The organism is Nocardiopsis sp. NPDC007018 (genome assembly GCF_040635075.1).
Lineage (GTDB): Bacteria > Actinomycetota > Actinomycetes > Streptosporangiales > Streptosporangiaceae > Nocardiopsis.
The window spans coordinates 57672-115342 of the sequence record NZ_JBEYHA010000005.1 but is presented as its reverse complement, the minus strand read 5'-3'; the positions used below and the strand labels follow the sequence as shown (position 1 = coordinate 115342).

Annotated in this window: 45 protein-coding genes (2 of these 45 cut by a window edge); 17 read left to right on the top strand and 28 right to left on the bottom strand. The window is 70.3% G+C overall.

Annotated features, from left to right (window positions below):
- The 3 genes from ABZ635_RS04220 to ABZ635_RS04210 all read right to left on the bottom strand — a co-directional run.
- Positions 1–366 carry the 5' portion of a hypothetical protein gene (locus ABZ635_RS04220; RefSeq protein WP_357758636.1) on the bottom strand. The gene continues 2730 nt to the left of window position 1, outside the view, so the window shows 366 of its 3096 coding nt (coding positions 1–366); it begins with the start codon at positions 364–366; the stop codon falls past the left edge of the window.
- Positions 367–2760, bottom strand: coding sequence for a hypothetical protein (locus tag ABZ635_RS04215; protein ID WP_357758633.1), 2394 nt, complete (start codon positions 2758–2760; stop codon positions 367–369).
- Positions 2761–2882: 122 nt separating this feature from the next.
- The gene (locus ABZ635_RS04210) at positions 2883–3749 is read right to left on the bottom strand and encodes a hypothetical protein (protein WP_357758631.1); all 867 of its coding nucleotides are present in this window, start codon (positions 3747–3749) and stop codon (positions 2883–2885) included.
- A 1390-nt stretch (positions 3750–5139) separates the two neighbouring features.
- Between ABZ635_RS04210 and ABZ635_RS04205 the strand changes: the two genes are divergently transcribed.
- Entirely contained in the window at positions 5140–5421 is a 282-nt protein-coding gene (locus ABZ635_RS04205; protein ID WP_357758628.1) for a hypothetical protein, read from the top strand.
- 110 nt (positions 5422–5531) lie between these two features.
- On the opposite strand, the gene ABZ635_RS04200 is transcribed toward ABZ635_RS04205, so the two are convergent.
- From ABZ635_RS04200 to ABZ635_RS04190, 3 genes are all read right to left on the bottom strand, one after another.
- Positions 5532–5726 carry a hypothetical protein gene (locus ABZ635_RS04200; protein WP_357758625.1) on the bottom strand — a complete coding sequence of 65 codons (195 nt, stop codon included), beginning with the start codon at positions 5724–5726 and terminating at the stop codon, positions 5532–5534.
- A 55-nt stretch (positions 5727–5781) separates the two neighbouring features.
- Complete coding sequence (locus ABZ635_RS04195) at positions 5782–7227, bottom strand: hypothetical protein (RefSeq protein ID WP_357758622.1); 1446 nt, start codon at positions 7225–7227, stop codon at positions 5782–5784.
- 752 nt (positions 7228–7979) lie between these two features.
- Positions 7980–8900: a hypothetical protein gene (locus ABZ635_RS04190; RefSeq protein WP_357758619.1), complete on the bottom strand. Its 921-nt coding sequence runs from the start codon at positions 8898–8900 to the stop codon at positions 7980–7982.
- Between the two features lie 478 nt (positions 8901–9378).
- On the opposite strand from ABZ635_RS04190, the gene ABZ635_RS04185 reads away from it, so the two are divergent.
- Positions 9379–10497, top strand: a complete 1119-nt coding sequence (locus ABZ635_RS04185; protein ID WP_357758616.1) for a DUF418 domain-containing protein — start codon at positions 9379–9381, stop codon at positions 10495–10497.
- Here the strand turns inward: ABZ635_RS04185 and ABZ635_RS04180 are convergent.
- Complete coding sequence (locus tag ABZ635_RS04180; protein WP_357758614.1) at positions 10473–11246, bottom strand: type II CAAX endopeptidase family protein; 774 nt, start codon at positions 11244–11246, stop codon at positions 10473–10475. The two genes, ABZ635_RS04185 and ABZ635_RS04180, sit on opposite strands and share 25 nt — an antisense overlap.
- Positions 11247–11876, bottom strand: coding sequence for a hypothetical protein (locus ABZ635_RS04175; protein WP_357758612.1), 630 nt, complete (start codon positions 11874–11876; stop codon positions 11247–11249). It abuts the gene before it with no gap.
- Between the two features lie 523 nt (positions 11877–12399).
- On the opposite strand from ABZ635_RS04175, the gene ABZ635_RS04170 reads away from it, so the two are divergent.
- Positions 12400–14172 (top strand): protein kinase, encoded by a 1773-nt coding sequence (locus tag ABZ635_RS04170; protein WP_357758609.1) that lies wholly within the window; start codon positions 12400–12402, stop codon positions 14170–14172.
- Between the two features lie 41 nt (positions 14173–14213).
- Here ABZ635_RS04170 and ABZ635_RS04165 read toward each other — a convergent pair whose 3' ends face one another.
- The 3 genes from ABZ635_RS04165 to ABZ635_RS04155 all read right to left on the bottom strand — a co-directional run bounded on the left by ABZ635_RS04165 (position 14214) and on the right by ABZ635_RS04155 (position 18825).
- Positions 14214–15284 carry a hypothetical protein gene (locus ABZ635_RS04165; RefSeq protein ID WP_357758607.1) on the bottom strand — a complete coding sequence of 357 codons (1071 nt, stop codon included), beginning with the start codon at positions 15282–15284 and terminating at the stop codon, positions 14214–14216.
- 205 nt (positions 15285–15489) lie between these two features.
- Positions 15490–17952, bottom strand: a complete 2463-nt coding sequence (locus tag ABZ635_RS04160) for an ATP-binding protein (RefSeq protein ID WP_357758604.1) — start codon at positions 17950–17952, stop codon at positions 15490–15492.
- A gap of 213 nt (positions 17953–18165) precedes the next feature.
- A complete protein-coding gene (locus ABZ635_RS04155; protein ID WP_357758601.1) occupies positions 18166–18825 on the bottom strand; it encodes a DUF1524 domain-containing protein in 660 nt (219 codons plus the stop codon).
- 526 nt (positions 18826–19351) lie between these two features.
- Here ABZ635_RS04155 and thpD point away from each other — a divergent pair.
- On the top strand, positions 19352–20257 hold the full coding sequence (gene thpD, locus ABZ635_RS04150; RefSeq protein WP_357758598.1) for an ectoine hydroxylase: 906 nt from the start codon (positions 19352–19354) through the stop codon (positions 20255–20257).
- 86 nt (positions 20258–20343) lie between these two features.
- On the opposite strand, the gene ABZ635_RS04145 is transcribed toward thpD, so the two are convergent.
- The 3 genes from ABZ635_RS04145 to ABZ635_RS04135 all read right to left on the bottom strand — a co-directional run bounded on the left by ABZ635_RS04145 (position 20344) and on the right by ABZ635_RS04135 (position 25573).
- Complete coding sequence (locus tag ABZ635_RS04145; protein WP_357758595.1) at positions 20344–24186, bottom strand: TcpE family conjugal transfer membrane protein; 3843 nt, start codon at positions 24184–24186, stop codon at positions 20344–20346.
- 19 nt (positions 24187–24205) lie between these two features.
- Positions 24206–24529, bottom strand: a complete 324-nt coding sequence (locus tag ABZ635_RS04140) for a hypothetical protein (protein ID WP_357758593.1) — start codon at positions 24527–24529, stop codon at positions 24206–24208.
- Positions 24530–24607: 78 nt separating this feature from the next.
- Positions 24608–25573, bottom strand: coding sequence for a conjugal transfer protein (locus tag ABZ635_RS04135; RefSeq protein WP_357758590.1), 966 nt, complete (start codon positions 25571–25573; stop codon positions 24608–24610).
- 432 nt (positions 25574–26005) lie between these two features.
- On the opposite strand from ABZ635_RS04135, the gene ABZ635_RS04130 reads away from it, so the two are divergent.
- Complete coding sequence (locus ABZ635_RS04130; protein WP_357758587.1) at positions 26006–26698, top strand: lysoplasmalogenase family protein; 693 nt, start codon at positions 26006–26008, stop codon at positions 26696–26698.
- A gap of 150 nt (positions 26699–26848) precedes the next feature.
- Here ABZ635_RS04130 and ABZ635_RS04125 read toward each other — a convergent pair whose 3' ends face one another.
- Both ABZ635_RS04125 and ychF read right to left on the bottom strand, forming a co-directional pair.
- A complete protein-coding gene (locus ABZ635_RS04125) occupies positions 26849–27697 on the bottom strand; it encodes a serine hydrolase domain-containing protein (protein WP_357758585.1) in 849 nt (282 codons plus the stop codon).
- Positions 27694–28797, bottom strand: a complete 1104-nt coding sequence (gene ychF, locus ABZ635_RS04120) for a redox-regulated ATPase YchF (protein ID WP_357758582.1) — start codon at positions 28795–28797, stop codon at positions 27694–27696. The genes ABZ635_RS04125 and ychF overlap by 4 nt, the downstream gene beginning before the upstream one ends.
- 202 nt (positions 28798–28999) lie before the next feature.
- Between ychF and ABZ635_RS04115 the strand changes: the two genes are divergently transcribed.
- On the top strand, positions 29000–29971 hold the full coding sequence (locus ABZ635_RS04115) for an FkbM family methyltransferase (protein ID WP_357758580.1): 972 nt from the start codon (positions 29000–29002) through the stop codon (positions 29969–29971).
- Between the two features lie 11 nt (positions 29972–29982).
- On the opposite strand, the gene ABZ635_RS04110 is transcribed toward ABZ635_RS04115, so the two are convergent.
- The gene (locus ABZ635_RS04110; protein ID WP_357758577.1) at positions 29983–30681 is read right to left on the bottom strand and encodes an alpha/beta fold hydrolase; all 699 of its coding nucleotides are present in this window, start codon (positions 30679–30681) and stop codon (positions 29983–29985) included.
- A 238-nt stretch (positions 30682–30919) separates the two neighbouring features.
- Between ABZ635_RS04110 and ABZ635_RS04105 the strand changes: the two genes are divergently transcribed.
- Positions 30920–32224: a DNA recombination protein RmuC gene (locus ABZ635_RS04105; RefSeq protein WP_357758574.1), complete on the top strand. Its 1305-nt coding sequence runs from the start codon at positions 30920–30922 to the stop codon at positions 32222–32224.
- Positions 32225–32416: 192 nt separating this feature from the next.
- Complete coding sequence (locus ABZ635_RS04100; protein WP_357758769.1) at positions 32417–32980, top strand: DUF6542 domain-containing protein; 564 nt, start codon at positions 32417–32419, stop codon at positions 32978–32980.
- A 42-nt stretch (positions 32981–33022) separates the two neighbouring features.
- On the opposite strand, the gene ABZ635_RS04095 is transcribed toward ABZ635_RS04100, so the two are convergent.
- From ABZ635_RS04095 to ABZ635_RS04085, 3 genes are all read right to left on the bottom strand, one after another.
- Positions 33023–33265: an exodeoxyribonuclease VII small subunit gene (locus tag ABZ635_RS04095; RefSeq protein WP_357758572.1), complete on the bottom strand. Its 243-nt coding sequence runs from the start codon at positions 33263–33265 to the stop codon at positions 33023–33025.
- On the bottom strand, positions 33262–34605 hold the full coding sequence (xseA, locus tag ABZ635_RS04090; RefSeq protein ID WP_357758569.1) for an exodeoxyribonuclease VII large subunit: 1344 nt from the start codon (positions 34603–34605) through the stop codon (positions 33262–33264). Before xseA ends, ABZ635_RS04095 begins: the two co-directional genes overlap by 4 nt.
- A gap of 157 nt (positions 34606–34762) precedes the next feature.
- Positions 34763–35422, bottom strand: coding sequence for a hypothetical protein (locus ABZ635_RS04085; RefSeq protein ID WP_357758566.1), 660 nt, complete (start codon positions 35420–35422; stop codon positions 34763–34765).
- A gap of 294 nt (positions 35423–35716) precedes the next feature.
- On the opposite strand from ABZ635_RS04085, the gene ABZ635_RS04080 reads away from it, so the two are divergent.
- A complete protein-coding gene (locus tag ABZ635_RS04080) occupies positions 35717–36688 on the top strand; it encodes a 4-hydroxy-3-methylbut-2-enyl diphosphate reductase (protein WP_357758563.1) in 972 nt (323 codons plus the stop codon).
- Positions 36689–36790: 102 nt separating this feature from the next.
- Here the strand turns inward: ABZ635_RS04080 and ABZ635_RS04075 are convergent, their stop codons facing one another.
- Positions 36791–37381 carry a DUF4245 domain-containing protein gene (locus tag ABZ635_RS04075; RefSeq protein ID WP_357758560.1) on the bottom strand — a complete coding sequence of 197 codons (591 nt, stop codon included), beginning with the start codon at positions 37379–37381 and terminating at the stop codon, positions 36791–36793.
- Positions 37382–37504: 123 nt separating this feature from the next.
- The gene (locus ABZ635_RS04070; protein WP_357758766.1) at positions 37505–38116 is read right to left on the bottom strand and encodes a TetR/AcrR family transcriptional regulator; all 612 of its coding nucleotides are present in this window, start codon (positions 38114–38116) and stop codon (positions 37505–37507) included.
- Between the two features lie 296 nt (positions 38117–38412).
- Between ABZ635_RS04070 and glpX the strand changes: the two genes are divergently transcribed.
- Both glpX and ABZ635_RS04060 read left to right on the top strand, forming a co-directional pair.
- Complete coding sequence (glpX, locus tag ABZ635_RS04065; RefSeq protein ID WP_357758557.1) at positions 38413–39438, top strand: class II fructose-bisphosphatase; 1026 nt, start codon at positions 38413–38415, stop codon at positions 39436–39438.
- Between the two features lie 154 nt (positions 39439–39592).
- The gene (locus tag ABZ635_RS04060; RefSeq protein WP_357758555.1) at positions 39593–41371 is read left to right on the top strand and encodes a hypothetical protein; all 1779 of its coding nucleotides are present in this window, start codon (positions 39593–39595) and stop codon (positions 41369–41371) included.
- Between the two features lie 83 nt (positions 41372–41454).
- On the opposite strand, the gene ABZ635_RS04055 is transcribed toward ABZ635_RS04060, so the two are convergent.
- Both ABZ635_RS04055 and ABZ635_RS04050 read right to left on the bottom strand, forming a co-directional pair.
- Entirely contained in the window at positions 41455–42276 is an 822-nt protein-coding gene (locus tag ABZ635_RS04055; protein WP_357758552.1) for an ABC transporter permease, read from the bottom strand.
- Entirely contained in the window at positions 42273–43199 is a 927-nt protein-coding gene (locus tag ABZ635_RS04050) for an ABC transporter ATP-binding protein (protein WP_357758763.1), read from the bottom strand. The genes ABZ635_RS04055 and ABZ635_RS04050 overlap by 4 nt, the downstream gene beginning before the upstream one ends.
- A gap of 386 nt (positions 43200–43585) precedes the next feature.
- Here ABZ635_RS04050 and ABZ635_RS04045 point away from each other — a divergent pair, with 386 nt between their 5' ends.
- The 5 genes from ABZ635_RS04045 (at position 43586) to ABZ635_RS04025 (ending at position 48707) form a co-directional block, all read left to right on the top strand.
- Positions 43586–43969 (top strand): RNHCP domain-containing protein, encoded by a 384-nt coding sequence (locus ABZ635_RS04045; protein ID WP_357758549.1) that lies wholly within the window; start codon positions 43586–43588, stop codon positions 43967–43969.
- A 3-nt stretch (positions 43970–43972) separates the two neighbouring features.
- The gene (locus tag ABZ635_RS04040; protein WP_357758547.1) at positions 43973–44407 is read left to right on the top strand and encodes an RNHCP domain-containing protein; all 435 of its coding nucleotides are present in this window, start codon (positions 43973–43975) and stop codon (positions 44405–44407) included.
- A gap of 130 nt (positions 44408–44537) precedes the next feature.
- Positions 44538–45107, top strand: a complete 570-nt coding sequence (locus ABZ635_RS04035) for a DUF1707 domain-containing protein (RefSeq protein WP_357758761.1) — start codon at positions 44538–44540, stop codon at positions 45105–45107.
- Between the two features lie 147 nt (positions 45108–45254).
- On the top strand, positions 45255–46646 hold the full coding sequence (locus ABZ635_RS04030; protein ID WP_357758544.1) for a class II fumarate hydratase: 1392 nt from the start codon (positions 45255–45257) through the stop codon (positions 46644–46646).
- Between the two features lie 201 nt (positions 46647–46847).
- Complete coding sequence (locus ABZ635_RS04025) at positions 46848–48707, top strand: serine/threonine-protein kinase (protein ID WP_357758541.1); 1860 nt, start codon at positions 46848–46850, stop codon at positions 48705–48707.
- A gap of 126 nt (positions 48708–48833) precedes the next feature.
- Here ABZ635_RS04025 and ABZ635_RS04020 read toward each other — a convergent pair whose 3' ends face one another.
- The gene (locus ABZ635_RS04020; protein WP_357758759.1) at positions 48834–49487 is read right to left on the bottom strand and encodes a lytic transglycosylase domain-containing protein; all 654 of its coding nucleotides are present in this window, start codon (positions 49485–49487) and stop codon (positions 48834–48836) included.
- A gap of 57 nt (positions 49488–49544) precedes the next feature.
- On the bottom strand, positions 49545–50216 hold the full coding sequence (locus ABZ635_RS04015) for a transglycosylase SLT domain-containing protein (protein WP_357758538.1): 672 nt from the start codon (positions 50214–50216) through the stop codon (positions 49545–49547).
- A gap of 460 nt (positions 50217–50676) precedes the next feature.
- Between ABZ635_RS04015 and ABZ635_RS04010 the strand changes: the two genes are divergently transcribed.
- Entirely contained in the window at positions 50677–55599 is a 4923-nt protein-coding gene (locus ABZ635_RS04010; protein ID WP_357758536.1) for a hypothetical protein, read from the top strand.
- Between the two features lie 115 nt (positions 55600–55714).
- Here the strand turns inward: ABZ635_RS04010 and ABZ635_RS04005 are convergent, their stop codons facing one another.
- A complete protein-coding gene (locus tag ABZ635_RS04005) occupies positions 55715–57073 on the bottom strand; it encodes a PhoH family protein (protein WP_357758534.1) in 1359 nt (452 codons plus the stop codon).
- A 306-nt stretch (positions 57074–57379) separates the two neighbouring features.
- Positions 57380–57671: the 3' end of an isoprenyl transferase gene (locus tag ABZ635_RS04000; protein ID WP_357758531.1), read on the bottom strand. It continues 470 nt past the right edge of the window; the window shows 292 of its 762 coding nt (coding positions 471–762); the start codon falls outside the window, past its right edge; its stop codon occupies positions 57380–57382.

Below are 57671 nucleotides of genomic sequence, written 5' to 3'. Positions count from 1 at the left end.
CATCGATCCTGCGCTCGCAGGATTGCTCAGGATCTCACTCCAACCCTCCGCGTTGCCCGCGTCAAAGTTGACGGCGCTGTCGGGTTCCTGCGCAGTGGAGAAGAGTGCCGTCAGTGAAGACGAGAGTCGGTAGAACGAAAGCCCGTCGATATCGTCTTCGTTAGCGTGCGCGGTGCCTGTCGATCCCGTCAATAGGATCAGTGGGAGGAGCAACAGCAGTGCCCAGGAGATCAGCCTCCGAGGAAAACTGCTCGGTTCCTTGACCGTACCGGAAGGCTGAGCACAAGCCTCGGCTGAGTCCGGCGTCTGGCGCACACGGGAGAGCCCGATCAACTCCATCGGCGCGTCCTTCTCTCTCACCAGCATCTACCGGCCTCGATTCATTCGACCGGGATTACTTGAAGACAGAAACGCTTGATCCTGATTCTCGGGAGTGGAGTGACGAGTCCGCTTCCTAGACGGTTTGAGACGTTCCCTCTGCTCCGCTAGTTCCGCGTCCAATCGTGCTTCGGCCCCCTGGTCGGCTACGCGTTGTGACCTCTCCTCGGCTCGCTCTCCTTGGGCTGCCACGATCGCCGAGGACTGTTCAGGCTTCACACCATCCTCATGACCAGGCCGAGTCGCCCCCAGGATCTGTGCGCGCCGTTCGGCACGGGCTGGATTGATCCCCAGCGGCAGGTCGAGGTGGAAGACGACGTTGGTGTGCCCACGGCGCAGGTAGGCGAGGTTCTCCCCTCGGGTGGTCACCAGTCGTTCGAGGTCGGGTGGGATGTCCTGGTGCAGTTGACGCTGGTACTCCGTGACTGTCGCGTCGCGCATCTGTCCCAGAATCGTCCAGTCAGCCGCGTCGAAGCGGTTGAACTTCGAGTCGGCGAGCATCCTGTCGACGTCGTTGTACAGATAGGCCACCCGACCGCCGCGCAGGAACAGGTGGGAAAACTGTTCGGTGAGATACTCCTTGATACGGTCATCGATATTCTCGGCGCCGTGGATGATCACCGTGTCGCCCAGACTCAGGTTGTCCACGGCGAACCCGATCACGTTCACCAACTGCGCCATGGCCACACCCTTGCCGCGCTTGAGCAGCCGGGAGAAGTCGTACAGGACACGTCGGGCTTCGGAGACCCCATCGATCTCGTCATTGGTGTGGGTGTTGAAGAGATCGCCGTTGTTGTCCAGCAGATCCTTGAAGACCAGACGCAGGATGTTGTAGGCGTGCAGCATCTCGTCATCCCGGGCCGTCGAATTGGCCAGTGCTCGATACTTGGTGTCGAAGTACGAGACGATGTCCTGCAAACGCGGCACCTGTGTGTGCGGAATGCCCACCACACGCAATCGGTCACGGTTGTGCTTCGCGTTTCGGGCCCACATGCCCTTGTCGATGTAGAACTGGGTGAGGGTCTCCTTGAGCGACCCGCGGATGATAGAGCGATCAGAGTCGGTAGTTTCGTAGGCCTGTTCGGCCATCAGAACAACCTTCTCCAAGTGCGCCGGAAAGATCCCGAGTTCGTCTTCGGTCTTGCCGAACATCTCGAACATGTTGATGTCGCCGGAATTCATGTCCAGCCGTGCGGTAAGCCGGTCCAGCCGCGGGCCCAGCTCGTCCATACGCGCGCCGTTGAGAATGATGTGGACGGTTCGAGCGTTGGCCAGCAGGGCCGACTGTGAAATCTTCGACCCCCACATGTCCGGGATGTGTGCCCGATTCAGTACGGGATTGACCCCGCCATCCGCCACGACCACGTGGTGCTCGTAGTCATTGACGTTGAAGAGCACTGCTGAGTTGTTCACGTCTCCGACCATGGAACCGACGTATTCACCGGCCGGATCGTTCAGTCCGTTGGTGACCAGGGAGTGGGACCCGGCAAACTCAACACTGGTGAAGTGAAATCCCTTACCGCGCTTGCGCTCGTTCTTACCGAAGAGGTTGGTCAGCTCCTGGCGCTGCTCTCCGGGATAAGCTGCGACCTTGAGCGTGCCAAATCGATCGATGTAGAGCCGACCGATACGTTCGACGGCGTCATCGAGGACCTCCAGGCTCGGTCCCCGTACCAACAACCGGTTGTGTACGTGCAGATAGCTGGCACCGTCCTGGATCTCACCGGCGACGATCTCCATATCATCGCTGACCTTCGCGGATTTGCGCCGTGAGGTCATGGTTCCGGACTGAGCCTGCTCACCCTCCTCCATCCGATCGAGTTTCTCGACCGTCCGGACCTTTTCCTCGATCCACTTCTCACCCATACGGCGGACCTGTTCGAGTACCACCACCGTGACGCCGTCAGGCAGGCCGACGGGGATACGGTTGATACCCCAGAAGGCGCCGAAATCGTCCCTGGCTCCGTCATCGTGGAAGAAGCCGAGGATACACGCGAAACGGTCGTCAAGTTGGAAGTAGTCACTCCGGAAGACGTAACGTTCTTTGGGCTTGAGGGCGAGCAGAAACGGGTAGTCCGCAAAATTACCGCTCAACTGGCGGGCCTTTTTCTCGGCGGCCTTCCGTTCTTTGGCGCTCATCCCCTCATACGGGTCCTTGTCACCGTCCGGGCTCCGCTCCTCGGACTTCTGCTCTTGCTGAGCCAGATCGGGGAAAAGGGTGCTGAAGCTCGGGGGAGGAGCCACATGTGACGGCTCCTCCTGATGATCGGGAGTGCTCGGGTCGGCCTGCGACGACGCACGGTTGCCTTCGGAGAGCGCTCCGGGCAGATGCCCGTGCGAGGTCCCGGCAGCACTACCTGGAAACCCTGCTCCGGTACTCATGAACGCCCTTCATTCTCTCAGAAATCACTTGGTCCGGCGGGACATCCTGGCCAGGCTCACGGGAACTGCGGCATTGGGTCTCGGGAACGGGATGCGCGATATCATCAGCCCCCATGGATCGATCACCGGGACACGGTATAGATGGTTCTCAACATCTCGTAGAGGTCGTTCGACCCCAGCATCGAAGCCTGTTTGATCATCAGGCTGGAGCCCTCAACCTCGGCCCTCACCAACGCGTGCGCCCGCCTGAGCGCTTCGAGGTTGTCAGCCTTGAGGACGAGATACTGGTGGATGGAGTTGAACTGTCCGCCCACGTACTCCTTGAGGATCGAATAGCGCTCATCCAACAGCTCGAACAGCTCAGGATCGCGGACCTCAAGATTACGGTTGAGTAGCTCCAGGTTCCCGAGCTGCCGGTAGACCCGTTGCGGCTCCTTGGTGGTGACCCAGATGTACTCCACGTCGGTGTCCACCTTGCGCCAGAACGCGTCAACCCTGTTGAGAATGGCCTTCTTGTCTTCGTCGAAAACTAGTACCGAAGCGGAACCCACCACCAGGTAGGCCTGACCGACCGTGCCGTCAAACCATTCGATGTAGCCACTCTCATCGACGTTTTTGACACCCACCACAGAAGAGAAGGCGCTGGGGTCGGAAGTACGCCTGGTAATGACACGGCGAGCGGACCGTGGCACGTACTCCATGAGCGCGGGCAGAGAGCTGAACCGCATCTCCTTGGTCTTCGAGTACTGACCGAAGAACGCGGTGGCTGTCAACCACCAGATGACGACCAGGAGGATGAGCCACCAGTCAGCGTCAGATACGAAGGACGACGTGCAGACCCAGAACAGGACCAACAGGGAAACGGCCCAGAACAGGATCACCTTGGTCGGCTTGGGGCGCATCTGCCATCCGCCGCCGACCAGCGCGATCTCGTGGTCCAGGAAGGACCGGTCCAGACTCGTGGGGATCTTGAAGACGCTCTTGGCCACGCCACACTCCTCTTCCACTCGTAGCCGGGATCACCTTGGTTACTACGAGGGGTCTGCGCTCACGGTCGCCCGCCAGTTTCGCTAGTACTCGGCCACTCCCGCGCGGGTCGTCGACTGACCCGGATGAGATCGGCGAACTGGGGGCCGTTCTCCATGGTCACTACGGACGATCGATGCGGCGGTGCCGCGCCTCATCGTCGGTGTTCGACGTTCCTACCGCCCGCTTCCGCGGGCTTCGGGACAGTGGACCTTGACACCCTACTCAGGAGCGTAAGCAGGAAAGAAGGAGGGGGTTGGGGGAAGAACGGGAGCTCCTGCGGCGAGGGGAGCGAAGTTCGGCGGGCTCAGTCGATGGGAGTCCACGCGCACCCACACCTCGGGTCATACACGAGCTCAAGCGGTCTGCTCTGGCAGCGGGAGTACCGCTCCCGCTGCACACTCTCAGGGGGAACATCGTAATCGGGGGTGAGTCCCACTCCGTTTGTGGGGCGAACTCGAACTTCACGGGTCTGCTTCTCCGCTCTCGTACCCACACGGCTAGGTCGCCTTGCGTGGTGTGAGTTGCGCTTCGCGTATCCGCGGTTCTCATTTTGACAGGATCTATCTCCCCTTGCGGATGTCTCTTCCGCTCTCAGCCACGGCCACAGTCGACACTTCTCGGCATTACCCGAGGTCACCGGTAGGGCAGGGACCATCGACCACGTCGGATCGCCAATTGGCCGGAAGCGGCCACGTGTCACCCTTCACTCATGACACACTGACCTGCTAAGAGCGGTCCTGGCTCAGGTGTGTGCGCCAACGAAGGAGCCCGACCAGCCTTACTGCCGCTCGGCTGCCGTCGGATCGACTCCCCACAGTGCGCATGGGCATTGAGACTTCGCGCAACCGTGCCGCCGGGAGAGACGCCGTCTTAGTGATCGCGGAGACCCGAATCGCCCACGTTCGCCGATGATCACCAGCGTGGAGTGCGCACAGGTGAAGGAGGTGTTCGTGGACGCCTCTTACCTTCCCGCCAGCAGGCTTCGCTTCCGTACCCCCGGCCCGGCTCCGGTCTACTCAGCTCCTGCGAGGTCACCCTTGATAGCCCTGATCTTCGTGTAGATCGACCGCCAGGCCGGAGCGAACTCGGCGAACCGCGCCGACTGGTGGGTGGCACCCCATCGGTCCAATGCACACGATCGCCGTTTGCTGTCACCTCCGCTCATGGGCGCACGCTGTCCCCGTCAGCCTGCGTCTGCTCAGGTCGTCGGGGGGAGGTCATTTCGCAGCACAGGAAATGTGAGGTGTTCGTTCCCCATCTCACAGAGTGCCGAAATACGGAGCGACATCCATGGTGACACGGGGCATAGGGTGGCGTGCAACACAGAAGAACACAGGGGAGGTAGAACCGATGTCCCTGAACGGAACCAGGAGGCGAGGCCAGCGCTCCCTCAGCCTGCGCCGTCTCATAGCCGTGGGTATCGCTGTGGCGATGCTATGGGGACTCTTCTGGCTCATCTTCCAGTCAGGATTAACAGATCCAGTAGTGGAATTGGCCGACCCCGTCATCGATCATCTGATCGCGATGATCAACGAGCCCCTAGGGATTGATTGGGGAGGACGGCTTCTCGCGATCGCGGCCATCATCATCCCTCATTTGCTGGTGCTGCTCTTCATCTTCGATGAGAGGTAGGCCCCAGTGTGAAAGGTGTGTGGAAGTGATCGGCCCCCTTCCACACACCTTCATTTCCTCACCTGAGTGACCGGATCATCTCCCGCCACTACCAGAAACAGGGCACTATCTCATTCATCCGGGAACCCTTCCATATCGATGGGCTGATTCGGGTCCGCGATACCTCCCTCGCGGGAGATGCGCTCCTGGACCTGCTTTTGCAGATCAGCCCAGCGCTCATCGTCCTCACCTGGCACGAAGCCGAGCAGTTCCTTGAGATTCAGGGCATCCACAAGGGATTCTTTCTGCTCTTTCGGCTCTTCCATTTTGGCGCCTCTCTGCGTTAGTCTTCTCTATACTACGTACCGACCGGGCGTCCACTCAGGCTCCAGGAGTCAGATCCGCATCCTCCTTCTGGCCCCGCTTCTGTGCCTGAGGAGCCACCCCCTCTGATTTGCCCGCCAATTCCTGCATGTGTCGAATGAGATCCTGTGGTTTGTTGGAATTTCCATCGGACGATCCTCCGCTCTCCTGCGGAAGGGGCTCCTGCGCCTCACCCTGAGGTTCTTTCTGGTTAACGGCCTCGTCCGGCGAGATCGGACCCGGAGGCTCTTCGAGAGCGGGTTCGGGTGCTGTGGCGGAATCCTGGGGCTCCACTGTGGACACGACCTCCGCATCCTGCTCAGAGCGGCCTTCCCTGATGAGCCAAAGGACGTCCTTCATGGCGCCCGTCGCTCTCGCGGTGAAGCCTTCAGGTAGGACCTCGTGAAGCCTTTCCGCCTTGACCGGATGCCGGTTTGTATAGGCCTCCATCGCCGCGATCACCGCTTGAGGATAGGCGTCATTCGGATTTACTCCATCGGCCTTCATCGCAGCAGTGGCTTCACGGCTGCGCCCTGCCCGAGCTCGCGCGTCGGGGTCCTTGATCAATTCAACGAAGCCAGGATAGTCCGCTGTCCCGGCACCATAGATGTGCTGGGTGAGGCGCTTCTCGAAATCGGCCGCGTTGCGAGAGTCAGCGAGGTCTCGGTAGATGCTCTCGCTCAGTTCCGCGCTGTGCTCAGCGGCGCTCTTCGGCCAACGCGCGCGGAGCGGATCTCCAGGAGGGAGCCCCACCTTCTTGCGGTTGTAGATGGCATCCAACTCGGGGTACTTCTTGGCCTCGGTCGCGATAATGCCGTGCATACGGCGGTCAACCTTGGAAGGGTCCAGACCGGAGTCCTGGATACGCTCATCGAGTACGCGTAGTGCGCTGTCGTAGCGCTCCTTGATCCTGTCCTGGTCCGCTCCGGGTTGACTCGCTTGACGATATGCCTTCAGGCCGATGGCCACCTTGAGCAATGCGGCGCTCTTCACGGTCAGCGGCTCGTCGACATGCGGTTCTCGCCGCTGCGTCTCCTCGAGGTTTCTGCGCCGCTCGTCGATCTCATCCTGGCTCAGCTGCGGGGTCTGCTGGTCAGGAGATCCCGCACCTCCCTCGTAGCGCTGGGCCAAGAGCTGCTCCTGGCTGTCGAGATTACCCCTGACGGCTTCCGCCACATCTCGATGTTCGGCTCCCGCATAGGGTCGGTTTCTCAGCGAGGAAAACCACGTCGAGAACGTCGTCCCGACAACCGCAACCATGTCTTTCGCCTTGATTAGGTTCTTGTAGAGAACCATCGTCCAGCTCATTTCCGTCACAAATCGACGGTGGACATCGGAGATGATGTCGTTCTGCTGACCAGGCGTCACTCCATCTGAGAGAATGTCTGAATTCGCGACCCTGTCGAAGACATCCTCATACCTTTTGTCGATTCTCTTCTTGAATTCATCCCTCGTTCCGCGCACGGGATTATTCGCAGCCGAGAACTCTCTGAACCTACGCATCCCGCGGCCGAGAGCTCCTCCCCTCGAAGGAGGACTTTCCGAGGAGACCTCACCCCTCTTTTCCTCCTCCGCCGCCGGATTGGGGTGCGTCTCCGCACCCAAAACTCTACTTTTCCTTCTTGCCACAGACCCATCCTTTCGCTTTCACTTCGATCACAAGTGATCTCGCCTAGATTCCCGGCCGATCGATCCCGACCCGGATGATCCTCTACTCAAAATCCTAGATGGGAATCGAAAATCCGGTCATCTTCCAACCCTCAGGCAAAGTTGCTCATCACCGCACCACGTTGCGAGGGCAGGGGGCAGTGGTCAGGATCAGGGCCCGCAGGCGCACAGGACTGTTAATGCCGGTCACGGGGTTCGAACTCCTCGGGCTTGACTGGAATCGGGAACCAGAACGTTCCCGGCTAACTGCACCACAACCAATCCTGACACCACGGGCGCGGTACATCAACGCTTCCGCACCACCCCTGGGAGCCCGCTGGTAACTCCATCGCCGGCAACAACGGCTCCGACCTCGAATTTCGTCTGCCTGGCCGCCGACCTCCGGAGTAGTACACCGCCCAGCTTCCCGGTATGTGAGCAGAGGGATGGGGGCGAAGACCGGCACCGACCACGAACTTGCCGCCGCTCGCCGGTATCGTCCCGGCGCACCGCTGGCATCTGACTGGTATCGGTCTGAACGGATCGCGGCCGAGCACCCCCCAGACTCTTCAGAAACCGAACCCCCTCTCTTCCGAATCTCGGCCCTCATGTCTCACATCTTCATTTTTCGCCAAATCGGCCAAATATGCTCTCAGATTATCTACCTCACGCCTGTTGAAGATGGGTTCCACCCGTCGGACAGCTTTCGGCGCGACTTCCATAACCGAGTTCGCCCCGTAGTGAGACTTCGGTTCTTGCACCCCCGGAAGGCCCTCCCCCTCCACGAATGCCATGATGCGAACCCGCGCGAGCGCGGCAAACTCAGGAGACATGTCCAACTTCGGAGGCGATTCCGTGATAGCTCTCTTAAAGGATCTCCTAAATATCTCTCCCTGGACTTCATCGCCGATCCAGTCCTGCCTGAGCCCCATCCGGAGAGGGGAGTTGGGGGCTCGAGTCGCATTGCCGAAATCCCGAAAGACTTTACGGAGATCCTCCTCGTTATTCACGTCCGAGAATCTTTGGCTGAGAGTTTTGAAAATATCACGATAGTGTGCCTCGGGGGTCATTGTGGGGCGCAACGTGAGCTCTTGCATAGGCACGATGCGTTCACCCGTCTCCGATGCTGACCCAGCCAGCTCACCATGCGCGGTTTCTTTGAAGATGGGTGAGAGCTTCGGGTCCCTCTTCACAATGTCACGCGTTTCGGCGTTCACCTGCGCCTGCAGGCCTGCTGACTCCGTGCACCTATTGAGAAGTCTCAGGCCCTCTCCATATTTTTCTCGAATCTTCTCATTTCCAGAACCAACTCTGCGCGAAGCGTCATAAGCGGCCCGGGCGAGACCCACCGAGATCTCTGCGATTCTTTTCGCGGAGCGGACAGGAGTTCCGTTATCGAGCAGCAGCAGCTTCCTCACTTTTCTGGGCCAGGTCGATGAAATCGAACTACTGAAATCGGGGATACCGCGATGGGGGTTCTTGTCAACCAAAGCCGATTTCCTTCACGTATGCTCGTATGGCGCTTGAGTGAGGTCTGAACAGCGAGTGCTGCGGGGGCGACGTCGAGGAGTCATCCCGCGCCGAGCACCCTGGCGAGAATCGAAGTACCTGGCGATTTGTTTCACGTTCACATTTGCCCGAACGCTGGTCCCGGCATAGAACTCCCTAGACGAACTCGGGATTCATTTCGCCCAATCCCATGCTATCCCGGACATGACTCTCGTCTACAACTCCTTCGAGAGGGAATCTTCCTCCCGGCTTTCCCTAGTTACCTCTGGCCCACCGTTGACGAGGTCGAATCGCATCAGCCGAGTAGCGCCGAGGCCATCGACCGACCGAGAGAAGCGACAAATCGGGCGCCGACCTCGGCTCCCTGGAGCCTGCCGGCTCTAGTAGCTTCCCCACATGCGAACAGAGGGATCGGCGCGAAGACCGGAACCGGCCGCCTCGGCCCCACCCGCTACCCGCGTGCTGGTACCTGACCTGGCGCGCGGGGTGATGCTCCTCCTCATTGCGATGGCCAACACCCGCTACTGGTTCTCGCCGGACCCCACGGCTTCGGCGGCGGTCGACGGGATCGTCTCCGGGCTGCTGTTCCTGGCGGTGGACTCCCGCGTGTATCCGCTGTTCTCGCTGTTGCTCGGGTTCGGGTTGGCCGTGCTCGCACGCCGGTTCGTCCAGGAGGGGGTGGACGCGGGGCTCGACCGGGTGGCCGCGCGGAGGCGGGCCGTCGCGCGGTTGCGCGGGCGGGGCCTGTGGCTGGTGGCGTTCGGCGGGGTGCACGCCCTGGTGTTCGCGCAGGACATCCTGGGGGTCTACGGGATCGTCACGGTGCTGGTCGCGGGGGTCGTCACCACTCGCCGGTGGCGGGTCGCGCTGGTGGCGGGTGGTGGGGTCTGTGCCCTTTCCACGCTCTTCCTGCTGGCGGTGGGCCCGGAGTCGGCCCTGGAGCGGGGGTACGGCGCGGCCGCCGGTCTGTTGTTCGAGGAGGGGGTGCTCGGGTTCGCCACCAGCCTGGCGCTGTGGGTCGTCGTGGCGCCGGCGACGGTGCTGACCTCGATGGTGCTGCCCGGTGTGCTGGTGGGCGCGTGGCTTGCCGGGAGGGGGCCGGTGGAGCGACCGCACGAGTGCCGGGGACCGCTCGCGGTGCTGGTGCTGGTGGGGCTTGTGGTGCCTGTTGTGGTCACTCCGCTGGTCTGGGCCGGTATGGACGGCACCGGAGCCGGGGCCCGGGTTCTGGTCGCCTGGCACCAGGGGCTGGCCGGGCTGGTGGCGGGGGCCGCGTGTCTGGCACTGGTGGCTCTGGTCGGCTCGGTCCGCGGCGTCGGAACGGGTGTGGTGGGCCGGGCGCTGACGGCGACCGGGAGGCGGTCTCTGTCCGCCTACCTGGCGCAGACCGTGCTGTTGGCGTGCGCGGCCGGGGTGTCGCGTCTGGGGGGTGTCGACTCCTTGGCACTGGTCGGGCAGTTGGTGGTCGCGCTGGTCGTCTGGTCGGTCACCGTACTGCTGTGTCGGTTGGCGGAGCGGTACGGGGTGCGCGGGCCCGCGGAGCGGCTGCTCCGTCAGCTGGCGGCCGCGCGCGGTTGACGGCCCGGGTGGACGGCAGCGATCGCGGCGGCCGCGCCCGCCAGGACGACGCAGAACACGGCCGGGGTCGCCAGCGCCGTGACCAGGGATACCGGCACCAGGGCCGACGCCAGGTTGAACAGCGCGTGCAGGAGTATGACCGGCCAGATCCGGTGCACGTGCTCGTAGACGAACGCCAGCAGTACCCCCAGGGGGAGGGCGACGGCGATCTGCACCGGGTTGCCGTGCAGGACGGCGAAGATCGCCGAGCTGGCCAGGGCCGAGGCGAGCACCGTCCAGCGGCGGCGTAGCAGCGGGTAGACCAGGCCGCGCATGAGCGCCTCCTCGCCCGCGGGAGCCGCCACGACCAGCGCGAACAGTAGGAGCAGCACCGGGACGGCGTTCTGGGCTCCCTGGACGGAGTCGAAGGCCGAGGAGCCGTAGCGGGCGTGAATCCAGACGGCCAGCGTCTGGCCGCCGACGAAGCACAGCACCAGGCCGAACAGGACGAGCCCCCAGAACCCGGGGTCGTGCGCCCGGACGGAGGGTGGAGGGGGTGTCCGGGTGCCGCGCTGCCATCGGCGCCAGAGCGCGACAACGGCGAGGGTCACCAGTCCGGAGACGACCGCGCCGAGCACCGCCGAGCCCGACAGCAGGGCCGCCGAGAGCGAGACGGCGGCGTACAGGGCGAGTCCGCCCGCGCACTGGGCGGTGATCGCCCACCAGGAGGACGACCGTTCGGCAGGGGTGGCCGTACCGGGCGCGGCCACCTAGGCGTTCTCCGCTTCGTCCGGGGCCGGGCGGTTGGCCGCGGCGGCCTCCCGCTCGGTGGTCACGTGCACGATCTGCCGTACCCAGGAGCCGTCCTGGTAGCGCCGCACGCCCTGTTCGGGCGGGCACATGACGAGGATGCGCAGACCCAGCTGTTCGGCCTGGTCGAGGACGAGTCCGGGCAGGGTTCCGATACCGAACTCGGCCTGGGGTGCGCCGTCCTCGCGCACGGTCGGGATGAGCATCAGGTTGGCGTCGAGCGCGGCGATGCGGTCGGGGTCGACCATGACCGTCCCGTCCGCCGCGTCGCGCAGGCGGGGGGCGTCGGCCATGGTGACGTCCTCTCCTGGGACCCGGGCGGGCTCGGTGGCCGGGTCCTCGCCCGGGGTCAGCTGGCCGAAGTCGAGCAGGTCGTAGGGGACGCCCGCTCCTTCCAGGGCCAGGGCGACGGCGACTCCGGGCAGCGTGGTCAGGTCCACGACGCCGCGTTGGAGGTCCAGGCTTCCCACCAGGCGCGTCACGGTCTCACGCAGGAGGAAGGTCGTCGCTCCGGGGTCGGCGACGAAGGCCACCGTCCTTTCCACGCGCGGTTCTTCGGTTGCGGCGGTCTCGCTGATGGTGTCGCTCATGAGTGGTGTCCGTACGGTCCGGGGATGGTGTCGCGCCCGCTGGGGCGTGGGGGCGTCGCCGCCGTTCCGGTCGACTCCCGCGCAGGGGAGCGGCCGCGGCGCGGTCGTCGGTGCGGGGGTGGACCACGGCGGGCGGCGGGCGGCAACCGGGACCAGCCTAGCTTCCGGTGCCCGGCTGGTGTCCGGTCCCCTGCGGCACCTCGGGCCGACGCGGCCGGGCCGCCGGCAGGCGCCCTCCGGGATTGGGCGCGGACTTCTCCCGACGGGTTCTTGGGTGTTCGGGAATGGCGGAGGTTCCTTTTGTGACCCTGTCCTCTAAAGGTTTCCCGTCCGTTCCCGCCGGAGCGCACGGAAGGGTTTTCCCGATGGGTCCGACCGATGGTGACCGCAACCGGTCAACGTCGGTCGGGGCGGGGAGCCGTGTGCCGGGCAGGCTTACAGTGGGAGTTCCGCCGGCGCCGGTCCCGTCGGCTCCCCGCGTCTTCGGACCGCTCCCCCACCCCCTCAGAAGGGAAGCACCCCCATGCCGACCCCCGGGCGTACCTCCGTCGGCCGTTATGAGCTGCGCGGGAGGCTGGGGCGCGGCGGCATGGGAACGGTCTGGCACGCCTGGGACCCGGCCCTCCAGCGGGACGTCGCTGTGAAGGAGGTGCTGCTTCCCCAGGGGATGTCCGCGGACGAGCGGGCCGAGGCGCACGCCCGCACGCTGCGGGAGGCCCAGGCGACCGCGCGGATCAGCCACACCTCGGTGGTGACCATCCATGACGTGCTCGACCACGGCGACAGCCCGTGGATCGTGATGGAGCTGCTCAGCGGGGCCTCGCTCCAGAGCCGGATCGACACCGGCGGCCCGATGCCGGTCGAGCGGGTCGAGGAGGCGGCGCGCGCCCTCCTCGGGGGCCTGCGGGCCGCGCACGCGGCGGGGGTCACACACCGGGACGTCAAGCCCGCCAACATCATGTGCACCGAGGACGACCGGACCGTCCTGACGGACTTCGGGATCGCGAACGTCGACGGCGGCACGGCCCTGACCCAGACCGGTGTCTACATCGGTTCGCCCGAGTACATGGCGCCGGAGCGCTTCGAGGGTGAGCGCGCCCTGCCCGCCTCGGACCTGTGGAGCCTCGGGGTGACGCTGTACTGCCTCTTGGAAGGGCGTTCTCCCTTCAGGCGCGACAGCATCACCGGGATGATCAGCGCGGTGATGACCGCTCCGGTTCCGAGCCCGTCGAGGAACGGCGCGGCGGACTCGCCCCGGAGCCGGGCCCTGTGCGCCCTCATCTCCGCGCTGTTGACGAGGGAGGTGGCGGCGCGGCCCGGTCCCGCCGAGGCCCTGGACCTCCTGGCGCGAGAGGGGTCGGCGGCCCGGGCGCTCGTGGACACGGGGCGCGCCGTGCCCTCGGAGGCGGGTGGACCGGACTCTTCGGGGGCGCCGCCGGTGTCGGGGCCCGACGCCGGGACCCCGGTCCCGCACACCGGTGGAGACGCCGCCCCGGACCGGGTGACTCCGAACCCCGACCGCCAGGTCCCGGTCGCGCCGCCCCGGCCCCCGGACGCTGTCCACCAGACCCCGAGCCCCCTCCACCACACCCCGAACCCCCTCCACCACACCCCGGACCCGACGCACCAGACCCCAAATCCGCACCGGCCCGCGCCGACCCACCCGACCCATGACACGGTCGCACCGGTGCGCCACGCACCGCCACCGACCCACCGGACACCCAACCCCCTCCTCGGCGCACCGGGCGGGTCGGGAACGCCGAGCGGCGCGCACCCTTCCCAGCGGTGGAGCGCGCCACCACCAGCGGGGTATCCGCACGCCGTGGCCGCCCATCGTCCCGCCCCGGACGCGGGCTCCCGATTCCTCGATGGCGTGGGGCACACCGGGAGCGGCTCCGCGACGGACGACGCGGAGAAGCCCGCCGCGGTCCTCACCGCCATGGTGATGCTGGGGATCAACGCGCTGGTGCTGTTCGTACTCACCGCGGTGGGGTTGGGAAGGGTCGGAGACGACGGTGCGGACACGTCGTGGGGCGGCGTGGTGTTCCTGGGGGTGTGGGGTGTGCTCTCCGCCTTCGGCGTCTTCGGTGTGCTGACCCGGTCGCGCCTGGTGTTCGCCCTGGTGGTGATCGGGCAGGGGGTCGGGGCGGTGTTCCTGGCGATGAGCATGTTCACGGTGTTCATCTACACGCCGGAGCTGATGGTCGTGTACACGCTGATGCTGCTGTACACGCTGGGGATCGGCGGACTGTTGCTGCTGCCTGGCCGATCACGCGCCTACTTCGGACTCGGGTAGCCGCGGTCACCGGAGGACGGCCGGGCCGGGTGTCCCGGTCCTCAACGCCCGGCCCGGCCGTCCTCCGCGGGTTCGGGGAGCTCGGCGAGGTCGCTGACCGCGGCCAGCACCCGGGTGACGCTGTCGTCGCGCACCCGGCGGGCGGCCTCGGCCGTGCCGGACAGGTCCCGGACCTCGGATGAGGGCACGGACATCAGTGAGGCCTCGGCCCGCAGCGCCGCGTAGGCGTCCATGGCGTCGAGTGCCTCCTGGCACTGTTCCCACTCGCGGTGGGCCAGGACCGACTCCTCCACCAGGCGCCCGTACTCGACGATCTGGTCGACCCGGTCCCGTACGTGCTCCCGCGCGGCGACGAGGTGGGCGCGCTGGTGGCGCAGGACGTCGAGCACCCGGGGGGAGGAAGCCTGTTGCCAGCGCCGGAGGAACCCCCGCCGCAGTTCGCGCTGGCGGGTCAGCAGGGACGCGATCCGCCACTCCTCTTCCCTCAGGACCGCGAGCCCGCGGGCGGTGTCCAGGGTGTCGGAGGAGCCCAATTCGACCCGGGCGTCGGTCACCTGGTCGATGGTCCGTTGCACCGCCACGAGCAGTTCGTGGTCGGCGGCGCTGACGTCCTCCGGCGTCACCAGGCGGTCACGGTGGTCCTCGTCGTCCGGGTCGTCGCGGGAGGTGAGCGTGTCGGCGGTGACCATGCCGACCAGGAGGGCGAACAGCAGCCAGGGGACGCCGCCGGGCGGGTCCTGCGGGAGCAGGTCGAACAGCCACAGCGGTGCGGTCGCGAAGGTGCCCGCGCCGACGACGCCTCCGGCGGCGCGCACCACGGGGTCGGTGTTCCTGCGTACGAGGAGTGCGCCGACGTAGGCGACCAGCCCGATGCTGGCGATCACCATACCCAGGTACCACCCGGCGGTGAGCAGGGCCAGGACGAGGGTGAAGGCGACCCCGAACAGCTGGACGCCGCCCTCGCGCAGGCGCAGGGCCCGGCTGGTGGGGGCTCCGTTGTCGCGTGTGCGCCGGGGCTCCTGGCCGGCGGCCTGGCGGTACAGCTCCTCGCGTACGTCGTCGGGGAGGGCGGTGTCGATGACGGGGCGCGGCCGGATGACGTCCTCACTCATGGGCGGTCCCTCGTGAGTGTCGGTCGGGGTGCGGGGAGGGCGGGGTGCGGGGAGGGCGGGGTCGGGCGGGGCGGGTCCGAAGGTCCGGGGTACTCTCCTAGATCCCCATCCTCGTCGCGCCCGAACCCGACTTCCCCGTACCCTTCGTCCCCCGTTGTCCGTCCCTGCCCCGGCCGGGCGCCGCTGAGCTGCTCCGGTTCCCCAGCTACCGCTCGCGGCCGCTTGCGGACACCAGGGGGTCGCCAGCGGGTTTCTCACGGGTGGGGTTGGTGTCGAGCCAGCGCAGGAGCCCCTCGGAGACCAGGTCCACGCTGATCCGGCCGGACCTGCCGTCGAGGTCGCGGAAGAGGCACTCGCCGTTGCGGAGGTTGCGCAGCACCGCCATGTGGTCCTCGTTGACGTCCACGCCGAGCAGCGCCATCACGTCGGACACCTCGTGGGCCTCGCTGGACCGGAAGGCGAACACCGACGACAGGCAGTTGGTGACCTGTTCGTTGAGCATGTCGCCCGCGTTCTGGGACACCAGGATGAGCGCGGTGTTGCGGGACCGCCCCATGCGGGACACCTCGGGGACGAGCTTGGCGCCTTCGGGGGTGGAGGTGACCGCCCACGCCTCGTCGAGGAAGATCGCCTTGGGCAGACGCCGGTCCAGGCCGTTCATCAGGCGGCGGGCGAACTGGGAGACGAGGTAGAGCAGGGCGACCGACAGGCGCTGCTCGTAGGAGTAGTCGTCCCGGTTGACACCGGAGTCGGGCAGGGTGAGCCCGCCCAAGGTGAAGACGGTGGTCCACCCCTCCGTGTCGATGCGCGCCTCGCCCTGGGGGTCGAAGCACAGCGACGCCAGCCGCATCTCGGCCATCGAGCCGAGCACCGCGCCCAGGTTGCGGGAGGCGGCGTCCTCGGCGGAGACGAGGTGGTCGACCACCTTGGCCAGGGACGGCTGGGGCTGGTTGGCGACGGTGGCGACCGCCTGGATCATCGCGGACTCGCGCTCCTCGCTCATGCGCGGCAGCAGCAGGCGCAGGGTCTCGGTGGCCATGGTCTTCTTGGCGGCGAGGTCGTCCCCGAAGGCGAAGGGGTCGAGCAGGCCGGGCTGGGCCGATCCGAGCGACATGACGCGGGCCTTGCGGCCGCGGTGCTTGAGCAGTTCCACGAGGGATTCCGCGTCGCCCTTGGGGTCGATGGCGGCGACGGTGACCCCGCGCAGGGCCAGCTGGTAGATCATCAGCAGGGCCAGGGTGGTCTTGCCTCCGCCGGGCTCACCGGTGATGGCGATGGCGGTGGGGCGGTTGCGGGCCGCGGCGACCATGGGGTCGAAGTGCACGATGGAGCGGGCCCGCCCGGTGGTCTCCCCGACGTAGGGCCCGACCCAGCCGCCGCCCTGGTGGTCGGCGCGGTCGCCGACCTCCACGGTCGCGGTGGGCATGCCGCCCGCGATGGTGCGCAGGGGCTGGCGCTGGGCGTAGGCGTTCAGGCGGATGCGGTCGCCGGGCAGCGATTCGTTGAAGAGGGAGAACTGGTCACCGGTGGAGTTGATGACGTCGATGCCGATGTCGCGGTAGTGCTCCACGACCGCCTCGACGTGCTGGCCGAGGAGGCGCTCGGTGGGCGCCGAGACCATGAGCCGGTGCCATCCGTAGACGAACGGCAGGCGTTCCTTGGTGATGCCGTGTTCCAGCATGCGGGCCGCGTCGATCTGTTCGGCGAGCGCGATGGGCGCCTCCACTCCCGCCTCGCGGATGTGGGCGTCCATATCGCGGGCGTGCGCGAGCTTGCGGCCGACGTCCTTGGAGGCCTTCGCGGGCGGGATGAGCTTCATCCGCAGGGAGATCTCGACGGGGAAGGGGAGCGCGTCGGCGTGGTGCAGCCACGGTTCGCCGTCGGGGAAGGGCATGAGGTCGGGGAAGCGGGCGAACGACAGGAACGCCACATGGGTGGAGCCGGCGGGTTGTTCGAGGCGCAGCGTGGAGCGGCCGTTGTGAACGACCCCGTCCACGAGCTGTTCGATCTCGCCCCGGCCCCAGGTGCGGCGGCCGGTGGCGGAGGGGCGGATCTCCTCGGCGGTGCCGCTGACCGCGTGCCGGATGAGCCAGGCGATCTCGTCGGAGGTCGCGTGCCGGGCGTGCAAGGAGCTGGCGGCCAGGGCGCGGCCGAGGCGCTCGGACTGGTCGGTCCAGCGCGCGAGCTCGCGGTCGTCGATGGCGTCGTCGTTGATCCCCAGTGCCTGTTCGGTGCGCTGGTAGGCCCCGATGAACTGGGAGAACAGGCCCAGGCCCGCTCCGGCGTTGCGCAGCCCGATGCGCACGCCGAGGTAGACCTCCTTGGTCCAGAAGTCCTTGGCCCACACGTGCCGGTACATCTCTTCGAGGTAGTCGTACCAGCCGGGTCCGGCGTCGGCGGTCTCGTCGAGGCGGGTCGCCCACTGGGCGGCCGGGTAGGTGCGGTGGGCGACGCGCAGGTGGACCTCGGCGTCGTTCATGCGGATGGCGGCGAGGGCGATGGTGATGTTGGTGGCCAGCGCCTGGCGTTCCTCGGGGGTCGTGAACTCGTAGGACACCGTGGGGAGCCGGAAGTAGGCCCAGGCCTCGTTGTCGCTGAAGAGCACGCGGTCGTCGAAGTAGCGAACCGCGAGGCGGGTCGCGCCCCGGGTGCCCCTGGTACCGGTCATCTGCTAGCCCTTCCTCATGACGGCGCTGACGGTTCCGCCCCGTAGCCATCACCCATAGTGCTGCATCGGGCCGGGGGGTGAGAAGCCGAGCGGTCGGTGTGCCAGAAACCGGTGGGCGCCGTCCGGTCGGGGACGCGGACGCGGCCCGGCGCTCGCGGGCGCCGGGCCGCGTCACTCTCCGTCGTCATCCTCGGAGGTCAGTCGCCGTGTCGGCTAGCAGGCGGTGTCGAGGGTGTCCTGGAGGGCGGTCTCCTCGGTGGAGGTGATCGTGAGGTCGTAGACGTACTTCACGTTGATCCAGGACTTCGCGTAGTCGCAGTGGACGGCCCGGTTGGTGGGCATCCACTCGGACGGGTCCTTGTCGCCCTTGGCGCTGTTGCTGGAGGGGGTGGCCAGCCACAGCTGGGAGCTGGTGACGTCGTTGGCGAAGTCGGCGCGCCTGCTGGTGGACCAGTCGGCGGCGCCGGTCTTCCAGGCCTCGCTGAGCGGGACCAGGTGGTCGACGCTGATGTCGCCGGGCACGTCGTACACCCACTCGTCGTCGAAGGCGCTCCACCAGCTGCCCGAGGTGGGCTGGCAGCGCGCGTCGGTGACGACGTCGTGGCCGTCGCGTTGGAGCACCACCTGGCGGGCGGTGCAGGGGCTGTCGACGACGTTCCAGTGCGGGAACAGGCTGCGGTCGTAGCCGCTCTGGGGGCCCTTGGGTGCGACGGTGAGGGAGTTCAGCTGGGTCTGGGCCGCCGCGTCTCCGGGGATGTTCGGGGGCAGGGTGTGGTCGGCGGCGGCGGGTGCGGCCCAGGCCAGGACCATGGCCACGGCGGCGGCCGAGACGGTCGCCGCGGTGCGTGCGAGCACACGGGGGAAGGGGGGCACTGTGTTTCTCCTCTTGAGCGGGTCGAGGGAATCCGGACCCCACTACTGTGCGGTAACGAATGTCCGTACGCCAGCCCCCACACGAGAATTCCGCGTGAATCGGAGGCCACCCGCCAATAACGACCGGAGGGCGGGGGTGTTTCGTTGCACCGACCACTGCGCCAGATGCACGTGAAATAGATCACATGGAATCGGTGGATCGGCGGACCCCGGATTAGACGGTTCGGTTCCCACCACCGTGAACTGCGACGACGAGGCTCCCTCGGCCGGCGATACGGCCTGCGAGCACCGGGCGTCATGGTGCAGGTGAGCGCGGAGAAAGGGGTTGACCCCGGGGGCGGGGGCGAATGCGCGGAGCCCGCCCGCTTTCGTTTGGGCCCATGAGAAGAACAGTGGTACCCGAACGGCCAACGCCCAAACACCCGGGGAATGACATGATCACGATCGTGAAATGCTGGTTTGTTAGATTCACATGTCGTACGAGGGACCCCGAGCCGAGAGGAGCACCCCCGCCGAGGGGAGCGCCATGACTCTGCAAATGGAACTTCCGACAGCGGACGACTACCCCACCCGCAAGGCGCCCGAACCCGCGCTGCTCTACCGCCGTGACCCCGTCGTCTGGCCCGGTGCCGCCGACGGCCCCTTCACCGACGACGAACTCGACGGCTACAACGCCCGCGGGTACACGCGGGTCGCATCGCTCGTCACCCCGGTGGAGGTCGAGTCCTACCGTGCCGAGCTGAAACGGCTCAGCTCCGACCCCGCGCTGAGGGCCGACGAACGCGTCGTCGTCGAGCCCGACTCCGACCAGGTGCGCTCGGTCTTCGAGGTGCACAGACTGAGTCGGATCTTCCACGACCTCGTGTACGACCGACGCCTCGTCGACCGGGCCCGCCAGATCCTTGGCTCGGACGTGTACGTGCACCAGAGCCGCGTCAACTACAAACCGGGGTTCGGCGGCGGGTCCTTCTACTGGCACTCGGACTTCGAGACCTGGCACGCCGAGGACGGCATGCCCCGCATGCGCGCGGTCAGCTTCTCCGTCGCCCTCACCGACAACTACACGCACAACGGCGCGCTGATGATCATGCCCGGGTCGCATCGCACCTTCGTCTCCTGCGTGGGACGGACCCCGGACGACCACCACCGCTCCTCCCTGAAGAGCCAGCACGTGGGCACGCCGGACCAGGCCTCGCTCAACCTGTTGGCGGACCGGCACGGCATCGACGTGCTCACCGGGTCCGCGGGCGACGTGACGGTGTTCGACTCCAACTGCATGCACGGCTCGGGCGGCAACATCACGCCCTACCCGCGCTCCAACGTGTTCGTCGTGTTCAACAGTGTGGACAACGCGTGCGCGAAGCCGTTCAGCGCGAACCGGGCCCGCCCCGAGTTCCTCGCCGCGCGGGAGACGGCCCCCGTCCGGCTCTGACGGCGGCCGGAGCGGACGCCGGAGCCCGACCGGAAGCACCGTGGCCCGCACCCGATCCCGGGTGCGGGCCACGTGCGCGGACCGGCTCAGGCGCCGGCGGGTGCGAGGGAGTTGACCAGGACCCCGCCCAGGGCGCCGTGGGCCCGCTTGGTGGCCGGACGCAGTGCCCCGACGTCGATCTTCGTGTACGAAGAGCCCAGGTGGTCGTCCCAGGGGATGCGCACGATCGCGCGGCAGCGGCCGCGCGCCACCCGCTCGGCGGCGTCCACGTCCTGGAGGCTGCGCTTGCTGACCCCGTTGACCACCAGGGTCGAGTGGGCCCGCAGGTTCGCGTACCCGTTGCCGTCCAACCACTCGAAGGTCATCGACACCGCGCGCTCGGCGTCCGCGCTGGCCGGGGCCACCAGGACCAGCCCGTCCGCGACCGGGAGGGCCCGGGCCACGCCGGTGGCCGCCGGGTCCAACAGGGTCACGCCGTAGAACCCGCCGAGCAGCCCGGTGAGCTGACCGTAGTCGCGGTCGTCCAGGGTCTGCACGTAGGGGTCGTCGAGGGTCTGTACGACCTCCAGGCCGGTCCCGGCTCGTCCCGCGTAGGCGCGCATGCGCTCGTACTCGTCCACGGCGTCGGCGTTGGCCAGCAGCGCGGTGAGCGTCTCCGGCGCCTGCGCACCGACCCTGCGGGACAGCCCGTTGGGGCCGGGGTTGACGTCGACCGCCACCACCCGGTCGTCGCGGTGCGCGGCGAGGGTGTGGCCGATCATCAGCGCGGTGACCGTCTGGCCCGCACCGCCGGTGCATCCGAGGACGACCAGGGAGCGGGGTTCGGGCAGTGGGGTGCGCAGTCGCTCGATGTCGCTGGCGGGCAGGTCGGAGCGGACCGGTGCGGCACCGCCCGTGACGACCTTGGCCAGGCGGCGCCAGCCGCGGGTGCCTCCCGAGTGACCCGCGGTCCCGGTGTCGGGTTCCTCGGCCTCCGGGACCGGTTCGGGAGCGGGCCGCTGTGAGGGGTTGGGGGTGTCTCCCAGGCGTGCCTGTTCGCCGGTGCCGTGGTCCAGCTCGAGGTCGGGACGGGCCGCGTCGCCGGGCTCGGGGCGCGCGGGCGGCTCCGGTTCCTCCCCCGGTACGGGCTGGCCGAAGAGCTGGCCGATCCGGCGGGCGTTCTGCGCGACCCGGTGGAAGACACCATCGTGGGGGTCGTGGTCGGTGTCGGTGGCGGTGCCCTCCGGCTCCGGAACCGGGGAGGCGTTCCCCCGGGGTTCTGCGTCGGTGTCGGTCCTGCGGGGTTCCGTGTCGGTGGCGGTGCCCTCCGGCTCCGGTCCGATCGCTTCGGGGCCGGTCCGGGAGCGGCGGGCGCGCAGGGCGGCCGCCTCCGCCTCGGCCAGTGCGGTTTCGGTGGGCCGTGCGGCGGCCTCCTCAGGCGCGGGCCGGTCGGCGGGCGGAACGGAGTCGCGTGCCGTGGAGTGGAGCTCCGTCGCACCGGGGTCCTCGCGCACCTCCACGAAGCTCACGAGTTCGCCGGTGCCGTGGTCCAGCTGGTTCGGCGGTTTGACGGGGTCGGGACGTCCGACCTCGGGGGCCGCCGTCTGTTCCGGCTCCGGAAGGGCCTCGGCCCCGGGTCCCGGTCGTTCCCGGGTGTCCGAGGCGCCGTCCTCCCGGCCCCGCACGGGCTCCGGCGCCACCTGGTCGGCGGATGGAGCGGCCCCGGTCCCGGAGGTGGCGGTCGGACCGGTGACCCGGTCCTGTTCGGAACCCGCGTCCCCGTGGTCCGCCACCGGTTCGGTGGGGGCGGCGGGCGGAGCGTCCTCGGCCACGGCGGTCCGGCCGACGGCCGCCTCGACTGGCAAGGCCGTAGCGGCCCCGTCGTCTCCGGTGGCGGAGCCCTCCCCCGGAGTCTCCTCGACGCGCTCGGCGCGGTCCTCGGCCGAACCGGTGTCCCTCTGCCCTTCGGCGGACTCGGCCTCCCGGCGGCGGGCCTCGGCGGCGGCGCGGCGCTCCTCCCGGAGCTCGCTGACCACGATCACCGGGTTGTCGCGGTCCCCCACCTTGGGCTGGTCGGGGTGGCGGCGCTTGCCGTCGTCGAACCAGTCGGCCGGGTCGCGCCGGTCGCCGTCGCGCTCCCTGTCGGGCACCGCGTCCGCGAACTTGGGCCGGGGCGGGGCCGGGGTGTCGGCCTTGATGAGGTGCCGGTCGAGCACGGACATGTGCTCGTTCCACGCCGTGCCGTGCTCGGTGGCCATGGCCTCGTGCTCGCCGGTGCCGTGGTCCAGCTGCAACGGCGGCTTGGTCGTGTCCTCGGAGTCCGGGCGTCCGAGGTCGTGGGTGGCGTGGGAGACCTGGGGCCCGGCCTCGGTGCGACCGATCGGCTCCGGCTCCGGCTCCGGCTCCGGTGAGACCCTCGGGCCCCTGCCGGCCTCCGCGTCCCCGGCGTCCTCCTGTCCCTTTCCGGTTACCGGACCCTTCTCGTCGGCCGGGGCCGCGGCGGCCGGGGGCAGCCACGGGGCGGCCGACACGTCGCCGACCGCCGAGGGGCGGCCCGTGGCGGCGGCGTAGCGGGCCGCGTAGTCGGACAGATCCGGGTAGTCGGTGCCGCTCTCCCGCTCGGGTTCCAGGGCCCACGGGGTCGCGTGCGGGCGGCCCTGACGACGGGGCTGGGGCCGTTCCTCGCCGGTATCGGGCAGCGCGGCGCCCCGGGCCCGCCCGGTTCGCGCGGCGGGCGTCTCCCGGACGCGTTCCCGGACCGGTTCCCCGTCCGTCCCGGCCGTGTGCTCGCGGCGGTCGGCGAGGTCTCTGGCCACCCGGATGCCCTGCGTACGGCCCCGCAGCCGCCGGGCGGCCGGGGACTCCTGGTCCTCGTGCGCGCCCATGATCTCCTCGGCACGGCGCCTGGACCGGTCGGGCTCGCGCCGGCCGGCCGCGTCGGCCAGCTCGGCGCTGGACATCGCGCCGGTCTCGCTTTCGGCGTAGGCGCTCTTGGAGGTGAGGCCGAGGGGGGTCTCACCGGAGGAGGCGCGCAGTCGGGCGAACCACTCGTCGCGGTCGCGCTGCTCGTCCTCCTCGGTGACGTGGAGGGGCTCGTCGAAACCGTCCCCCCCGGGTGCGGCCGGTGCCCGCTCCACGGAGTGCGGTTCGTGTTCCCGCGCCTGGTGGGACAGTCCGAAACCGAAGTAGTTGAGGACACGGCGGCCGACCCCACGGCGGGCGCCCTCAGGTGCGTCGTCCGCCAGCGCCCGGTGGTCCGCCACGTCGTGGTGGTCCGGTGTGTGGTGGTCCTCGGCCACGACGTCGTCCGCCGTGATCGGAGCTGCGGAGGCGCCCACGGTGACGGCGACCCGTCGCGCGGGGGCGGGCTCCACGGGGTCGTCGGGCACGGTCTCGACCTCGGGCTGGCGCACGGGCACGCCTCGCAGCGGCGGGGCGGCCTCGGGAGCGGCACGGCGGCCGCTCCGGGCGGTGACCTCCTCCTCTTCGACCGCGGTCGCCTTCTGCGCCTCGACGGCCTCCTCGGCCCGGGCCAGGCGGGTTCCGCGGGGCAGCGGCAGCGGCCCGGCCTCGGGGTCCCGGTGCCACACGCGTACCGTGACCCTGATCTCGGCGGGCTCGTACTCGGGTGCGAGCCGAGTGAACACGCGGGCCTCGGTGAGGAACCGGGCCTGCGAGATGAGCAGCTCGGTGAGGCGCTTGCCCTCGATCACCGGCCGGGTCGCCAGCACGGTGATCACTCCCGGCGGGACGACCCAGAGCACCAGGTGCCAGCCGTTGCCGAAGGCGAACGGGGCGTTGAGGATGCTGAGCAGCACCACCCACAGCGCGAACACGCCCAGGGCGACCCCGAAGGTCCCCACCGGGAGCGGCATGGGCAGCCGGAAATCGTAGAGCTTGTACAGCCGCTTCTCGATACGCCAGATGTTGGTGTACGTGGGCAGATCCACGTTTTCCGGCCTCCCTCGCCTATTCCGTCGATACGCCCATCGCTCGGGCGAGCGCCACCGCGATGACCTCGATGATGCCGGGCACGTAGAACACGATGCCGATGAAGATCGCCAGGATGATGAACTGCATGAAGCGGGTGATCTCCCTGGTGAACAGGAAGAAGATCGCCACGATGGACACGATGACGAGGAACAGCGGCCCGAAGAAGCCGCGCAGGAAGTCCGCGAGGCCGCCGGTGTCGGGGGCGTTCTGTGCGGGGGTGGCCTCGACCGCGAGGGAGATCGGGTCCACGGCGCCGAGGGCCGTCATGGTGTCGGCCGTGGCGGACAACAGGGGGAGCATGTCAGGCGCCTTCCTCCGCTGTCGTTACTGGTGTGCGCATGTTCGTCTCGTCTCCTTGCCTACTGGCCCCGTCGTCCGTCAGTCGCCGAACGAGTGCGGGGCGCCCTGGATGTCACGCACGTACCACTCGTTTCCGGTGTTCACGACCGTGACCAGGTAGTTCTGCACCAGCTGTCCGGTTTCGCCCGCACCGTCTCCGGCGTCGGTGGAAGGGAGGTTCCAGACCACGGTGGTCGCCACCTGTCGTACGTCATCATCCCCGGTCGAGGACTTGGATGGCACCGGCATGAAGGACAGTTCGCCGAATTCCACGCTGTTCGCCGGAAGTGGGGTGATGGTGGCACCCGGTTCCACGAATCGGTCGAGGAGTTCGGCGTCGTCCGAGTAGGCCTTGAAGAAGTTGGGGAGCTCCTTCTCCAGCTGTTCGGCGGCCCGGGGGTCGGTGTCGTAGGAGGGGACCGCGGGCAGCTCCGCCTGGCGCGGGGCGCCCAGGAGCGCCGGCAGCCCGGAGAGCACCAGCGAGGCGCCGTCGCTGTAGACCGGCACCTCCAGTCTCATGGCCTCGTCGTTGACGTCCGCGCGGACCGCGACGACGGCGTTGTGCTCGTCGCGCACGTCCACGGAGGTGACCGTCAGGTTCTCTCCGGAGAGGCTGTCCGCGGGGAGGTTGAGGTCGCCGACCCGGCCCTCGGGGACGAAGGCCGCCAGCGTGTCGAGGCGCGCCTCGGGGTCGGAGGTGTCGAGGTAGGTCTCGGCGAACCGGAGCGCGAAGGCGGCGGCGGGGGCCTCGGGGAAGTCGACGCTCTCGTTCACCTCGGGTTCGGCGCCGGTACCAGGCAGAGAGAAACCGTTGCGGATGGGGAACCAGATGCCGTTGAAGACGACGACGATGATGAACGCCCACAGGAGAACGCGGCCGACGCCGACCCACCAGCGCCCGCCCGCTCCGGCCCGAGGCTTCCGGGGGCGCGGTGCGTCGGGTTCCCGCTCGGCGTCGTCCTCCGGGTCACGCACCGCGGTGTCGCGCCGCGCCGTCTTGGCCATCCCCGCCTCCTGGTCCCGCACACAGTGACGCGTCGGCCGTTGCGCCGACGCCTGGTCTCCCGCACGTCGTCGCCGACGCCTTCCGCCATGCCCTTGTCTACCCCATCCCTATAGTGAGGCATTGTGCGGGTTGGGAGCGGCCAGGACGGGTCCGCGTTTCCCGTCCGGACCACATTGCCCTGGGTGAGAGAACCCCGCAAAAGGTGCAGAGCGCTGCAATTCACCATCGAACCCTCAGCATGGATGCGCACGTCAGAGCATTTCTGGCCAGTCCGTAAAGGGATTGGTCACCGGTTGGTGAGCAAGATGTGTCCTGAGTGGCCAGGAAACCGTTGACCGGATGTAACCAGCGCCACTCGGACCCCGCCCGCCCCGCCTCCGGCGACCGAGGCCCCCGGGGCGGCCCGCGCCCCCGGTGTCTAGGATGGCGCGATGATCCCACACGCTTCCCTCGCGCGGGTCGCGCTGCTGTTCTTCGGCCTGCTCTCCCTGGCACACCTGGTCATCCAGGTCCTGGGCCCCCAGGCGTGGTCCCGCCCCACCCAGGTCCTGCTGATGCCCGCGCTGGCACTGGTGCTGGTCACGGCGGCCCGGCGACCGCGCGGCCGCCTGCTCGGGCTGGCCTTGCTCGCGCTGGGCTTCTCCTGGCTCGGCGACTCCGCGCCGGGCCTGGCGACGGGAGACACCGCGTTCCTGCTGATGGTGGGCTTCTTCCTGGTGGCCCAGGTGGTGTTCGTGGTCGCGTTCTGGCCCCACCGGGCGGAGAGCGTCCTGCGGCGGCGGCGCCTCCTCCTCGTCCCCTACGTGGCCTATGTGGCCGCCCTGGTCTGGATCTGCGCGCCCCACACCGGCGGCCTGTTGGTTCCCGTTCTGCTCTACGGGCTGTTGCTGGGCCTGATGGCGGTCCTGGCCACCGGCATGGGCCCGTGGGTCGCGGCGGGCGGGGCGCTCTTCCTGGTCTCGGACTCGTTGATCGCCCTGAACGCCTTCGCGCCCGGCCTGGAGCTGCCGCAGCGCGACCTCCTGGTGATGAGCACCTACATCGCGGCCCAGACCCTGATCGTCCTGGGCCTGCTCCGCCGCCAGAGGGAAGCGCCGGACCGGGAGCCCGCGCGGAGCCGGTGACGCTGCCGATCCCCCACGCCGACACCAGGGCGAATCCCCACTCCCCCCAGCCCCCGGGCCTCGGCCATCGCGGCCGAGAGGGGCCTCTGCCCCTCGGAGACGACGAAGGGCGGGCCGGCAAACCCCGGCCCGCCCTCGCGCGCGTGCGGATCAGACGTTGAAGCGGAACTCCACTGCGTGCCCGTCCCGGCTCTCGACATCATCGACACATGACTGGATCAGGTCCAAATCCTCCCGTTGGCCCTCTGCGACCCGTCCGCTCCAACGGAGTCCATCAGCACTCGCTGCGGCGAAGAGGTTGAAGCCTGGTCCCTGACCGCCGTGACCAACGAGTGTCACCGGCTCGCCTTTGCTCATGATCCCGAGGCCGTATCCGGCATGGGGTGACAGTGGGTGCCGGGCCGGAGCGTTGACCGGGACCGATTGCATCATCAAGTGGGGAATATCGTCGCCAAGTTCGCCGCGCATGACCGCCGCGATTCCCCGGGCCGCTTCGTCAGGCTCAGCAGCGAACGTACCTGTGAATACCCATCCCGGATCGTAAGCACGAAGCTCTTCCCCGATTGACTCGTGCGTGCAGGCGCGCCAGTCGCCACGGGACGCGAAGGGGAAGGCCACAACACCGAGCGGCTGGAGTACTCGACGGGAGATTGCGGTGAAGAAGTCTGCGGATTCGTCGTACTCAAGAGCAAGTCGCAGCAGGGAGAAACCGATATTGGAGTACCGGAACCGGCCAGCACGATCAACGACTGCGCCTGCGATAACACGGTCGATCTCCCACGCATCTTCACGCGCTTCTACTGCTACGCGGTAATCCGCCCACCCGAAGTAGTCGTTGAGGCCCGAGGTGTGGCTCAGCAGGGCACGCACAGTCACCGGGCGAAGGGACTCCGGCAAAGCGGGAACCAGCTCACCAAGCTGCCCATCGACATCGAAGGAGCGAAGCACCGCGACAGCCGTGTAAGCCTTGGCAATGCTGTAGACCGGAACAACGCTCACTTCTTTCCACCAGAGGTTAGTCCGCTACGGAACTCCACCACGTCGCCGTCGGCCATCACGTAGTCCTTGCCCTCCATGCGGACCTTGCCCGCGGCCCGGGCGGACTGCATGTCGCCGGCCGCGACCAGGTCGTCGAAGGACACGACCTCGGCCTTGATGAAGCCGCGCTGGAAGTCCGTGTGGATGACCCCGGCGGCCTCGGGGGCGGTGTCGCCCCGCTTGATCGTCCAGGCGCGGGCCTCCTTGGGCCCGGCGGTCAGGTACGTCTGGAGGCCGAGGGTGGCGAAACCGACCCGGGCCAGCTGGGCCAGGCCGGACTCGGTCTGGCCGAGGGACTCCAGCAGCTCCTGGGCCTCGTCGTCCTCCAGCTCGGCCAGCTCCGCCTCGATCTTGGCGTCGAGGAAGATGGCCTCGGCCGGGGCGACCAGGTCCTGGAGCTTGCCGCGCAGGGCCTGGTCGGCGAGCTCGTCGCTGTCGAGGTTGAAGACGTAGATGAACGGCTTCACGGTGAGCAGGCTCAGCTCACGCAGCCGGTCCAGGTCGACGTCCTCGGCCTGGGAGAGCGAGACGCCGCCGTCGAGGACCTCCTGGGCCGCCCGGGCGGCCTTGAGCAGCTCCTGGCAGTCCTTGTCCTTGGCGTTGCGCTTGGCGTCCTTCTCCAGGCGCGGGATCGCCTTCTCCAGGGTCTGGAGGTCGGCGAGGATCAGCTCGGTGTTGATGGTCTCGATGTCGCGCGACGGCTCGACGTCGCCGTCGACGTGGGTGACGTCGGCGTCCTCGAAGGCCCGGATGACCTGGCAGATCGCGTCGCTCTCGCGGATGTTGGCGAGGAACTTGTTACCGAGGCCCTCACCGGTGGAGGCTCCGCGCACGATGCCCGCGATGTCGACGAAGTCCACCGTGGCGGGCAGGATCTTCGCCGAGCCGAAGATCTCAGCCAGCTTCGCGAGCCGGGCATCGGGCACGCCCACGACTCCGACATTGGGCTCGATGGTGGCGAACGGGTAGTTCGCCGCCAGAGCGTCGTTCTTGGTCAGGGCGTTGAAGAGGGTGGACTTGCCAACGTTGGGCAGGCCGACGATCCCGATAGACAGACTCACAAGGTCAGAGTCTATGCGGAGCGGCGGGTGGGCCGTCCCGCACCGCGAAGACCAATCACCGAAACGGAGTGCGCCGACGCGGACACGGAGAGTAGGTTCGGGGTGCGGCCGGGCACCACGAGCAGGGATCGAGCCGACAGGACACCGGCGAGCACCCCCGGCAGCAGTCACCGAGGCTCCGTTTCTCTTGGGGGAAGTCACCGTGGTCCAGGACCAGCTGCGCGCACTCGTACACCGGTACCCGCTCGTGCGCTTCGCCACGCGGCAGCTCCGCGTGCGCCTGCCCAGAAGTCTCGGCGGCCTGGACCCGGCCCGGGTTCCGCCGCGCAACCGGCGGTTCACCCTGGCCCTGCCCCGGCCCGAGGACGACCGGCGCCCGGTCGGGCCGGACACGATCACCCTCCAGCTGTCCGGAGACCTCACGGTCCCCCGCCGCCTGGCCGCCTCGGGGCTGGCCCGGCACGAACCCGACAGCCTGGCCAGCTTCATGGCCATCCTCGACCACACCCGTCCCGGCGCGGTCCTCGACGTCGGCGCGGGGGTGGGCGTGTACTCGATGCTCGCGGCCGCGCGCTCGCGCCGCCCGGTCTTCGCGTTCGAGCCCACCCCCGAACTGGCCGCCGCCGCGCGGTCCGTCTCCTCCTCCGGCGACCTCGGATTCGGCGTGGTCGACCTGGCCCTGAGCAACCACAACGGCAGCGGGCACCTGCGCCGCGCCCTGCACAACGACATGTGCAACCGGCTGGTGCCCACGGCGCGCCTGGGACTGTCGCACATCACCGTGCGCACGTCGACGCTGTCCCGCTGGAACGAGTCGGCGGCGACCTTCCCCACCGTGGTGAAGATCGACACGTCCGGGACCGAACCGGACGTGGTCGCCGGGGGGCTGGAGGTGCTGCGCCGCTTCCGGCCCTGGGTGATGGCCAAGGTGCGCCCGGACCGAGGGGTGGAGGAGCGGCTGATGGCGCTCCTGGACCCGCTGGAGTACCTGTGGTTCCCGATCAGCGGCGACCCGCCCTACGAGGCACGGGAGGAGATCTGCGGGCGGTCCTCCCCCGCGTGGGAGCGGATGTGGATGTTCGCCCCGGAGGAGCCCCCGAGCGGGTTCTGGGACTCGGTCTCGGTGTGGCGCGCGGCCCTGCGCGCGTGCCGAGGAGCCCCGTCCGAGCCCTGACGCCGCGTCCGTCAGACCCAGCCGTCGAGGGCATCCAGCAGGCCGGGGAGGTCGTCGCGGTGGAGGTCGTGCCCGGCGCCCTCGACGGTGCGGACGGTGAACCCGCGTTCGGCCAGGATGCGGGCGCCTTCGGCGCCGATCGGCGAGCCCACCCCCGCGACCACCGCGAGGGAGGGCACCTCGGCGGTCTTGGGGAAGTTGTCCACACCGGCGACGTGGTCGATCACCCATGTGTGGAAGTCGGGGTCGGTGGCGGCGAAGCCGTCCAGCGCGATGCGCACGTCCTGGTCGCTCCACCGGGGGTGGAGTTCGCGCACCCGCTCGGCGGTGGCCGTGGCCAGCACCGTCCGCAGCCGGTGCCCGGCCCCCTCGGGCTGGGGCGGGACGCGAAACGCCGGGTCGAGGTAGACGGCCCGAGCCGGGCGCAGGTGGTCCAGTGCCAGGGACAGTGCGAGACAGCCCAGGGAGTGGCCCAGGACCAGGTCGGCCCCGGCAGGGAGGGTGTCGACGAGGTCCTGGCGCAGGGCCTCGACGGTGTACGCGCCCCGCGGGCTGGCTCCGTGTCCCCGCAGGTCGGCTCCGAGCACCCGGTAGCCGCGACGCAGGAGTTCCTCCTCGACGGCGTGCCAGGTCCGGTGGAGGGAGGTGCCGCCGTGTACGAGGAGGGCGAGCCGTTCCCCGGTCCCGCTGGTGTGGGTGGCCAGGCGCATGGGGTGACCTTTCTCGGAGCGCCGCGCGACGCGCGGATTCCACGAGTGTCGCGACCCCGCCGTCACGGGGGTTCCAGAAAGCGTCGGCGCTGGCTTCGGCCGCGGGCAACCCCCGCCGGTGGCCGGTTCCGGTCAGGGACCGGCGCGGACTCCCTGGCGCTCCACCGCCCCCGCGACTCCGGGCGGCGTCCTGCGCGTTGGCGGGCGCGCGGCCCCCTCGGGTTGAGAGCATGGCGCCATGGACGCCCTCGCTCTCGTACTCGTTCTCGTCATCGGCCTGGCCCTCGGTGCCGCCGTGGGCTGGCTGCTCGCGCGCGGCCGCGACGCGGAGTCCCGGGCGGACGCCCGTGCGGCGGAGGAGCGCGCGGCCTATGTGGAGGAACAGCTCGCGGACCGGTTCCGCGCGTTGTCCGCGCAGGCGTTGGACCAGACCAACCAGCGTTTCCTCGAACTCGCCGAGGGGAGGCTGCGGGCGGTGAGCGCGCAGGCCGGGGGCGACCTGGACGAGCGCCGCCGGGCGGTGGAGCGGATGGTGGAACCGTTGACGGCGACCCTGAACCGGGTGGAGGCGCAGCTGCGGGAGGTCGACGCCGGGCGGGCCGCCGCGCACGCGGAGCTCGCCAAGCAGGTCGAGTCGGTGCGCGAGGGGTCGGACCGGTTGCGGGACCAGACCCGGTCCCTGGTGACGGCGCTGCGCAGGCCCGAGGCACGCGGCCGGTGGGGGGAGCTCCAGCTGCGGCGGGTGGCCGAGCTGGCCGGGATGTCCGCGTACTGCGACTTCGAGGAACAGGCGGTGGCCGGGGCCCAGCGGCCGGACATGGTGGTGCGGCTGGCGGGCGGCAAGAACATCGTGGTGGATTCCAAGGTTCCGCTGGCCGCCTACCTGGACGCGGTGGAGGCGGGCGAGGGGCGGGAGTCCGGGGAGAGGTTGCGCGCGCACGCCCGGCACGTGCGCACGCACGTGGACCAGCTGGCGGCGAAGTCCTACTGGGCGGCGTTCACCCCGGCCCCGGAGTTCGTGGTGCTGTTCATCCCGGGAGAGGCCTTCCTGGCTCCGGCCCTGGAGCACGATCCCGGGCTGTTGGAGTACGCGATGGGGCGGCGGGTGCACATCGCGACGCCGACCACGCTGATCTCCCTCCTGCGGACCGCGCAGTACGCCTGGCAGCAGGAGGCGCTGAGCGAGAACGCGCGCGAGGTGTTCGACCTGGGCAAGCAGCTGTACGCCCGGCTGTCGACGCTGGGCGGGCACGTGGAGGGGCTGGGGCGGGCGCTGAACCGCACGGTGGGTGCCTACAACCAGACGGTGGGGTCGTTGGAGAGCAGGGTGCTGGTGACCGCTCGGCGGTTCGGCGAGCTGGGCCTGGTCGACGGTGACCTGGAGCGGCTCGCCGGGGTGGAGGAGCGGCCGCGTACGGTGGCGGCACCGGAGCTCGCCGAGGCGACCGCCGGTAGCGCCGAATTCGGCGGTATTCGGCAAGGTGGAAACGGCAACAGCGGTTCGACCCAAACCAACCCAGGAGGCGTCATGCACGGAGAGTGACGAACCGGTCATGTCTCTGGAACCACCCAGAACCAGGCGGGGAGATCTCGGCGTCCAAGGGGTGGAAGCCGCGATCACCCCGGAACGGGCAACTGGCCGAAATGACGACACGATCCCAGGAAAGACCCCCGAATCTTCACGAGAAGTGACACACTAAACACCGTGAGTAACAAACTGGGGAGGCGCACGACCATGCCCCCGCGCAAGTCGGACGGTCCGGAGCCCGGACAAGCCCCGTACTTCGTGCGGTCCAACGGTCGCGGCCGGGAGGCGAAGGGCGAGGCCAGGGCCCCGCGCAGCCACCCGGGCCCGAACAGGACGGCACACAGTCACCCGAAGGCCACCGCCGCCTGGCGCCCGCCACGGCTCACGGGCCGGGGCGGGGTGCTGCTCATCGTCGTGTTCAGCTTCGCCGGGACGATGATCGCCCACCTGACCTCGACCCCCGCCGCACCAGGGCTCGCCTTCACCCTCGCCTGCCTGGTCACGGCGGCCCTGGTCCGCCCCGGCGACCTGCTCTCTCTGTCGGTGAGCCCGCCCATCGCCTACTTCGTCGCCGTCGTCGCGGCCGAGAGCGTGCTGGCCCTGGGCAACGAGGGGTTCGCCCGGGTCCTCATCCTCGGCCTGGCCTCCCGCCTGGCCGAGGTCGCCCCGTGGCTGTTCCTCGGCACCGCGCTGGTGCTCGTGGTCGCGGTCTTCCGCGGCCTGCCCGGCAACCTGCGCGACCTCGGCGACGAACTCAACGGCCGCAGGTAGACCCCGCGCCCCCGAACCCGGGACCCCGGGCTCCGGCCGGTCTCAGAAGGGGGCGTCGTCGTCCCCCGGCTCGTCGGCGCGCCGCTCGTCCACGGCGGCGGCCAGCTTGGCGCGGGCGCCCTCCAGCCAGTGCTCGCACACGCGCGCCAGCCTCTCGCCGCGCTCCCACAGCTCCAGGGACTCCTGGAGGGTGAGGCCGCCCGACTCCAGTCTGCGGACGACGTTGTTCAGCTCCTCCCGGCTCTCCTCGTAGCTCAGTTCCGGGGCCTCGCCCTGGTCGGTCATGCCTGCTCCCCCTCGGTGGTGGCTGCTGTGTCGTCTGCGGCGGGCGCCGCCCTCCTCTTACGGCCGCGCGCTCCCGCCGCGGCCGGTGCGCTCCTCCCCGCCGCCGGTGCCTCTCCCGAGGCCTCCCCCTCGGTGTCCAGGGCGTCGACGGTGGCGCGCAGGCCGTCCTCGGCGAACCGCACCCTCAGGGTCTCCCCCACCGCCGGTTCGGCCGCGGAGCGGACCACGGAGCCGTCCTCGCGCTGCACGATCGCGTAGCCGCGCGCCAGCGTGGTGGCCGGGGAGAGCGCGTGCAGCCGGGCCTCGGTGTGGACCAGGGTGTCGGCGGCCCGGTCGAGCGACGCCGTCAGGCTCCGGCGGGCGCGGTCGCGCAGCTCCAGCACCTGCTCGGTGAGGCGTTCGGTCTCCCGGACCGGGTCGGCCAGGACCGGGCGGGAGCGCACGCTCGCCAGCCAGGCCAGCTCGCGGTCGACACCACCCCGGATCACCCTGCGGGCCCGGTCGCGGAGCTGGCGGATGATCTCCAGCTGCTCCCCCACGTCCGGCACGGTGCGCTTGGCGGCGTCGGTGGGGGTGGAGGCGCGCACGTCCGCCACGTGGTCGAGCAGGGGCGCGTCCTGCTCGTGGCCGATCGCGCTGACCACGGGGGTGGCCGCGGCGGCCACCGCGCGGACCATCGCCTCGTCGGAGAAGGGCAGCAGGTCCTCCATGGAGCCGCCGCCCCGGGCGATGACGATGACGTCGACCTCGGGGCGGGTGTCCAGGTCGTGCAGGGCCTCGATCACCTCACGGGTGGCGCGGTCGCCCTGGACCGCCACCTGGCGCACCTCGAAGCGCACGGCGGGCCAGCGGCGGCGGCTGTTCTCCAGCACGTCGCGCTCGGCGGCCGAGTCGCGGCCGCAGATCAGGCCCACGGTGGTGGGCAGGAAGGGCAGCGGTCGCTTGCGGGCCGGGTCGAACACGCCCTCGGCGGTCAGGGTCCGGCGCAGTTGTTCGAGCCGGGCCAGGAGTTCGCCGATCCCCACGTGCCGGATCTCCCGTGCGCGCAGCGAGAAGGTGCCCTTGAGCTGGTAGAAGTCGGGTTTGGCGTGGATGACCACCCGGTCGCCCGGACCCGGGGAGGGTTCCTGGCGGCGCAGCACGGAGGTCTCGCAGAGCACCCGGATGGAGGCGTTGGCGACCGGGTCGCGCAGCGTCATGTAGACCATGCGGCCGCGCGCGTTGAGTTCGGCGATCTGCCCTTCGACCCAGATGGCTCCCAGCCGGTCGATCCAGCCGCCGACCGCCTGGAGTACGGTCCTGACCGGCTGCGGTGACTCCGCCGAACTCTCCATGCCCATGGTCACCGAGCCTAGGCCAGGGCGCGGACAGTTCGGTGAAGGAGGGGCCGCGCGGCCCCGGAGACGGCACGGCCCGGGGCGGGGGGCCGTGGGAGCGTCTCCGGGGCGGGCACGGGGGCGGCGGTCCCGTGGGGGTCGGCCGGGGGCACGCGCGGGCTCAGGCCTCGGACTCCAGCTTGGCGATGCGGTTGTCGTACATCTTGATGAACTCGGGGCGGCCCTGGTGGGCGACCTCGTAGGCGCGCAGGTCGCGGACCTGCTCGATGGTGAGCTTGCGCAGACGGGCCCGGATGGACGGCAGGGTGAGCTCGTCGTAGGTGGGCACGGCGAGGTCCTCGGCGGCGGGGGCGGCCTCCTTGCGGACCCGCTCCAGGACGTCGTCGCTGGCGACCGTGGTGTGGGCCTCGGCGACCTCGATCTCCTCCGCCAGGGCGGTGCCGTCCTCGGGGACGTCGGCGGTGGCGGGGACGGAGGGTTCGTCCCGGGGCTCCTCGACGAGCGGAGCGCCCTCGGCCGCGGTCTCCTTCGGGGCCTCGGCGGGCTGGTCGCCCTCGGGCGCCTCCGGGGTCCCGGCGGGCTCGTCCTCGGCCTTGTCGGCGGCGTCGGCCGTGTCCGCGCTGTCAGCGGAGGGCTTCACCTCGGACACGGTCTCGGCGGTGACCTCGGCGGGCGCCTCGGCCCGCTCCGTCTGCTCCGCGCCCTCGGTGGCGGGGGTCTCGTCCTTGGGGTCCTGCACGGTCGTGACGACCGGGTCCTTGCGCCCGAAGATGCCCCTGACGAGGGTGGTCAGCTTCGTGACGATGGTCGGGTTCGACATAGGACGGGGGCTCCTGATGCTCTCGGCGTTGGGCCGGCGGCGCGCGTCCAGCGAACAAGGCAAGGCCGAGTTGAGGGCGAACCGCCTCATAACAGATGCGATGGTGAACCAGGATAGAGGAGGGAGTAACAGCTTGAGCGGGCGGGAAGTGAACGATTTCGCCACTTCGGCGCCTGAAGGGGCGGGTTCGACCCCCCGACGTCACCTGCCTGCGGCGCCTCCCCCGACCACCCGTACCGGTGCCCTTCGCCACACCCGGACCCACGGCCCCGGATCACACCTAGGATGTGTCCCATGAGTGCGACGACGACTGCCACGAACCAACGCCGCGTGCTTCTCGCCAACCCCCGGGGGTACTGCGCCGGAGTCGACCGGGCGGTCATCACGGTCGAGAAGGCACTGGAACAGTATGGCGCCCCGATCTACGTGCGCAAACAGATCGTGCACAACACGCACGTCGTGCGCACCCTCGAGGAGCGCGGCGCGATCTTCGTCGAGGAGACCGAGGAGGTGCCCGAGGGCGCCATCGTGGTCTTCTCCGCCCATGGCGTCTCCCCGGCCGTCCACGAGCAGGCCCACCGCCGCCAGCTCAAGACGATCGACGCGACCTGCCCCCTCGTCACCAAGGTGCACAAGGAGGCCCAGCGCTTCGCCGCCGAGGACCGCGACATCATCCTCATCGGCCACATCGGCCACGAGGAGGTCGAGGGCACCAGTGGTGAGGCCCCGGACCACATCCAGATCGTGGAGAGCCCCGACGAGGTGCACAAGGTCGAGGTCCGCGACCCGGACAACGTGTCCTGGCTGTCCCAGACCACCCTCTCGGTGGACGAGACCAACCAGACCGTCGACGCGCTCCGCGAGCGGTTCCCGAACCTGCTCGACCCGCCCAGCGACGACATCTGCTACGCCACCTCCAACCGCCAGGACGCCGTCAAGGCGATGGCGCCCGAGTGCGAGCTCGTCATCGTGGTGGGCTCGGACAACTCCTCGAACTCCGTGCGCCTGGTCGAGGTGGCCCTGGACGCCGGGGCGAACGCCTCGTACCTGATCGACAACGCCACCCTCATGGACGACGCCTGGCTCGAGGGCGTCACCACCGTGGGCGTGACCAGCGGCGCCTCGGTGCCCGACATCCTGGTCCGTGAGCTGCTCGACAAGCTGGCCGGGCACGGTTTCGGCTCGGTGAGCCCCGTGACGACCGCTGACGAGACCCTGACCTTCTCGCTCCCCAAGGAGCTGCGCCGGGACCTGCGCGCCGAGTAGTCGCGCCGTCCCCGACGACGCGGGCCCCGCCGAACCCGAGCTGGTTCGGCGGGGCCCTTCGTGTCGGGGCCGTCACGCGCCCCAAGAGGGCGGTCGCACGCCCTAGGAGTCCGTGTCCCCGGTGTCCGTCCCGGCCTCGTCATCGACCGCGTCGGTGTCCTCTGGCTCCGGGACCGGGAAGGTCTCCAGGTGCTCGGCGAGCTCGGCGAACTCGTCGACCCCGGCGCTGCCCGCGATGACCACGGTCCGGCCCTCCTCGCGCAGCACGAGCGCGCCCCAGTCGTCGGACTCCAGGTGCTCCCACTCCCGGTCTCCCGCCATGACGGTGCCCACGGGTTCGGCGTCCCGGACACCGTCGCGCACCACGGTGTCCGGGTCGGCGTCGCTCTGGGTGAGCCTGGCGTGGCTGTCCTTGGGGGTGGCGAACCCCACGGTCCACTCGACCGGACCGGTCAGGTCCAGGGAGGAACTGGTGGGGGTCCAGCCCTCGGGCAGGGTCTCGTCGGGGGCGGTCACCGGATACTCGGCGCTGCTCCTGAGCACCTCGATGTCCGGGCGGAACTGTACTTCGGGGATGTGTTCGCCCGATCGCGTGGAGACCACGAACGCCATCACCAGGATGATCGCGAGGACCACCCCGAGGGAGATGGCGTAGTTCTTGAAGGTGGCGTTGGCCCGGCTGTATGAACTCATGACAGAACCAGCTTGCCGCAGGTCCCGGGCCGCTTCGACCTGGGGTGCGCTTAGACGGTGTGCGCGGGTGCCCGACCCGGCCCGGAGCCCCCGGGGCTGGGCCCCGGGGCTCCCTCGCACCGCTCAGTCCCGCTGGCGGTGGCGGGGTTCGAGTTCGGTGAGCAGACCGGTGATCGCGTCGGCGAGCCGGTGCGCGTCGGTGTCGTCACGGCGCACGACCTCGGCGACGGCGAGCAGCATGGAACCGCTCACCACGATCAGCAGCGCCTCGTCCACGGGCTCGTCCGCCTTGCGGAACAGGGCCACGTTGCGGTCGGTCCACTGGGTGAGCCGGGACCGCAGCTGATGGTCGAACCCGGGCGGGCCGTCGCCGCTGAAGAACAGCCGGGCGGTGTCGCGCTCCTCGATACAGCCGAGCAGGTAGGCGTGCGCGGCGATGTTCATCAGCCGTGTGGGATCGCTCTCACCTTCGGAGCGCGCGTCGCGGACCGCCTGGTGGGTGCGCTCCTGCTGGCGCTGCTGGAACTCCTCGTACAGGGCGACGTACAGGTCGGCCTTGCCGGTGAAGTGATGGTAGAGGCTGCCCACGCTGGCGCCGGCGACCGAGACGACCTCGCTCACCCCGGCCTTCGCGAAACCCACCGTGCGGAACACCTGGGCCGCCGCCTGTAGCAGGGCACTGCGGGTGGCCGCGCCGCGCGGGGAGACCCGCGCGGGCTTGTCCGTCTTGTCCACTGTCACGCCCTCACTCCTGTCCGGTCCCCGCGTCCTGGGAGACCACGGGGGCTCCCCGCCGCCTCGGGGCGGCGGGTTCGACGCGACCGGCGCGCCTGACGACCGCCCTCCCGGCAGCCGGGACCGCCACACCGTGGCCGATCCGGTACAGGTGCACGATGTTACGGGCCGCGTCGCGCCCCGTGATACCCGACCACCCGCACCCGCAACGCGCGGCCGGGATAAACGGAGGTCACGTCGGGTGACTACCCTAAGAGGGAACCCCACCCTGTTTCCCGACGGAAGGTGTCACGTCCATGTCGCAGTCCAGTAGCCCGTCCGCGCAGCACTCGGCGCCCGACCGTAACCTCGCGCTGGAGCTGGTCCGCGTCACCGAGACCGCCGCGCTGGCGGCAGCCCGTTGGGTCGGCAAGGGCGACAAGCTCGGCGCCGACGGCGCCGCGGTGCGGGGTATGCGCCACATGATCAGCACCGTGTCGATGAACGGCACCGTGGTGATCGGCGAGGGCGAGAAGGACAACGCGCCCATGCTCTACAACGGTGAGCGCGTCGGCGACGGCGGCGGCACCGACTGGGACGTCGCGGTCGACCCGATCGACGGCACCACCCTGACCGCCATGGGCATGCCCAACGCCATCGCGGTGATCGCGATGAGCCCGCGCAACACCATGTTCGACCCCTCGGCCGTGTTCTACATGGAGAAGCTGGCGACCGGCCCGGAGGCGGCGGAGGTGGTGGACATCGCCGCCTCTCCCGCCGAGAACATCCGGGCCGTGGCCCGCGCGAAGGGCAAGTCGCCCCAGGACGTGACCGTCGTCATCCTGGACCGTCCGCGCCACAAGCAGCTGGTGCAGGACGTGCGCGACGCGGGCGCCCGGATCAAGTTCATCAGCGACGGCGACGTCGCCGGGGCGATCATGGCGGCGCGCCGGGGTACCGGTGTCGACCTGATGCTGGGGATCGGCGGCACGCCCGAGGGCATCATCACCGCGTGCGCCATGAAGTGTCTGGGCGGCGTCATCCAGGGCCGCCTGTGGCCCAAGGACGACCAGGAGCGCCAGAAGGCTCTCGAGGCCGGGCACGACCTGGACCGCGTGCTGTACACCGACGACCTCGTCTCCTCGGACGACGTGTTCTTCGCCGCGACGGGGATCACCGACGGCGAGCTGGTGGGCGGGGTCCGGTACGAGTCGACCGGTGTGACCACCGACTCGCTGGTGATGCGCGGCCGCAGCGGCACCGTCCGCCAGGTCCGCAGCGAGCACCGGTTGAGCAAGCTGTCCGCGTACAGCGGCGTGGACCTCACCTCCGCCCCGGAGTAGACCCCGCGCGCCGGCGGCGCACCGTCCTCACGGGCGGTGCGCCGCCGGTGTTCTCTTGTGGTTGCCGGTGAACAACTCCGTGTTCGTCCGCATCAGACACGTCGTTGGCCCCGCGCCCGCACCAGTCCCCTTGAACACCCTCGTCGGAGGTCCGATGTCCTACCCAGATCCCTCGCAGCAGCCCCAGTGGCAGCCGCCACAGCAGCCGGGCCAGGGATACCCCCACCAGCAGGGCCCCGGCCAACCGCACTTCGCCCCGCACCAGCAGCCCGGGGGCCAGGGGTACCCCCCGCAGGGTCCGGGCCAGCAGTTCCCGGGTGCCGGAGGTCCTCCCCCGCAGGGTCCGGGCGCACCGATGGGCCACGGCGGCCCCGGCGCCCCCATGGGACCGGGCGGCCCGGGCGCTCCGATGGGCCCCGGTGCTCCCATGGGTCCCGGTGCCCCGATGGGTCCGGGTGGTCCCGGCCAGCCTCCCTCGCGCGGCGGCCGCAAGTGGCTGATCCCCGCCGCGGCCGGTGTGGCCGTGGTGGTCATGGGCGGCACCCTGTGGGCGGCCGCCTCGCTGATCGGCGGCGGGCCCCAGCCCGAGTCGGTCCTGCCCGGCAACTCCGTGGCCTTCGGCAAGGTCGACCTGGATGTCAACGGCTCCCAGATCATGGACCTGATCAGCTTCTCCCTGAAGCTCCCCGACGAGATCACCGAGGAGACCGGCGAGGTGGACGAGGACACCTCGGGTGTCTTCGCCGAGGCGTTCTCCCAGGAGTTCGACGCGAAGAGGTCCGAGGTGCAGGAGTGGATCGGGAAGAAGGCCGGTATCGCCTTCTGGCCCGCGTCCGACGAGGACACCGCGTTGGAGGGCGACATGGCCCTCGCGCTCGCGATCGCGATCACCGACGCCGCCGGCGCCGAGGAGACCCTGGGCGAGCTCGAACGGGACGGCAGGCTCGACTACGAGATCGTCGACGACTTCGCCGTCATCGCGGTGAACGCCGAGGGAATCAGCGAGTACAACAACCAGATGTCGTCCCACGGCGACCTGGAGTCGAACGACACCTACACCGGTGACCTCGGCAACGTGCCCAGCGGCAGCATCGGCCTGGCCTGGATGGACCTGGGCAGGTTCAGCGAGCTGAGCAACATGGAACAGGGTGTGGCCGCCGAGTTCGGTACGGGCGTCGACGCCTCCGTCGAGGGGCGGATGACCGCCTCCGTTCGAGTGGACGGCGACTACCTCGAAGCCCGGATGGACGTCTTCGGCTTCGAGGTGGAGGACGAGGGTCTGACCTGGCTGGCGGACGCGCCGGGCGCGAGCGTGGAGGCGATGGGCGGCCTGCCCTCCGGCACCGGCATGGCCTTCGCCGGAAGCGGCATGGACCAGGCCCTGAGCACCGCTTGGGAGAACGACGACCTCCCCTTCCTCAACGACAGTGACCGCAGCGAGATGGAGTCCTTCTTCGACTCGGTCGGCGCGTCGCTTCCGGGCGGCTTCACCTCCCTGCTGGGCAGCTCCACCGCCCTGGGTATCGGCGACTTCCAGGAGATCGGTTTCGGTTCGGAGCCGTCCTTCTCGTACCGCGCGGTCGAGGGCGACCAGGGGGCGATCGAGGGTTTCCTGGAAGAGGCCATGGGCGGCCCCTACTCCGTCGGTCCGATGCCCGAGGTGACCTCGGACGGCGACACCGTGGTGGCCACCTACGGCGACGTCGGCTCCGGCCAGCTGGCCGAGGACCCGGTCTTCCAGCAGACCATGCAGGACCTGGACGACGCCGTGCTGGCCGGGTACTTCGACCTGCGTGAGGTCATGACCCAGGAGGAGGTGCAATCGCCCGGTCAGTGGGGCGCCGTCGGCGTCGGGGTGAGCGTGGCCGACGAGGGTCAGCGGGCCGTGGTCGAGCTGCGCTGGGCGCCGAGCGGGAACACGTCCCGGGACTGACCTCAGGGCAACGGACCCGTGGGCGGCCCGACGGCGCGGGAGGGGCGACCCTCCCGCGCCGTCGTCGTTCCCGGAGTCCGCTGTCAGTCGACGACCCTGCGGCCCATCTGGAAGGCCGCCAGGTTCCACATCAGCACCACGAAGGCCAGCAGCACGCCGACGTGGGTGAGGGCTCCGAGGGCGTCCAGCCCGCCGAAGACGGCCCCCCGGATGAGCTCGACGGCGTGGTAGAGGGGGTTGATCATGGCGGCCTTCTGAATCCAGTCGGGGAGCTGGGTGAGCGGGAAGAAGGTGCCCGCCATGAGGAACAGCGGTGTGAACAGGCCGCTGAACACGTAGTCCATGGAGCGCACCGAGGTGATCACCGCCGAGATCCAGATACCGAAGAGCGCGAACGCGAACCCGGCGAGGAAGGCGACGAACGGCACCAGCAGCATGCCCGGCCCCGGCTTCAGGCCGAACGCGATCGCCACCAGCAGCGGCACGCACCCGTAGACGCCCGATCTCATGGCCAGCCAGAGGGCCTCTCCGGTGACCAGTTCGCGCACGTCCACGGGGGCGGCGAGGATGCCCTCGTAGGTGTGCAGGAAGCGGCGCTTGATGAAGGTGTTGATGACGGCGGGCATCATCGACTGGAACATGACCGACACGGCGACGATCCCGGTGCCGAGGAAGTCGATGTAGCTGTACCCGGCCAGGGTGCCGATGAGGGCGCCCATGCCGAAGCCGAAGCAGAGCAGGTAGACGGTGGGCTCGACCACGGCGGCGAAGGTGGTGGCCCGCCAGGACTGCCCGTAGAGAATCCACTCGCGGGCGACCACGCCCCGGACGGCGTCGGCCTCGAACCGCCCGGGCCGGGCGTGCCGCTCGGGGCGGGCGTCCTCGTGGCGCTGTGACGGTCTCATTCGACGGCCTCCCCGGTCAGGGTCACGAACACGTCCTCCAGGTTGCTCTCCCTGCGGACCGGGGTGCCGAGGCGGTCCCGGAGCGACTCCGGAAGCTCCTCGGCGCGCAGGACCGACAGTGTGGTCCCGGTGCGGCGGGTGGTGAGGCCGTGCCCGTTCACCAGGTCCTCCAGTGCGGCCATCCCGTCGTGGCCGGGGGTGTACTCCTCGACGCTCGTACCCGCGTACTTGGCCACGAGGTCCGCCGGGACCCCGCGTTCGACGATCCGGCCCCCGGCCATCAGCGCGACCTCGTCCGAGAGGCGCTCCGCCTCCTCGATGTAGTGGGTGGACATCAGCACGGTGGCGCCCTCGTCGCGCAGGGCGGTGATCACGCCCCACAGTTCCTGGCGCACCTGGGGGTCCAACCCCACGGTGGGCTCGTCCATGAGGACCAGCTCGGGGCGGTGCAGGAGCGCGCGGACGATGAGCAGGCGGCGGCGCATGCCACCGGAGAGGTCGTCCACGGGGGTGTCGCCGCGGTCACCGAGCTGGGCCAGGCGCAGGGTGCGGGCGATGGCCTCCTTGCGTCGGGCCCGGGGGACCCGGTAGAGGAACGAGAACATGCGGAGGTTCTGCTCGACCGTGAGCTCCTCGTCGAGGTTGTCGTGCTGGGGGACGACTCCCATGCGGGCCCGGGCCCACTTGGACTCGGCGGGGACCTCGTGGCCGAGGATGCGGATGGTGCCCTCGTCGGCGATGGCCTGTGCGGTGAGCATCTTCATGGTGGTGGACTTACCGGCGCCGTTGGGCCCCAAAAGGCCGAGGACGATCCCCTGGGGCACCTCCAGGTCGAGTCCGTCGACGGCCGTGATCGGGCCGAAGCGCTTGACGACGCCGCGCAGGTGCAGGGCCGGCACGGCGGTGGTCCCGTGGGAGCTCATGGCGGAACTCCCCGGGACGGCCCGGCCGGGCTCTGGTGTGGTCATGGGGACACGGTAGGCAGCGGACCGGCCGAAAATCCATCGTTTATCGGCTCGTGCCGGTCCTTCGGGCCGGTGGTCCACAGGCGCGGAAAACCCGTTGCGCGGCTTGGCGGGCCGTGTCTACCGTGGTGGGGAAGGTACCGAACACGGACGCGCGGGCGCGGGCCCACGCACGAAGAAGGACTGAGGTCCATGCCCCGGAACGCGCCGAGCGCGCCTCACAGCCGCGCGGGTCTCCGCCTGCCCCGACACCCTTCGGACGTCTGAACGAACCCGCCCACCGTCGAGACACGCTCGGCGCTCTTGCTGTCGACTTCCGTTCTTTCCAGCAAGGAGCCTCCGGGTTGTCCCACTACGAACTCACCCCCGGTACCACCACCTCCGTCCGTTCCGCGCGCGTCGGCTTCGACTGCGTGTTCTGCGGCCTGTCCGTCTCCGTTTCCGAACCCGCTCGCACCCCGCGTGACCACTGTCCGAGCTGTCTGACCTCACTCCACGTCCACGACCAGGTCGAGGACGGGCCCAGCGACTGCGCGGGGAGAATGACACCGATCTCCGTGGTCGTCGCCCGCGACGGCGGGTGGCGTCTGGTGCACCGCTGCGTGCTCTGCGACGAGCTCTCCGAGAGCGCCGCGGCCGCCGACGACAACCCGTTGGCGCTCATGCGGATCGCGGTGCGCCCGCTCGCCGAGCCGCCGTTCCCGCTCGACATGTTCGGGGAGGTGTGAGCCGTGGGCCGCGGCAACCACCGCCACGGGCGACTCCGGCGCCAGCGTCCCAAGACCGTCCTGCGGGCCCGGGGCGAACGGGACCGCCAGGGCCGGGACCAGGGGGCGTTCCGCTGTGCGCACTGCCGGCTCGACGTCCCGATGCGTGCTCCGGGTACCGCGCACCGCAACCACTGTCCGCACTGCCTCACCAGTCTGCACGTGGACGGCCGGGTCCCCGGTGACCGGGCCTCCGACTGCCGTGGCCGCATGGAGGCGGCCGGGGTGAGCACGCGCGCGGACGGCGAGTGGCTGATGCTGCACCGCTGTCTGTCGTGCGGTCAGCTCAGCGCCAACCGGGTCGCGGGCGACGACAACGCCCGCGCCCTGATGCGGATCGCCGTGCGGCCGCTTTCGGCCTCGTCCGCCCCGGCGAGGAGGGCACTGACGCACCTCTGACCAGGGGTGTCCGCGTGACCGGGGCGGGGGCCGGGCCTGTCCCGGTCACGCCGCCCCGTTCACGCGCCGCCGCCGGGAACACCGCTCGCCTAGGCTGAACGGTGTGAGTGAGGACATCTCCCCCGCCCGTATGAGGGCCTCCAACAGCGACCGTGAACGCGTCAGCGAGGTGCTGCGCTCCGCCGTGGCCGACGGCCGGATCGACATGGAGGAGTTCGTGGAACGGCTGGAGCGCGTCGAGGCGGCCCGGACCCTGGGCGACCTTCCGGAGGTCACCGCCGACCTCCTGCCCGCCGGGGAACAGCCCCTCCAGCTCGATCCCGAACCGATGGTCAGCTGGTTCACCACCCTCACCCGGAGGGGGCGCTGGGTGGCGCTCCCCGACGAACAGGCCGGGGCGGTGTGCGGACGCGCCGAGATCGACATGCGTGAGGCGCTGCTCACCCGCAACCACCACCGGATGACGGTCAGCACCTTCCTCGGGAGGGTGGTGATCGACGTCCCCGAGGGCGTGGAGGTACGCGTCAAGGGGTGGTCGTTCCTCGGCAGGCGCAGCACCAACGCCCGCCGTAGCTCGATGTCCCACCCCCCGGTCCTGGAGATCGACGGGTTCTGCCTGTTCGGGACGGTGCGGGTGCGGGCTCCCCGGCGCCGTTTCCTGGCGGCCCTGCCCAGGGCCCGCCGCCAGCTCCGGGGCTGACTCCCGACCTGACCGGCCCGGCATCGGTGACCTGCGCGGATGTCAACATGACACGGACAACACCGGGAACCCAGGGTGAGGTGCGCCGTGACCTGCCGCGTCTGGCAGGCTTGAGGTCACAGGTTTTCCCAGGAGAGATGGGTTGCAATGAGTGAGTTCCGTATCGAGCACGACTCGATGGGTGAGGTCCGGGTCCCGGCCGAGGCCAAGTGGCGGGCCCAGACCCAGCGTGCCGTCGAGAACTTCCCGATCTCGGGCCAGGGGCTGGAGAACGCCCACATCGCCGCGCTCGGCCAGATCAAGGCCGCGGCCGCCAAGGTCAACGCCGAGCTCGGCGTGATCTCCGACGACCTCGGCAAGGCCGTTCGCGAGGCCGCCCTGGAGGTCGCCGACGGCAAGTGGAACGACGAGTTCCCGATCGACGTCTTCCAGACCGGTTCGGGCACTTCCAGCAACATGAACACGAACGAGGTCGTGGCGACCGTCGCCAAGGAGCGCACCGGCCTCGACGTCCACCCGAACGACCACGTGAACGCCTCGCAGTCGTCCAACGACGTGTTCCCGTCCTCCATCCACATCGCCGCCACCTCGGCCGTGCAGAACGAGCTCATCCCGGCGCTGCGCCACCTGGAGGGCGAGCTCACCCGCAAGTCGGTCGAGTTCGCCTCGATCGTCAAGAGCGGCCGCACCCACCTGATGGACGCCACCCCCGTCACCCTGGGCCAGGAGTTCGCCGGGTTCGCCGCGCAGGTCCGGTACGGCGTGGAGCGCCTGGAGGCCGTCCTGCCGCGCGTGGCCGAGCTGCCCCTGGGCGGCACCGCCGTGGGCACCGGCATCAACACCCCGGAGGGCTTCTCCGCGCGGGTCATCGCCGAGATCGCCGCGAACACCGGACTGCCGCTGACCGAGGCCCGCGACCACTTCGAGGCGCAGGGCGCCCGTGACGCCCTGGTCGAGCTCTCCGGCCAGCTGCGGACCATCGCGGTCGGCTACTGCAAGATCGCCAACGACATCCGTTGGATGGGCTCGGGCCCGACCACCGGCCTGGCCGAGATCTTCCTCCCCGACCTCCAGCCCGGTTCGTCGATCATGCCCGGCAAGGTCAACCCGGTCCTGTGCGAGGCCATGCTCCAGGTCTCCTCGCAGGTCGTCGGCAACGACGCGGCGGTGGCCTTCGGCGGCGCCTCCGGCAACTTCGAGCTCAACGTGCAGCTGCCCATGATGGCGCGCAACGTGCTGGAGTCGATCCGCCTGCTGGCCAACGTCTCCACCGTCTTCGCGGACCGCTGCGTGGCGGGGATCACCGCCAACGAGGAGCAGTGCCGCGTGTACGCGGAGTCCTCCCCGTCGATCGTCACCCCGCTCAACCGGTACATCGGCTACGAGGAGGCCGCCAAGGTCGCCAAGCAGTCGCTGGCCGAGAAGAAGACCATCCGCGAGGTCGTGCTGGAGCGCGGCTACGTCCAGGACGGCAAGCTCACCGAGGCGCAGCTCGACGCGGCCCTCGACGTGCTCAAGATGACCAACTCGCAGCAGTAGTCGTCGGCGCGGGTCGGCCGGACCCACGGGGCACCTCGCGGACGCGGGGTGCCCCCTTCGTGCGCCACCGGCCCCCGCGCCGTCGCCGACGCCACCGTTCCGGCGCGCTTCCCAGGGCCCGGCCACCGGAACCTTCCCCCCTCCGGGGGCGTCGGACCCACTGGAACTTCCCGTACAGAGCCCGCTCCGAGAGGGCGACAGATGTCGAGTAACAGCCAGCCGACCATCGCGAACCGCTACGTCCTGCGCCGGGAGCTCGGCCGAGGCGGCATGGGGATCGTCTGGGAGGCCCACGACACGGCCCTGGACCGGGTCGTGGCCATCAAACAGGTCCTGCTCCCCGGCCACTTCACCGACGCCGAACGCGCCGACGCGCACGCGCGGGTCCGCCGCGAGGCGCAGTCCGCCGCGCGGATCAACCACCCCACCGTCATCACCATCCACGACGTGTTCGAGTTCGAGGACGACCCGTGGGTGGTCATGGAACTGGTCGAGGGGGGTTCGCTCCAGGACCTGCTCGGCGAGGCGGGCGCCCTGCCGCCGGAGGAGGTCGCCGACATCGCGGAGTCACTGCTCCAGGCCGTGCGCGCGGCGGACGCGGCGGGGGTCCTACACCGGGACATCAAGCCGGGCAACATCATGATGTCGTCCGACGGGCGGGTCATCCTCACCGACTTCGGGATCGCCACCATGGAGGGCGGTCCGAGCATCACGCGGACCGGCGCGCTGATCGGTTCGCCCGAGTACATGCCGCCCGAGCGGCTGGAGGGCGGACCGGCCGAGCACCGGGGCGACCTGTGGAGCATCGGCGTGACCCTGTACGCGGCCGTGGAGGGCTCCTCGCCGTTTCGCCGCGACTCGATCACCGCCGCGATCGCCGCGGTGATCTCCGCCCCGCTCCCGCCGATGACGCGGGCGGCGTGGCTGGAGCCGGTGATCACGGGCCTGCTGGAGCGCGACCCGGACCGGCGGCTCACCGTGGAGCGGGCGCTGGACCTGCTCCGGCGGTGCCGCGGCGGTGACGTGCCGCCCTCCGGAGCTGCCGGTGCGGCCGGAGCTGCCGGGGCTGTGGCTGGCGCGGCCGCGAGCGGCCCGCAGACCCCCTACCCCTCCGGCGAGGGCTACTACGGGAGCTCCCCCTCCGGGCACGACCAGGGGCACCAGACGCACGGTGCCGCGGCGTTCGGGTACGACGGCGGGTACGGACACGACCAGGGCGGCCACGGGCACGACGGCGGGTACCCACACAACAGCGGGTACGGGTACGACCAGGGCGGCCACGGATACGGCGGCCACGGCGGGCCCCACGCGTCGGTGGCCCACGGGGGCGGCGCCCCGGCCCCGCGCCGCCGCGGCGGTCTGCGCGCGGCCCTGGCCGTGGGCACGTTCGCTCTGGCCCTGCTGCTGGTCGGCGGGCTCGTGGTGGCGCTGGTGGCGCGATCGGGGACGAGCACCGACCCCGGCGACTCCTCCGTGACCGAGGAACCCGGCCGGTCGGACGGTCGCGAGGAGCACCTGACCGGTCCGGGCGGCAGCGTGCGGGTCGACGGGACTCCCCCCGAGTACGACGAGGACGAGCTCCAGACCTTCGACTCCGAGTGGTTGACGGTGTCCTACCCCGGCGGCTGGTCCCCCGACGACAGCCAGATCGCCGACTCGATCGCCCTGTTCGTGGCCCCCGGTATGGAGCACGAACTCATGGTGGAGGGCTGGGAGGAGACCGAGTTCACCGGTACCGCCGCCGAGTTCCTGGAGCAGTCGGACGGTGGCACCGACATCGAGGACGCCACCAGCGGCTACGAGGTGCGCGACACCGAGGACTTCGACCGGGACGACTTCGAGGGCGGACTGGCCGGTCTGGACGTCGCGATGGTCGAGGCGGACCTGGTCAACACCAACTGGGGCCAGTCGGAGCGGCGGCTCTGGGCGTACGCGGTGGTCATGGAGCAGGGCGACCACCGGGTCTTCTACCTGGTGAGTGTGAACGTGCCCCGGGAGGAGTCGGGCGACTTCGACAACATCCACGAGGACGTCATCGAGACCTTCACCCCCCACAAGTAGACCCGGAGGGTTCGGACCGGTCTGACGGAGGGTTTCGGACCACGAGAACGGCCCCGCGCGGGATGCGCGGGGCCGTCGTGTGGTTCCGGGGGACGAACCGGTGGTGGGTACTAGGGCCAACAGGCCCTAGTACCAGCCGACGGACTGGGAGTGGGCCCAGGCCTCACACGGGGTGCCGTAGCGCCCCTTGATGTAGCTGATGCCCCACGAGATCTGGGTGGCGGGGTTGGTCTGCCAGTCCGAGCCGTGGGAGGCCATCTTGTCGCCGGGGAGCGACTGGGGGATGCCGTAGGCGCCGGAACTCGGGTTCTGCGCCTGGTAGTTCCAGTTGCTCTCCTTCTCCCACAGGGGTTCCAGGCAACTGTCGAACTGGTCGGCGCTCCAGCCCTCGGCCGCGACCATCTGACGGGCGATGCCCTTGGGGTCGCCCGAGAACACGGGGGTGTCCTCGGTCTCCTCCTCTTCCTCCTCTTCCACCTCCTCCTCGATGTCACTGCCGCTGGCCTGGGTGGACTGCACCCCTTGGCCCTTGGCTGCGTCTCGTTCGGTCTGCGCCTGGGCGCGGAGCGCGAGGAGTTCGTCCTCGGTGAGTTGCTCCGAGGCCGCGAAGAACTCGTCGCCCTCGGTTCCGGTGTCGGCAGCGGGTTCCTCGGACCGGGGTACGGCGGCGCTGGCCGCGACGTCCGGGTCCACACCGTCGTCCGCGAACGCGGAGACGGCGAAGGTCGCACCGGCGACCAGGGTCGCCGCACCGACCGCCGCGGTACTCCGCAGCGACATTCGGTTGAGTAGCACGATCGCCTTCCCAAAAGGGGGTTAAGGGCAGGGAAAAACCTATTAATACCAGTTGTTGGCCTGGGAGTGGGACCAGGCGCCGCACGGATTGCCGTAACGGTCCTTGATGTAGCTCAGCCCCCACGAGATCTGGGTGGCGGGGTTGGTCTGCCAGTCGGAGCCGTGCGAGGCCATCTTGTTTCCGGGCAGGGACTGCGGGATGCCGTAGGCGCCCGAACTCGGGTTCTGGGCCGTGTGGTTCCAGCCGCTCTCCTTCTGCCACAGCGGTTCGAGGCAGTTGTGGAACTGGTCGGCCTCCCAACCCTGGTCGAGCACCATCTGGAGGGCGATCTCCTTGGCGGAACCCGCCGGGACCGGGGCCGTGGGAGCCGAGCCCCCCGTGGAACCGGAGCCGCCGGAGGAACCGGAGTCGGGGGTCTCCTCCTCGGGCTCCGGCTCGGGCTCGGCGATCTCCGCTCCGGTGCCGCTGGTGGACTGGACGGCCTGGTCGGCCGCGGCCCGCACGTCCTCACGGACGCGTTCCCGCTGGTTCTCCAGCTCGGCGTCGTCCACGGGGGGCGGGCTCGCGAAGAACTCCTCCTGGGGCGCCTGGGGCTGCTTCACGGGGGTCGCCGCCGAGGCGGCCGCGCCGGGGTCGAGGTCGCCGGTCCGCGCGAAGGCCGAGACGGTGAACATGCCGCCCGCCACCAGCGCCGCGGCTCCGACCGCGCTCATCTGGCGCAGTGAGATCCGGTTGACTATCAAGATCGCCCTTTCACGTTGACGCACGCGTGCCCGGGGGCGTCGCGTGGTGTGGGTCGCCGCCTGGGGACCGCGTGGCCCGTCGTCACCGCCGGGGTGGGGACGGACTCGCCGTTCGACCGACCACGGGGCGGGGCTCCCACACGGGAGGGGGGATTCTCTGTGCAGCGCAACTCAGCCTGCACCATCGTCACGATGAAGTAACGCCAGTTTTACTGTGCCCTGACTCACATGACGGAATGTGCCTGCTTCGCGCGCCTGTGACCTGCAAGGGAACACCAAGAGTCAGGATCGGACACGACGTCCGGGCCTGTGGCCCTCGTCTCCGCACCACCAGGGAGAGACCGGAGTCACCGGAGGAACGGCCCCGGCACGGCGCGACTGAGTACGCGTACCGATGTACGCCGCCGGACCGGCGGACAGCATGGGGGACATGCACGCCCACGGATTCCCCCACCCCTCGCCGGGAGCACCGCGCCGCTGCCCCGACTGCGCGGCACCGCTCGGCGCCTCCGGCCCGGAGTGTCCGAACTGCGGTCTCGGCCTGGTCGGCCCCACGGCGCAGCGCCTGTGGTGGATCGACGCCGAACTGTCGACGCTGCACGGCCGCGAGCGCGTGCTCGTCCAGGAGCGTTCCCAGGTGCTGGGCCGTCTGCGGTGGGAGTCCGACGAGCGCGTCCGCCGGTTGGCCGCCGCTCCCGCCCCTCCCCCGCCGATCCCCGAACGGGCCAGGGCCCAGGCGCCGGTCGTGGTCGAGGTCCCGTCCGCACCGCGTTCCGGCCCTTCTCCGTCCGCGCCGCGCCCCGCCGCAGGGACACCGTCCGGTCCCGCGCCGGGGCCCCGGTCGGCCCCGGAAGCGGAGCGCGGCGCCGAGGTCAGCCGACGTTCGGCCCAGAACGTCATCCTCGGCCTGGGCGGCCTCCTCATCGGTGTCGCCGCCCTGGTCTTCGCCATCTGGACGTGGAGCGACATGGGCACCGGCGCCCGCGCCGCCGTGCTCGGGGCGACCACCCTGTCCTTCGCCGGGCTGGCCCTGCCGCTGCACCGGCGCGGCCTGCGCGCGACCGCCGAGACCTTCGGGTCGGTGGCCGCCGCCCTGCTCTGCGTCGACGCGCTCGCCCTGTGGCTGCTGAGCGACCGGACCGCCAACGGTCCGGGGTACACGGCCGCCGCCCTCGCGGTCATGAGCGCGCTCCTGGTGCTGTACCCGGCCCTGGTGCCGCTGCGCACGCCCCGAGTCCTGGCCGTGCTGTTCGCTCAGCCCGTACCGGTGCTGCTGGTCGTCTCACTGCCCGGCGACGGCAACCCCGGCTGGCTGCTGCCGGTCGTCGCCGCCACCGCCCTCGCCGACCTCGTGGCCGCGCGGTTCCTCGGTGCGCCCCGTCCCGGCGTCCCGGTGCGGACACTGCGCGCGGCCGCCGTGGTGCTGTGGGTCCTCGTCCTGGTCGTGACGGTGGTGTCCGTGCTCGTCGTCGCCCCCTCCTCCCCCGGGCGGGACCCCCTGGGCTGGTGGTCGCTGGCGACCACTCTCCTCCTGGCGGGGGTCGCGGGGCTGCTGCTGCACCGGTGGCACCCCGCCGGGTCCACGCGGGCCCGGGACGCGCACTCCGCGTCCTCGGTCGTCGGACTGGCGGCGCTGGCGCTGGCGCCGCTCGTGGCCGGGCCCGCGCACCTGCCGGTCCTGCCCCGTCCCACGACGGCGCCGTGGGGCCTGGAGCCGTCCGCGATGACCCTCCCGGCCGTGGAGCTGCTCGGGCTGGAGCGGGCGAGCACCCTGCCGCCGCTCTCCTTCGTGTACCTGGCCGGTGTCCTGGCCGCCTCGGCGCTCGCCCTGGGCGTGGTCCGGCTGCTGCTCCGCAGTTCCCTGCCCGTTCTGCTCTCCCTGGTCGCCCCCGCGGCCCTGCTGGCGCCTCCGCTGCTCCTCGGCCTTCCCCTGGTCGTGACGGTCGTGTGGGCGCTCGTCCTCGGCGGCGCGCTGGTTCTGGGCTCGGCCCTGCACGGCCGGTGGGCCGGCGCGGTCCCCGTGGTCACCGGGACGCTCACCCTGGTCACCGGCCTGATCTGGGCTCTGCCCGAGCGGTACACGACCCTCGCGGCCGTGCTCATGCTGGCCGCCACCGCGCTCGTGTGCACGGTCGGCGCACGTGTGTTCTCGGCCGCCGAGGGCCGCCCCGCCCCGGGCGGCCGGGCCGCGACCCTGTACCTGGGCGGCGCGCTGCTGTGGGCCCTGGCGCTGATCGCGGGCACCGCCTTCCTGCTCTGGAACCGGGGCGCGGAGGGCACGGCGCAGGCCCAGTGGTGGATGCTGACCGCCGCCGCGCTGCTGTGCGCGGCCACCGCCCTGACCCTGGGCCGGGTCCCGGCCCCGGCACCGAGCGCGCACGTGCGCGGTGACGACCGCTCCCCCTCGGACCCGCGCTGGCTGTTCACCCTGGCGGGGCTGGCCCTGCTCCCGGCCGCGCCGCTGCTGGCGCTCCCCGGCGACGGCCCGGGGCTGCCCCTGCTTCCCGGGACCGCACCGTGGTCGGCGCCGACCGGGTCGGTGTGGGGTCCGGCGCACACGCTGCTCGGCGCGCCCGCGCCCGCCGACCTCCTCACCGCGCTGGGCACGGCCCTGGGGGTCCTGTTCGCCGGGGCCCTGGTGCTGGGTCTGGTGGCCGTCGTCGACCGCCGCTGCCTGACGGCGGCGACGACTCTGGTCGCGCCGACCGCCCTGGTGCCGCTGCCGGTGCTGCTGGGCGCGCCGTTCCTCGCTGCGGTGGTGTGGGCGGCCCTGATCGGCGCCGCCCTGTTCCTGTGGACCCCCCGGGTCGGCGCTGCCGTGGCGTGGCTCCCCGGGACCGCCGGTCCGGCCACCGTGGTGCTCGCACTGGTCTGGTCGCTGCCCGAACGGCACGCCACCCTGACCGTCTTGCTCGTGGCGTCCGTGGCCGTGGCGGTCTCGGCGTGGGGCCACCGGGGCCCGACCTCCACCGACCGGGGAGGCCGGGTGCCCGCCACGGCGCTCGTGCGCGGACTCACGGCCGGCGCCTGGTCCGCTCTCCTCGCGCTGGCGTCGACCGCCCTGGTCGCCGTGGCCGTCAGCGGGGCCTCCGGCACGGCCGCGTGGTGGCTGCTGGGCGCCGTCACGCTCGCCCTCGGCTCGACCGCGCTGGTCCTCGGCCGCGCGGACCGCCGCCCGGACGGCACGGCGTCGGCCCTCGGTGTGACGGGGCTCGTCCTGCTGGCCGCCGTCCCGCCGGTGGCGGGCGCACTGCGTCTGCCGACCCTGCCCGCGCTCGGCCCCGGGGGTGCGGTGTTCGGTGCGCCGTTCGCGGCGGTGGGCGCGCCCGCGAGCACGCTGGTGGGGCTGCCGGTCCCCTCGGACACCCTGACCGCCCTGCTCACGGCGGCCGGACTGCTCGGCTTCGGGGCCCTCTCCCTGGGCTCGGCGCTCCTGTTCGAGCGTCGTTTGGCCGGGCCCCTGACCGCCCTGGCCGCACCGCTCACGCTGGTCCCGCTGCCGGTCCTGCTGGGTGCCCCGTTCCTCGTGGCGGTGGTGTGGACGGTGCTGGTCGGCGCCGCCCTGTTCCTGTGGGCCGCGCGGTCCGGCACCTCCTCCGCACCTCTGGCGGGTGCCACCGGCCTGGCCACGCTCCTGCTCGCGCTGGGCTGGTCGCTCCCCCAGCAGCACACGGCGCTGGCGGTGCTCCTGGCACTCGCCGTCGTCACCCTGGTGTCCGTCCTGCAGCACCGGCGCCGCGCGCCCGGGACCGACGGCTCCCCAGGAGCGTTCGCCTACGGGCTGACCACGGCCGCCTGGGCCCTGACCCTCGCCATGGGCCTCGGCCTACTGGCCGCCTCGGTCTCCGGAGGGGACCCCGGACCGGTGCCCCGGTGGTTGCTGGGGGCCACGGCCCTCGTCCTGGGGGCGAGCGCGCTGGCTCTGGGCCGCACGGGGCGCGCGCCCGTGCGGGGCGGGGATGGCTCCGTGCGAGGGACCGCCCTCGGCTGGGCGGGGGCGGCCCTGCTGGCGCTGGCCCCCGTGGTGGCGGTCTCCCGCGCGCTCCCGGTCCTGGCCCCGTTCTCCCGGTCTCACGCCCTCGGCGGGGCCCCGCTCTCCGCCCTGACGGAGCCCGCGCACGCGTTCCTGGGCGTGCCCGGCCCCACCGGCGCCGCGGACGCGCTCGCCAGCGCCCTGGGGCTGCTGGCGGCCGGGTCCCTGGCCCTGCTGGCCGCCCTTCTCGTGGACCGGTCACTCCTGGTACGCACCGCCGCCCTGGTGGTCCCGGTGGCGCTGGTCCCCGTCCCCGTGGTGCTGGGACTGCCCTTCCTCGTCGCCCTTCCGTTGACCCTCGCGGTCGGCGCACCGCTGCTGGTCGGAGCGGCCCTGCTCAGGGACGGCTGGGCCGCCCTGCTCCCGTGGTGGTCCGGGGCGGCCGTCCTCGCGCTCGCGTTCGGCTGGGCCCTGTCCGAGCGACACGCGACGGTCGCGGTCCTGCTGGCCGCCGCCGCTGTCCTGTCCGTGGTCACCGCGCTGGCCCGGACCCGTTTCGTGGCGGTCGCGTCGACCTCGGTGTCCACGGCGGCCACCGGCGGGTTCGCCCTCACGGTCCCGCTGCTCCTGGGCGCCCCGCTGGAGTACGCGGCGCTGGGCCCGCTCGCCGTGGTCGCCGCCGTGGCCGCCGTCGCCCCCCGCCTGCGCGCACCCCTGGTGACGGCGGCGGAGGTTCCGGCGGCGGGCTGGGCCGCCGTCACTCTGCTGCTCAGTGTGTTCCACGGCGGACGTCTGGAGCTGGTGGCCGCCGCCCTGGCGGTGGTCGGGGTGATCAGCCTGGCCAGCGCGGTCCGGCCCGGCCGCCGGTGGTACGCGGGAGTCGGCGCCGTGCTGATGTTCGCCGCGCTGTGGACCGCCTTGGCGTCGTGGGAGGTCACCGTCCCCGAGGCGTACACCGCCGCGCCCGCGCTGGCGTTCCTGGCGATCGGTGGGGAGTGGTCGCGCCGGTCCGCCGAGCCTCCGTCGAGCTGGCTCGCGTACGCCGGAGGCCTGGCGCTCCTGCTCGGCCCGACCGTGTGGGAGGTGCTCACGGAGGACGCCCTGGTCTGGCGGGTCCCGGCCGTGCTGGCGGTCGGTCTGGCGGTCGTGGTGTGGGGGTTGCGCCAGCGGCTCTCCGCCGCCCTGGCCCTCGGCGGCCTCGCCCTGCTGGTGACGTCGCTGCGCGCCTTCGGCCCGCCCCTGTGGGAGCTCGGCCAGATGACGCCCAACTGGCTGCCGTTCGCCGTGGTCGGCGCGCTACTGCTGTTCGTGGGCGCCCGCTACGAGGCCAGCCTGACCCGGCTGCGGCGGGTCCGTCAGTACCTGGCGCGCCTGCGCTAGGTCGGCGGCACGAGACGGCCGTGCCCGGCGGACGGAACCGGGTACCGGCGGGCGCGCCCGCCCCACGACGGTGTGGGGCGGGCGCGCGCACTCCTGCGGCCCCGAGTCCCGGTCCCTAGGCCTCCAGCATCTCGGTGACCAGGGCGGCGATGGGCGAGCGCTCCGAACGGGTCAGCGTGACGTGCGCGAACAGCGGGTGGCCCTTGAGCTTCTCGATCACCGCGACGACCCCGTCGTGACGGCCCACCCGCAGGTTGTCGCGCTGGGCGATGTCGTGGGTGAGCACCACCCGCGAGTTCTCGCCCAGCCGGGACAGCACGGTGAGCAGGACGTTGCGTTCCAGGGACTGCGCCTCGTCGACGATCACGAAGGCGTCGTGCAGGGAGCGGCCCCGGATGTGCGTGAGCGGCAGGACCTCCAGCATCCCCCGGTCGACGATCTCCTCGATCACGTCCTCACTGGTCACGGCGGACAGGGTGTCGTGCACCGCCTGACCCCAGGGCGTCATCTTGTCGTTCTCGGTCCCCGGCAGGTAGCCGAGCTCCTGGCCCCCCACCGCGTACAGCGGACGGAACACCATGACCTTGCGGTGCTGGGCGCGCTCCAGGACGGCCTCCAGGCCGGCGCACAGCGCCAGCGCCGACTTGCCCGTGCCCGCGCGCCCGCCCAGCGAGACGATGCCGACGTCCGGGTCGGTGAGCAGGTCGAGGGCGATCCGCTGCTCGGCACTGCGCCCCTTCAGACCGAACACGTCCCGGTCCCCGCGCACCACCTTCACGGACTTGTCCGCCTGCGTACGCCCCAGCGCCTTGCCCTGTTCGGAGACCAGGACCAGACCGGTGTGGCAGGGCAGGTCCCTGGCCTGCTCGATCTCGCTCTCCCCGGCGGAGAACAGCTCGTCGATGTTGTGGGCGGGCACGTCCAGCTCGGCCATCCCGGTCCACCCGTGCTCGATCGCGAGTTCGGCCCGGTACTCGTCGGCCGGCAGACCGATCGAGGACGCCTTGATCCGCATCGGCAGGTCCTTGCTCACCAGGACCACGGAACTCTCCTCCTCGCGTTCGGCTTGGAGGTTGCGGGCCACCGTGAGGATACGGGTGTCGTTGTCCCCGAGCCGGAAACCCGCGGGCAGGATCGACGGATCGCTGTGGTTGAGCTCCACCCGGAGCGTGCCGCCCTGGTCGTTCACCGGGACGGCCACGTCCAGACGGCCGTGGGCGACCCTGAGGTCGTCCAACCGCCGCAGGGCGTTGCGAGCGAAGTACCCGAGCTCCGGGTGGTGACGCTTGCTCTCCAGCTCGGTGATCACCACCACGGGGATCACGACCTCGTGTTCGGCGAACCGGGCCATGGCCATCGGGTCGGCGAGCAGGACACTGGTGTCGAGCACGTAGACGCGCGTGCCCTCTCCTACCTCCGCTTCGGGGGCGGTGGGGGGCTGGGTGTCGCGGTGATCGGTCGAGGAACTAGCCACTCGTTCTCCCCTTGGGCACCGCACGGGTGCCCTGCTGTCACGGGATCATGGAGGACCGGGACCAGGCCCACGAGGGCCGGGTCCGGCCCTCCTCTTCGATATCCCGCCGGGGCGGAGAAGATCAACGAGACGGGGCCTCCCGAACGGATGGGCGAACGCCATCCGCTGCTGTCGACGCTACGCGCCCTCGAGCCCGTTTTCCAGGTCCCGTGCCCACCATCCGGTGAACTCCGCGTTACGGGCCCGCCGTGGACAGGCACGGCGCGCCCCGCGGAGCGGAGGCGGCAGGGGTCGGGAGAACGGGATTCAGGAGCCGAAGCGCCGGTTGCGCGCGCCGTAGGCACGCAGCGCGCGCAGGAAGTCCACTCTGCGGAACGCGGGCCAGAAGACCTCGCAGAAGTAGAACTCCGAGTGCACGCTCTGCCAGAGCATGAAACCCGACAGACGCTGTTCCCCCGAGGTGCGGATGAGCAGGTCGGGGTCGGGTTGTCCGCGCGTGTAGAGATGCCGGGCGATGTCCTCGATGTCCAGGCGCTCTGCCAGCTCCTGGATACCGGTGCCCTTCGCCGCCTCCTCCTGGAGGAGCGACCGAACCGCA

What these genes read in the sequence shown, in the direction of transcription:
- ABZ635_RS04170 (WP_357758609.1), top strand. Translation starts at nt 12,400, where the DNA reads ATGCCGACCCCCGGGCGTACCTCCGTCGGCCGTTATGAGCTGCGCGGG.
- ABZ635_RS04200 (WP_357758625.1), bottom strand. Translation starts at nt 5,726, where the DNA reads ATGGAAGAGCCGAAAGAGCAGAAAGAATCCCTTGTGGATGCCCTGAAT.
- ABZ635_RS04095 (WP_357758572.1), bottom strand. Translation starts at nt 33,265, where the DNA reads ATGACCGACCAGGGCGAGGCCCCGGAACTGAGCTACGAGGAGAGCCGG.
- ABZ635_RS04175 (WP_357758612.1), bottom strand. Translation starts at nt 11,876, where the DNA reads ATGAGCGACACCATCAGCGAGACCGCCGCAACCGAAGAACCGCGCGTG.
- ABZ635_RS04085 (WP_357758566.1), bottom strand. Translation starts at nt 35,422, where the DNA reads ATGTCGAACCCGACCATCGTCACGAAGCTGACCACCCTCGTCAGGGGC.
- ABZ635_RS04135 (WP_357758590.1), bottom strand. Translation starts at nt 25,573, where the DNA reads ATGGCCAAGACGGCGCGGCGCGACACCGCGGTGCGTGACCCGGAGGAC.
- ABZ635_RS04130 (WP_357758587.1), top strand. Translation starts at nt 26,006, where the DNA reads ATGATCCCACACGCTTCCCTCGCGCGGGTCGCGCTGCTGTTCTTCGGC.
- ABZ635_RS04215 (WP_357758633.1), bottom strand. Translation starts at nt 2,760, where the DNA reads ATGAGTACCGGAGCAGGGTTTCCAGGTAGTGCTGCCGGGACCTCGCAC.
- ABZ635_RS04080 (WP_357758563.1), top strand. Translation starts at nt 35,717, where the DNA reads ATGAGTGCGACGACGACTGCCACGAACCAACGCCGCGTGCTTCTCGCC.
- ABZ635_RS04100 (WP_357758769.1), top strand. Translation starts at nt 32,417, where the DNA reads ATGCCCCCGCGCAAGTCGGACGGTCCGGAGCCCGGACAAGCCCCGTAC.
- ABZ635_RS04205 (WP_357758628.1), top strand. Translation starts at nt 5,140, where the DNA reads ATGTCCCTGAACGGAACCAGGAGGCGAGGCCAGCGCTCCCTCAGCCTG.
- ABZ635_RS04035 (WP_357758761.1), top strand. Translation starts at nt 44,538, where the DNA reads ATGAGGGCCTCCAACAGCGACCGTGAACGCGTCAGCGAGGTGCTGCGC.
- ABZ635_RS04060 (WP_357758555.1), top strand. Translation starts at nt 39,593, where the DNA reads ATGTCCTACCCAGATCCCTCGCAGCAGCCCCAGTGGCAGCCGCCACAG.
- ABZ635_RS04015 (WP_357758538.1), bottom strand. Translation starts at nt 50,216, where the DNA reads ATGAGCGCGGTCGGAGCCGCGGCGCTGGTGGCGGGCGGCATGTTCACC.
- ABZ635_RS04160 (WP_357758604.1), bottom strand. Translation starts at nt 17,952, where the DNA reads ATGACCGGTACCAGGGGCACCCGGGGCGCGACCCGCCTCGCGGTTCGC.
- ABZ635_RS04030 (WP_357758544.1), top strand. Translation starts at nt 45,255, where the DNA reads ATGAGTGAGTTCCGTATCGAGCACGACTCGATGGGTGAGGTCCGGGTC.
- ABZ635_RS04165 (WP_357758607.1), bottom strand. Translation starts at nt 15,284, where the DNA reads ATGAGTGAGGACGTCATCCGGCCGCGCCCCGTCATCGACACCGCCCTC.
- ABZ635_RS04055 (WP_357758552.1), bottom strand. Translation starts at nt 42,276, where the DNA reads ATGAGACCGTCACAGCGCCACGAGGACGCCCGCCCCGAGCGGCACGCC.
- ABZ635_RS04110 (WP_357758577.1), bottom strand. Translation starts at nt 30,681, where the DNA reads ATGCGCCTGGCCACCCACACCAGCGGGACCGGGGAACGGCTCGCCCTC.
- ABZ635_RS04105 (WP_357758574.1), top strand. Translation starts at nt 30,920, where the DNA reads ATGGACGCCCTCGCTCTCGTACTCGTTCTCGTCATCGGCCTGGCCCTC.
- ABZ635_RS04010 (WP_357758536.1), top strand. Translation starts at nt 50,677, where the DNA reads ATGCACGCCCACGGATTCCCCCACCCCTCGCCGGGAGCACCGCGCCGC.
- glpX (WP_357758557.1), top strand. Translation starts at nt 38,413, where the DNA reads ATGTCGCAGTCCAGTAGCCCGTCCGCGCAGCACTCGGCGCCCGACCGT.
- ABZ635_RS04140 (WP_357758593.1), bottom strand. Translation starts at nt 24,529, where the DNA reads ATGCTCCCCCTGTTGTCCGCCACGGCCGACACCATGACGGCCCTCGGC.
- ABZ635_RS04075 (WP_357758560.1), bottom strand. Translation starts at nt 37,381, where the DNA reads ATGAGTTCATACAGCCGGGCCAACGCCACCTTCAAGAACTACGCCATC.
- thpD (WP_357758598.1), top strand. Translation starts at nt 19,352, where the DNA reads ATGACTCTGCAAATGGAACTTCCGACAGCGGACGACTACCCCACCCGC.
- ABZ635_RS04020 (WP_357758759.1), bottom strand. Translation starts at nt 49,487, where the DNA reads ATGTCGCTGCGGAGTACCGCGGCGGTCGGTGCGGCGACCCTGGTCGCC.
- ABZ635_RS04025 (WP_357758541.1), top strand. Translation starts at nt 46,848, where the DNA reads ATGTCGAGTAACAGCCAGCCGACCATCGCGAACCGCTACGTCCTGCGC.
- ABZ635_RS04050 (WP_357758763.1), bottom strand. Translation starts at nt 43,199, where the DNA reads ATGAGCTCCCACGGGACCACCGCCGTGCCGGCCCTGCACCTGCGCGGC.
- xseA (WP_357758569.1), bottom strand. Translation starts at nt 34,605, where the DNA reads ATGGGCATGGAGAGTTCGGCGGAGTCACCGCAGCCGGTCAGGACCGTA.